This is a genomic window from Pseudomonadota bacterium, from assembly GCA_039815145.1.
In the GTDB taxonomy this organism is placed as follows: Bacteria; Pseudomonadota; Gammaproteobacteria; order Steroidobacterales; family JBCBZW01; genus JBCBZW01.
On the sequence record JBCBZW010000006.1, the window covers coordinates 1 to 57,671 of the forward strand.

The 57,671-nt window shown below is 66.8% G+C and carries 43 protein-coding genes and 1 tRNA gene (1 of these 44 running past the window's edge); 15 read left to right on the forward strand and 29 right to left on the reverse strand.

The features are described from left to right. The first annotated feature begins 14 nt into the window (after positions 1–14). The 4 genes from AAF184_03080 to AAF184_03095 all read left to right on the forward strand — a co-directional run bounded on the left by AAF184_03080 (position 15) and on the right by AAF184_03095 (position 13,264). Positions 15–7,766 (forward strand): cadherin domain-containing protein, encoded by a 7,752-nt coding sequence (locus tag AAF184_03080; GenBank protein ID MEO0421292.1) that lies wholly within the window; start codon positions 15–17, stop codon positions 7,764–7,766. A 207-nt stretch (positions 7,767–7,973) separates the two neighbouring features. Beyond that, a complete protein-coding gene (locus AAF184_03085) occupies positions 7,974–9,713 on the forward strand; it encodes an ATP-binding cassette domain-containing protein (protein MEO0421293.1) in 1,740 nt (579 codons plus the stop codon). Next, the gene (locus tag AAF184_03090) at positions 9,710–11,893 is read left to right on the forward strand and encodes a peptidase domain-containing ABC transporter (protein ID MEO0421294.1); all 2,184 of its coding nucleotides are present in this window, start codon (positions 9,710–9,712) and stop codon (positions 11,891–11,893) included. Before AAF184_03085 ends, AAF184_03090 begins: the two co-directional genes overlap by 4 nt. Before the next feature lie 3 nt (positions 11,894–11,896). Then, complete coding sequence (locus AAF184_03095; GenBank protein ID MEO0421295.1) at positions 11,897–13,264, forward strand: HlyD family type I secretion periplasmic adaptor subunit; 1,368 nt, start codon at positions 11,897–11,899, stop codon at positions 13,262–13,264. A 7-nt stretch (positions 13,265–13,271) separates the two neighbouring features. Here AAF184_03095 and AAF184_03100 read toward each other — a convergent pair whose 3' ends face one another. Then, a complete protein-coding gene (locus AAF184_03100) occupies positions 13,272–16,610 on the reverse strand; it encodes a hypothetical protein (GenBank protein MEO0421296.1) in 3,339 nt (1,112 codons plus the stop codon). Between the two features lie 198 nt (positions 16,611–16,808). Next, positions 16,809–18,236, reverse strand: coding sequence for a Na+/H+ antiporter NhaC family protein (locus AAF184_03105; protein ID MEO0421297.1), 1,428 nt, complete (start codon positions 18,234–18,236; stop codon positions 16,809–16,811). Between the two features lie 783 nt (positions 18,237–19,019). On the opposite strand from AAF184_03105, the gene AAF184_03110 reads away from it, so the two are divergent. The 4 genes from AAF184_03110 to AAF184_03125 are packed head-to-tail and all read left to right on the forward strand — an operon-like array spanning position 19,020 to position 23,141. Then, complete coding sequence (locus tag AAF184_03110; protein MEO0421298.1) at positions 19,020–20,789, forward strand: fatty acyl-AMP ligase; 1,770 nt, start codon at positions 19,020–19,022, stop codon at positions 20,787–20,789. After that, entirely contained in the window at positions 20,790–21,713 is a 924-nt protein-coding gene (locus AAF184_03115) for an NAD(P)-dependent oxidoreductase (protein MEO0421299.1), read from the forward strand. A 1-nt stretch (position 21,714) separates the two neighbouring features. Then, positions 21,715–21,951 carry an acyl carrier protein gene (locus tag AAF184_03120; GenBank protein ID MEO0421300.1) on the forward strand — a complete coding sequence of 79 codons (237 nt, stop codon included), beginning with the start codon at positions 21,715–21,717 and terminating at the stop codon, positions 21,949–21,951. Further along, positions 21,948–23,141 carry an aminotransferase class I/II-fold pyridoxal phosphate-dependent enzyme gene (locus tag AAF184_03125; protein ID MEO0421301.1) on the forward strand — a complete coding sequence of 398 codons (1,194 nt, stop codon included), beginning with the start codon at positions 21,948–21,950 and terminating at the stop codon, positions 23,139–23,141. The genes AAF184_03120 and AAF184_03125 overlap by 4 nt, the downstream gene beginning before the upstream one ends. Positions 23,142–23,149: 8 nt before the next feature. On the opposite strand, the gene AAF184_03130 is transcribed toward AAF184_03125, so the two are convergent. Genes AAF184_03130 through AAF184_03140 form a run of 3 tightly spaced genes read right to left on the reverse strand, consistent with a single transcriptional unit; the run spans position 23,150 to position 25,327 of the window. Beyond that, positions 23,150–23,356, reverse strand: a complete 207-nt coding sequence (locus AAF184_03130) for a hypothetical protein (GenBank protein MEO0421302.1) — start codon at positions 23,354–23,356, stop codon at positions 23,150–23,152. Further along, positions 23,311–24,126, reverse strand: a complete 816-nt coding sequence (locus AAF184_03135; protein ID MEO0421303.1) for a hypothetical protein — start codon at positions 24,124–24,126, stop codon at positions 23,311–23,313. The genes AAF184_03130 and AAF184_03135 overlap by 46 nt, the downstream gene beginning before the upstream one ends. Next, on the reverse strand, positions 24,098–25,327 hold the full coding sequence (locus AAF184_03140) for a CDP-alcohol phosphatidyltransferase family protein (protein ID MEO0421304.1): 1,230 nt from the start codon (positions 25,325–25,327) through the stop codon (positions 24,098–24,100). The genes AAF184_03135 and AAF184_03140 overlap by 29 nt, the downstream gene beginning before the upstream one ends. A gap of 84 nt (positions 25,328–25,411) precedes the next feature. On the opposite strand from AAF184_03140, the gene AAF184_03145 reads away from it, so the two are divergent. Next, entirely contained in the window at positions 25,412–26,302 is an 891-nt protein-coding gene (locus tag AAF184_03145) for a metallophosphoesterase (GenBank protein ID MEO0421305.1), read from the forward strand. A gap of 12 nt (positions 26,303–26,314) precedes the next feature. Here AAF184_03145 and lptG read toward each other — a convergent pair whose 3' ends face one another. From lptG to AAF184_03180, 7 genes are all read right to left on the reverse strand, one after another. Next, positions 26,315–27,418, reverse strand: coding sequence for an LPS export ABC transporter permease LptG (lptG, locus tag AAF184_03150; protein ID MEO0421306.1), 1,104 nt, complete (start codon positions 27,416–27,418; stop codon positions 26,315–26,317). Beyond that, on the reverse strand, positions 27,418–28,470 hold the full coding sequence (gene lptF, locus AAF184_03155) for an LPS export ABC transporter permease LptF (GenBank protein MEO0421307.1): 1,053 nt from the start codon (positions 28,468–28,470) through the stop codon (positions 27,418–27,420). Before lptF ends, lptG begins: the two co-directional genes overlap by 1 nt. A gap of 16 nt (positions 28,471–28,486) precedes the next feature. Beyond that, complete coding sequence (locus tag AAF184_03160; GenBank protein MEO0421308.1) at positions 28,487–28,912, reverse strand: HIT family protein; 426 nt, start codon at positions 28,910–28,912, stop codon at positions 28,487–28,489. A gap of 34 nt (positions 28,913–28,946) precedes the next feature. Beyond that, positions 28,947–29,678 carry a phosphocholine cytidylyltransferase family protein gene (locus AAF184_03165; protein ID MEO0421309.1) on the reverse strand — a complete coding sequence of 244 codons (732 nt, stop codon included), beginning with the start codon at positions 29,676–29,678 and terminating at the stop codon, positions 28,947–28,949. A gap of 97 nt (positions 29,679–29,775) precedes the next feature. Then, the gene (locus tag AAF184_03170; GenBank protein MEO0421310.1) at positions 29,776–30,765 is read right to left on the reverse strand and encodes a diacylglycerol kinase family protein; all 990 of its coding nucleotides are present in this window, start codon (positions 30,763–30,765) and stop codon (positions 29,776–29,778) included. 2 nt (positions 30,766–30,767) lie between these two features. Then, on the reverse strand, positions 30,768–31,568 hold the full coding sequence (locus AAF184_03175) for an NTP transferase domain-containing protein (GenBank protein ID MEO0421311.1): 801 nt from the start codon (positions 31,566–31,568) through the stop codon (positions 30,768–30,770). After that, positions 31,565–32,713 (reverse strand): N-acetyltransferase, encoded by a 1,149-nt coding sequence (locus AAF184_03180; protein MEO0421312.1) that lies wholly within the window; start codon positions 32,711–32,713, stop codon positions 31,565–31,567. Before AAF184_03180 ends, AAF184_03175 begins: the two co-directional genes overlap by 4 nt. Before the next feature lie 284 nt (positions 32,714–32,997). Between AAF184_03180 and AAF184_03185 the strand changes: the two genes are divergently transcribed. Next, a complete protein-coding gene (locus tag AAF184_03185) occupies positions 32,998–34,053 on the forward strand; it encodes a hypothetical protein (GenBank protein MEO0421313.1) in 1,056 nt (351 codons plus the stop codon). A gap of 39 nt (positions 34,054–34,092) precedes the next feature. On the opposite strand, the gene AAF184_03190 is transcribed toward AAF184_03185, so the two are convergent. The 3 genes from AAF184_03190 to AAF184_03200 form a co-directional block, all read right to left on the reverse strand. Continuing rightward, positions 34,093–35,640: a hypothetical protein gene (locus AAF184_03190; GenBank protein MEO0421314.1), complete on the reverse strand. Its 1,548-nt coding sequence runs from the start codon at positions 35,638–35,640 to the stop codon at positions 34,093–34,095. 123 nt (positions 35,641–35,763) lie between these two features. Further along, positions 35,764–35,840: transfer RNA gene (locus tag AAF184_03195), tRNA-Arg, on the reverse strand. 158 nt (positions 35,841–35,998) lie between these two features. Beyond that, a complete protein-coding gene (locus AAF184_03200) occupies positions 35,999–36,517 on the reverse strand; it encodes a fasciclin domain-containing protein (GenBank protein MEO0421315.1) in 519 nt (172 codons plus the stop codon). A 255-nt stretch (positions 36,518–36,772) separates the two neighbouring features. Between AAF184_03200 and AAF184_03205 the strand changes: the two genes are divergently transcribed. The 3 genes from AAF184_03205 to AAF184_03215 are packed head-to-tail and all read left to right on the forward strand — an operon-like array spanning position 36,773 to position 38,327. Further along, on the forward strand, positions 36,773–37,234 hold the full coding sequence (locus AAF184_03205) for a peroxiredoxin (protein ID MEO0421316.1): 462 nt from the start codon (positions 36,773–36,775) through the stop codon (positions 37,232–37,234). Between the two features lie 8 nt (positions 37,235–37,242). Next, entirely contained in the window at positions 37,243–37,953 is a 711-nt protein-coding gene (trmH, locus tag AAF184_03210) for a tRNA (guanosine(18)-2'-O)-methyltransferase TrmH (protein MEO0421317.1), read from the forward strand. Between the two features lie 2 nt (positions 37,954–37,955). Continuing rightward, positions 37,956–38,327, forward strand: a complete 372-nt coding sequence (locus AAF184_03215; protein ID MEO0421318.1) for a hypothetical protein — start codon at positions 37,956–37,958, stop codon at positions 38,325–38,327. A gap of 5 nt (positions 38,328–38,332) precedes the next feature. On the opposite strand, the gene AAF184_03220 is transcribed toward AAF184_03215, so the two are convergent. The 14 genes from AAF184_03220 to AAF184_03285 all read right to left on the reverse strand — a co-directional run bounded on the left by AAF184_03220 (position 38,333) and on the right by AAF184_03285 (position 56,252). After that, complete coding sequence (locus AAF184_03220; protein ID MEO0421319.1) at positions 38,333–38,755, reverse strand: hypothetical protein; 423 nt, start codon at positions 38,753–38,755, stop codon at positions 38,333–38,335. Positions 38,756–38,773: 18 nt separating this feature from the next. Then, on the reverse strand, positions 38,774–41,209 hold the full coding sequence (locus AAF184_03225) for a tetratricopeptide repeat protein (GenBank protein ID MEO0421320.1): 2,436 nt from the start codon (positions 41,207–41,209) through the stop codon (positions 38,774–38,776). A 94-nt stretch (positions 41,210–41,303) separates the two neighbouring features. Further along, positions 41,304–43,013 (reverse strand): MraY family glycosyltransferase, encoded by a 1,710-nt coding sequence (locus AAF184_03230; protein MEO0421321.1) that lies wholly within the window; start codon positions 43,011–43,013, stop codon positions 41,304–41,306. 28 nt (positions 43,014–43,041) lie between these two features. Beyond that, the gene (gene xrtD / locus AAF184_03235) at positions 43,042–44,664 is read right to left on the reverse strand and encodes a VPLPA-CTERM-specific exosortase XrtD (protein ID MEO0421322.1); all 1,623 of its coding nucleotides are present in this window, start codon (positions 44,662–44,664) and stop codon (positions 43,042–43,044) included. A gap of 101 nt (positions 44,665–44,765) precedes the next feature. After that, positions 44,766–46,016 carry a glycosyltransferase gene (locus AAF184_03240; protein ID MEO0421323.1) on the reverse strand — a complete coding sequence of 417 codons (1,251 nt, stop codon included), beginning with the start codon at positions 46,014–46,016 and terminating at the stop codon, positions 44,766–44,768. A 4-nt stretch (positions 46,017–46,020) separates the two neighbouring features. Continuing rightward, positions 46,021–47,187, reverse strand: coding sequence for a glycosyltransferase family 4 protein (locus AAF184_03245; protein ID MEO0421324.1), 1,167 nt, complete (start codon positions 47,185–47,187; stop codon positions 46,021–46,023). 12 nt (positions 47,188–47,199) lie between these two features. Then, positions 47,200–48,366 carry a glycosyltransferase family 4 protein gene (locus AAF184_03250; GenBank protein ID MEO0421325.1) on the reverse strand — a complete coding sequence of 389 codons (1,167 nt, stop codon included), beginning with the start codon at positions 48,364–48,366 and terminating at the stop codon, positions 47,200–47,202. 3 nt (positions 48,367–48,369) lie between these two features. Next, positions 48,370–49,791 (reverse strand): O-antigen ligase family protein, encoded by a 1,422-nt coding sequence (locus AAF184_03255; GenBank protein ID MEO0421326.1) that lies wholly within the window; start codon positions 49,789–49,791, stop codon positions 48,370–48,372. After that, complete coding sequence (locus tag AAF184_03260) at positions 49,791–50,720, reverse strand: TIGR03790 family protein (protein ID MEO0421327.1); 930 nt, start codon at positions 50,718–50,720, stop codon at positions 49,791–49,793. The genes AAF184_03255 and AAF184_03260 overlap by 1 nt, the downstream gene beginning before the upstream one ends. A 91-nt stretch (positions 50,721–50,811) precedes the next feature. After that, complete coding sequence (locus AAF184_03265; GenBank protein MEO0421328.1) at positions 50,812–51,654, reverse strand: AAA family ATPase; 843 nt, start codon at positions 51,652–51,654, stop codon at positions 50,812–50,814. 45 nt (positions 51,655–51,699) lie between these two features. Continuing rightward, positions 51,700–52,521 carry a P-loop NTPase gene (locus AAF184_03270; GenBank protein ID MEO0421329.1) on the reverse strand — a complete coding sequence of 274 codons (822 nt, stop codon included), beginning with the start codon at positions 52,519–52,521 and terminating at the stop codon, positions 51,700–51,702. A gap of 67 nt (positions 52,522–52,588) precedes the next feature. After that, positions 52,589–54,316 carry a hypothetical protein gene (locus AAF184_03275; protein ID MEO0421330.1) on the reverse strand — a complete coding sequence of 576 codons (1,728 nt, stop codon included), beginning with the start codon at positions 54,314–54,316 and terminating at the stop codon, positions 52,589–52,591. A 69-nt stretch (positions 54,317–54,385) separates the two neighbouring features. Beyond that, complete coding sequence (locus AAF184_03280; protein MEO0421331.1) at positions 54,386–55,714, reverse strand: hypothetical protein; 1,329 nt, start codon at positions 55,712–55,714, stop codon at positions 54,386–54,388. Then, the gene (locus AAF184_03285) at positions 55,695–56,252 is read right to left on the reverse strand and encodes a polysaccharide biosynthesis/export family protein (protein ID MEO0421332.1); all 558 of its coding nucleotides are present in this window, start codon (positions 56,250–56,252) and stop codon (positions 55,695–55,697) included. The genes AAF184_03280 and AAF184_03285 overlap by 20 nt, the downstream gene beginning before the upstream one ends. A gap of 557 nt (positions 56,253–56,809) precedes the next feature. Between AAF184_03285 and AAF184_03290 the strand changes: the two genes are divergently transcribed. Further along, complete coding sequence (locus tag AAF184_03290; protein ID MEO0421333.1) at positions 56,810–57,397, forward strand: biliverdin-producing heme oxygenase; 588 nt, start codon at positions 56,810–56,812, stop codon at positions 57,395–57,397. A gap of 25 nt (positions 57,398–57,422) precedes the next feature. Then, positions 57,423–57,671, forward strand: the 5' end (the start) of a protein-coding gene (locus AAF184_03295; GenBank protein ID MEO0421334.1) for a YbhB/YbcL family Raf kinase inhibitor-like protein. 309 nt of this gene lie beyond the right edge of the window; 249 of the gene's 558 nt are visible here — the first part of the coding sequence; it begins with the start codon at positions 57,423–57,425; its stop codon lies beyond the right edge, outside the window.

Consider the following 57,671-nt stretch of genomic DNA (forward strand, 5'->3'; position numbering starts at 1 on the left):
ACGTCGAGTACTCCTTGAGTGCCAACCCCAACGACGCCTTCGCCATCGATGCCGATAGCGGCGTGGTCACGGTCGCGGACCCGAGTGGCCTCGACTTCGAGTCGGCCCAGACCATGCAGATCGAGGTCACCGCCACCTCCGAGGACGGTTCGACCTCCGCCCAGACCTTCGATATCGCCATCACCGATCACGACGAATTCGACGTCTCGGCGGTCAGCGACACCAACGGCGATGCGAACACGATCAACGAAGGCGCCGCCATCGGCGACACCGTGGGCGTGACCGCCTTCGCCAGCGATGACGACGGTGCCACCAACGGCGTCGAGTACTCCTTGAGCGCCAACCCCAACGACGCATTCACCATCGACGCCGACACCGGCGTGGTCACGGTGGCAGACCCGAGCGGCCTTGACTTCGAGTCCGCCCAGTCGATGCAGATCGAGGTGACAGCATCCTCCGAGGACGGCTCTACCTCCTCCCAGACCTTCGACATCGCCATCACCGACGATGACGAATTCGACGTCTCCGCCGTCAGTGATACCGATGGCAGCGCAAACACCATCGCGGAGAATGCCTCTGCGGGGGACACGGTGGGTGTCACCGCCTTCGCGAGCGATGCCGATGGCACCAACAACGGCGTCGAGTACTCCCTGAGCACCAACCCCAACGCCGCATTCGCCATCGACGCCGATTCGGGCGTGGTGACGGTCGCCGACCCGTCGGGCCTCGACTTCGAGTCAGCCCAATCCATGCAGATCGAAGTGACGGCAACGTCCGATGACGGTTCCACCTCGACCCAGACCTTCGACATCGCGATCACCGATCACGACGAGTTCGACATCTCCGCTGTCAGCGACACGGATGGGGGCGCCAACACAGTCATCGAAACCGCCTCGGCCGGCGACACCGTCGGCGTGACCGCCTTCGCCAGCGATGGCGACGGCACCGACGACGTCCAGTACAGCCTGTCCGCCAACCCAGGCGATGCCTTTGCTATCGATGCTGATAGCGGTGTGGTCACGGTGGCCGACCCGTCCGCGCTCGACTTCGAGACGGCCCAGAGCATGCAGATCGAGGTGACGGCCACCTCCGACGACGGCTCCACGGCCACCCAGACCTTCGACATCGCCATCACCGACGATGACGAGTTCGACGTGAGCGCCGTCAGCGATACGAACGCAACGGCTAACACAGTCTCGGAGAACGCGTCAGTCGGCGACACGGTCGGCGTGACCGCCTTCGCCAGCGACGACGACGGCACCACCAACGGTGTCCAGTACTCCCTCGCCAACAATCCGAACGATGCCTTCGCCATCGACGCGGACTCGGGCGTGGTCACCGTCGCCGACCCATCGGGCCTCGACTTCGAGACCGCCCAGACCATGCAGATCGAGGTGCTCGCCACCTCCGACGACGGCTCCACCTCCTCCCAGACCTTCGACATCGCCATCACCGACCACAACGAGTTCGACATCTCCGCCCTGAGCGATGTGTGGGGCTCCAGCCGTACGGTCAGCGAGGAGGATCCGGACGGCGATAGCGTCTTCCGGGTCACCGCCGAGGATCAGGACGGCACCAACAACGGGGTGACCTACGAGCTGACCGAGAACCCCGGGGGCGCCTTCCGCATCGATAGCAACGGCACCGTGAGAATCGACGACGCCGACGCGATCGACTTCGAGGCCTCGCCCGAGATTCAGATCGAGATCACCGCCACCTCGGAGGATGGCTCCAGCACATCCACGCAGTACACGGTCACCGTCACCGACATCAACGAGTTCGATGTCACGCCCGTGACCGACACGGACGCGACGGCGAACAGCATCAGCGAGAACGTCTCCGCCGGCGATACCGTGGGCGTGACGGCCTTCGCCAGCGACGGTGACGGCAGCAACGACGACGTCACGTACACGCTCACCGACAACCCGAACGACGCCTTCGCCATCGACGCCGACTCTGGCGTGGTCACCGTCGCCGATCCGAGCGCGATCGACTTCGAGGCGGACGAGAGCATGCGCATCGAGGTCACCGCCACCTCCGAGGACGGCTCCACCTCGTCCCAGCGCTTCACCATCGAGATCAACGATTTCGATGAGTTCGACGTGAGCGCGATCAGCGACACGGACGACGCGGCGAACACCGTGAAGGAGAACGCCGTCGACGGTGTCTACGTCGGCCTGACCGCCTCGGCCGCCGATGACGACGCCACCACCAGTGAGGTCACCTTCTCCCTGAGCGACGATGCCAACGGCACCTTCGCCATCGACGCGGAGACGGGTGAGGTGACCGTCGCCGACGCGAGTCAGCTGGATTTCGAGAGCGCCCAGACCCTGCGCATCGAGGTGACGGCGACGTCCGAGGACGGCTCCGTCAGCACCCAGGAGTACGACATCGCCATCGGCGACCACAACGAGTTCCACGTCACCATGCCGAGTGACACGGATGCCACGGCGAACAGCATCGCTGAGAACGCGTCCACCGGTGATCTCGTGGGCGTCACGGTATTCGCGGACGATGCGGATGCCAGCAACGATGATGTGAGCTACGAGCTCATCTCCAACCCGAACAGCGCCTTCGCCATCGACCCGAGCTCGGGCGTGGTCACGGTCGCGGATCCGAACGGCCTCAACTTCGAGTCCTCGCGCTCCATGCGCATCGAAGTGCGCGCGACCTCCGAGGACGGTTCCAGCACCACCGAGAGCTTCGATATCTCCGTGACCGACATCGACGAGTTCGACATCACGGCTGTGAGCGACGCCGACGGCGCCGCCAACACCGTGTCCGAACACGCCATCGAGGGCACCCGCGTGGGCGTGACCGCCTTCGCTGACGATGCGGACGGGTCCAACAGCGACGTCACCTACACGTTGACCTCGAACCCTGGTGACGCCTTCGCCATCGGTGCGTCAAACGGCGTCGTGACCGTCGCCGACTCGAGCGCCCTCGACTTCGAGAGCAGCACCAGCATGCAGATCGAGGTCACGGCGACCTCCGCCGATGGCTCCTCGTCGGTGCAGACCTTCGACATCGCCATCACCGATCACGACGAGTTCCACGTCTCGCGCATCACCGACGATGACGGCGGCGCCAACACGGTCAGCACCACCGCCAGCGCCGGCGACACGATCGCCGTGACGGCCCAGGCCGACGACGCCGACGGCACCAACAGCGACGTCACCTACACGCTGAGCGATGATGCCGGCGGCGCCTTCACCGTCGACGGCACCAGCGGCATCGTCACCGTCGCCGACCCGAGCGCCCTCGCCCACGGCACCGCCCAGATCGAAGTCACGGCGACGTCGCAGGATGGCTCGAGCACGACCCAGCTGTTCGACATCGACGTCGTCGATCCCGCCCACGGCGGCGGGGGTGGTGGTGGTGGCGGCGGGGGTGGCGGCGTGGTGGACGACCACGATGTCTCCGCCATCAGCGACACCGACGGCGACGCCAACATCGTGTCCGAACACGCCGGGGAAGGCGTCACCGTGGGCATCGCTGCCTTCGCCGACGATGCGGATTCGGCGGACAGCGTGAGCTACTCGCTGAGTGGCAACCCGGGCGATGCCTTCGCCATCGATGCCACCACGGGCGTCGTCTCCGTGTCCGACTCGAGTGCTATCGACTACGAGACCGCGTCGACGATTCAGATCGAGGTCACGGCCACCTCGACTGACGGTTCGACGTCCACCCAGACCTTCGACATCACCATCGCGGACCACGACGAGTTCGCCATCAAGCCCGTCAGCGATACGGACACGGACGCCAACACCGTGTCCGAGCAGGCCTCCGTGGGCGACACGGTGGGGATCACGGCCTTCGCCACGGACGATGACGGGTCCAACAACGGCGTGACCTACTCCCTGGCGGACGATGCGGGCGGCGCCTTCGCCATCGACCCGTCCTCGGGCGTGGTCACCGTGGCGGATCCGAGCGCCATCGACTACGAGGCAGACGCCTCCATGCGCATCGAGGTCACGGCCACCTCCGACGATGGCACCAGCACCACCCAGAGTTTCTCCGTGGCGGTGACCGACCACGACGAGTTCGACGTGGGGCCGATCACGGACAGCGACGCCAGCAACCCGACCATCCTCGAGAACGCACCCGACGGCCTGCGCGTGGGCATCACCGCTTCGGCCAGCGATGCGGACGGCTCCAACTCGAGCATCACCTACTCGCTCTCGGAGAACCCCGGCAGCGCCTTCGCCATCGACGCCGACAGCGGCGTGGTGACCGTCGCCGACTCGGACGCCCTCGACTACGAGGCGGGCGAGACGGTGCAGATCGAAGTCACGGCCACCTCCGCCGACGGCTCCTCCAGCACCCAGACCTTCGACATCACCCTCGGTGATCACGACGAGTTCCACGTGAGTGGCCTCAGTGACACCAACGGCGCCGACAACCTCGTGAGCGAGAACGCGGGCGCTGGCGATCAGGTCGGCCTCACGGTGTTCGCCGTCGACGAGGACGGCACCAACAGCGACGTTAGCTACGAGCTGCTGAGCGACGCCGGCGGCGCGTTCGCCATCGACGCGGACTCCGGCGTGGTGACGGTGGCCGATCCCAGCGCGCTCGACTTCGAGAATCGCGACACCATGCGCATCGAGGTGCAAGCCACCTCCGAGGACGGCACCACCAGCAGCCGCACCTTCCGCATCTCCATCGGCGACCACGACGAGTTCGACGTCACCGCGGTCAGCGACATCGACGGCAGCGACAACCTCGTCGGCGAGAACGCGGAGAACGGGGCCTACGTGGGGGTGACCGCCTTCGCCTTCGACGCCGACGGCTCGAACAGCGACGTCACCTACTCGTTGACGCAGAACCCCAGCGATGCCTTCGCCATCGATCCGGTCACCGGTGAGGTCACCCTGGCCGACAGCAGCGCCATCGACCATGAGACCGCGTCGAGCATGCAGATCGAGGTGACCGCCACCTCCACCGACGGCTCCACCTCGGCCCAGACCTTCGACATCGAGATCGGCGACCACGACGAGTTCAACATCGGCAGCATCTCCGACGTCGACGGCGGCTCCAACGAGGTCAGTGAGACCGCCGCCGTCGGCGCCTCGGTGGGTATCCAGGCTTTCGCCAGCGACGGTGACGGCACGGATAACGTGACGTACTCGCTCACCCACAACCAGGACGACGCCTTCGCCATCGATCCGGTGACCGGTGAGGTGACCGTCGCCGACCCCTCCGCTCTGAACTTCGAGGGCGACAACACGATGCGGATCGCGGTGCGCGCGGAGTCCGACGACGGCTCGCGCAGCTCGCGCTGGTACACGGTGAACGTCACCGACGAGAACGAGTTCTCGGTCACCCCGATCAGCGATACCGACGCCGCGGCCAACAGCATCAGCGAGGATGTGAGCGCGGGCGACAGCGTGGGCATCACGGCCTTTGCCAGCGACGACGACGGCAGCAACAGCGACGTCACCTACTCGCTCACGCAAAATCCGAACGATGCCTTCGCCATCGACCCGGAGACGGGCGAGGTCACGGTGGCCGACCCCAACGCGATCGACGCGGAGAACGCCACATCCATGCAGATCGAGGTCACGGCCACCTCCGAGGATGGCTCCACCTCCACTGAGACCTACGACATCGATGTGGTGGACGTGGACGAGTTCGATGCCAGCGCCGTCAGCGACGCTGATGCCGGCGCCAACCAGGTGTTCGACACGGCCAACGCGGGCGACACGGTGGGCGTAACGGCGAGCAGTGTCGATGCAGACGCCGGCGACTCGGTCACCTACGCCCTCAACGACGATCACGGTGGTGCCTTCGTCATCGACGAGAACACGGGTGAGATCACCGTGGGCGATGAGGACGCTTTGGCAGCCCTCGGCGGCGACAGCGTAGACCTCGAGGTGACGGCCACCTCCACGGACGGCAGCAGCTCCGTGCAGACCTTCAGCGTCGACGTGCAGTGGGACAGCACCGCGCCGGTGCTCACGAGCACGCCGGCGGGCGTCTCCGACCACTCCCTGGCGATGTCCTCTACGGTAGTGAACGGCGACGGCGTCGGCTCGCTCGAAGGCGGCCTGGTGACCGTGCGGGCGATCGCCGCCGACGGCAGCGACGGCGTGGTTCACGCCTCGAGCACCGGCGTCGGCGTGGACGGTGGCGCCATCAGCTCTCAGATCGACACCAGCGAGTCGCTCATCCTGGACTTCGAGGGCTATGCCTCGAACATCACCCTCACCACCTCGCGCCAGTACGCCAACGAGGGCGGCGCCGGCCTGCACGAGGAAGGTGAGTGGATCGCCCTCGACAGCGATGGTAACGAAGTCGCCCGAGGTCCCCTGGCCATCGATCAGAACGGCACCAACGTGGGCGCCCACGAGTACGCCTATGAGATCGACGCAGGCGAAGCGATCAGTCAGCTGGTGATCCAGGGCACGCGCTACGCCTTCTCCGACTTCGCCGTGAAGCAGATTGAGTTCCGCCACCACGAGGTGGCGGAGATCGGCGATGACACGAGCTACCAGTTCGATGTGGCGGGCGATGCCGCGGCCGGCAGCATCGTCGGCCAGGTGAGCGCCTTCGACGTGGACGGCGATTCGCTCACCTACGAGATCGTCTCCGGCAACGACGATGGCCACTACCGCATCGATGCCAGCACCGGCGAAGTCTTCCTCAACGATGACGCCGACACGGTCCGCGACGGCGACCCGCGCGAAGCCCAGCAAACCCTGACCGTGCGCGTGAGCGACGGACGCGGCGGCGAGGACACCGCGCAGGTCGAGCTGACCCTCGAAGCAGACATCGCCGATCCTTACACGATCCCCGACGAGAACGCTTTCGGCACCGACGCGGATATCGCCGGCAGCGGTACGGTCACGGGCACGGACGCCGCGGAACACATCGTCACCGGCGGTGGCGGCGACGACGTCAGCGCGGGCGGCGGCAACGATCGGGTGGAAGGCGACATCGGCAACGACACCCTGCGCGGCGAAGGCGGCGACGACTACCTCGCCGGCCAACAGCAGAACGACACGCTCTACGGCGGCGATGGCAACGACACGCTCCTCGGCGGCGATGGCAGCGACGTACTGCACGGCGATGCCGGCGATGACCTGCTGGTGGGCGACGGTGGCAACGATCAGCTCTACGGCGGCACCGGCGACGACATCCTCCACGGCGGCCGCGGCGACGACACCGCCGAAGGTGGCGACGGCTCGGACGTGTTCGTCTTCAGTGCCGATGACGGCACGGACACCTTCAGCGGCGGTGCCGGCGACAACGACATCGTGCACCTGGAGATCGCACCGGACGCGACCGATCAGCCCTTCACGGTCACCGTCGACGGGCAGGAGGTCGCCTACTCCTTGAGCGACGGCGTGATCGAGCTCGACCAGGACACGGCGGGCACGGTCACCTTCGAGAACGGCGCACAGCTGAACTTCGACGGCGTCAACCGCATCCAGTTCGGCAGCGCCGAGACCGACGCCGACCAGACCTTCACCGGCACCGCGGGCGATGACACGGTCAACGGCGGCGACGGCGATGACCTCTACCAGTTCTTCGCCATGGATACGGGCGTGAACAGCTTCGACGGTGGTACCGGCTGGGACTCGGTGGAGCTGGAGGTCCCGGCGGGCGCCGACGACACCCCGTGGACCATCGAAGTGGACGGCGAGACGGTGAGCTACGATCTAGACGCCGGCACCGTCGACCTCGACCCTGACTCGAGCGGCACCATCACCTACGACGACGGCAGCCAGCTGGAGTTCGAACGCCTCGACAACATCTTCTGGTAGCGCAACCTGGCGGGTGCCCCCCAGAGAGGGCACCCTGCGCGACCTGTGACCTGGCGCACACGCCAGGCCTCGCCCCAGCGATTTAACTCAAGTCCTGCTGATTCGCGCCGTCTATTGGCACAAGCCATAAGGTGCGGTCCGAGCCGCATGCCTTGGTGTGGGCAAATCACAGGACGGCGGCGGGAGAAGATGGGGAAGGCAGCGAGTTTGAGCAGTCCGTCGTTGACCGGCTCGGCCACCAAGGCCTGGCGGCGCGCCGACGTGCTCGCCGCGTCCGTCTGCCTCAACCTCCTCGCCCTTGCCATGCCCTTGGTGGTGCTCCAGCTCTACGATCGCATCATCCCCCAGCAGGCGGTGGAGACCCTGGCGCTGCTGACCTCCGCCCTGGTCGTCATCACGGCGGTGGAGACGGGCCTGCGCATCGCCCGCTCGAAGCTACTGAATTTACAAGGTGCGCGCTACGAGCACGCCGCGATGATGCGGGCGATCGATCGCCTCCTCGGCATGGAGCTCGTGGCCTTCGAGGCCCACGCCAAGGGCAGCTACCTCGACCAGTTCGACGCCATCAGCCAGACCCGCGACTTCTACCACGGCAACACGATGCTGACGATGGTGGACATGCCCTTTGGCCTGCTCTTCCTGGGCCTCATCTGGACCTTCGCCGGCTCCCTGGTGTTGATCCCCGTGGCCATCGTCACGATCTTCACCCTCGTGTCCATCATCGCCGGCCGCCGCCTGCAGGCCGCCATCACCGAGCAGGACACCCAGCTCGAGCGACGCCGCAACTTCCTCATCGAAGTGCTGCAGAGCATTCACACGGTGAAGGCGAGCACGATGGAGAAGCAGATCCAACGCCGCTACGAGCGCCTGCAGGGCTCCGCTGCACAAGCCGTGTACACGCTCACCACCACCAACAGCATGGTCACGGGCATCGGCGCCACCTTCTCCCAGGCGGTCATGGTGCTGTTCGTCTCCGTGGGTAGCGTGTCGGCGATCAACGGTGAGATCAGCGTCGGCGCCCTCGCCGCCAGCACGATGCTCGCCGGCCGCGTGCTGCAACCGGCCCTCGGCGCCATGAGCTTCTGGACCCAGCGCCAGAGCATCGAGCTCGCCCGCGAGAAGCTGGAGAAGTTCATGGCCCTGCCCATGGAGGGCTTGAACGGCAAGCAACCGCTGAAGATGCGCGGCGGCGTGAGCCTGCGCGAGGTGAGCTTCAAGCACCCCTGGATGGACGGCAACCTCATCGACGGCGTCAACCTCGAGGTGGCGCCCGGCGAGGCCATCGCCATCTCCGGCGAGAGCGGCACCGGCAAGAGCACCCTCCTCGACCTGATGATGGGCTTCACCCACCGCGACAGCGGCGAGATTCTCTTCGACGGCCAGAACCTCGATTCGCTGGAGAAATCGAACCTGCGCAGTCAGATCGGCCTGGTGCCCCAGAACGGCATCCTGTTCAACGGCACCCTGCTCGAGAACATGACGCTCTTCCGCGAAGGCGAGGCCATCAGCGAAGCCCTCCAGTTGGCCCGCATGATCGGTTTGGACGAGTTCATCACCCGGCTCCCGGACGGCCTGGAAACCCAATACCACAGCGGCGCCCAGGGCACGCTGCCCGATGGCTTGCGCCAACGGCTGGTCATGGTGCGAGCCCTGATCGGCCGACCAAAGCTGATCCTCTTCGATGACGCCGACTCGGGCCTCGACGCAGAGGCACAACTGCAGGCGGTGGAGATGCTGTTCCGCCTGCGCGATGAGGGCGCCACGCTGATCATCGTGTCGAACCGCTCCTATGTGCTGATGCGCTGTGACCGCCAGCTGACCCTGGCCAACGGCAAGCTCTACGAGAGCGACGGCTTCGGCGGCGCCGTGCCGGCAGAGCTGCTGGGGGGCGAACCGGCACCGGCCGGCACGTCACCGGACGAAGCGCTCGGGAGTGAGTCGGCATGAGCGCGGCTGCAGGTAACTTGAACGTGGGGCAGGCCCCGGCTAAGGAGCAGCCCGCAGCGCGCGCGCCCTACAAGCCGCTCAGCGAGAAGATCGCCGACGCCATTCGCGCCGGCGACTACGAGCGGCTCGGCGAAATCTCGCCTTACGCAGGTTGCCTCCTGCCCCTGCTGCACTCCCTGGGCTGGGTGACCTGCGATCGCGACATCCTCGAGGCGCTACCGCACTTCTCCGACACGGTCGACCTGGTCACCCTGCGCAACATGCTGGTGGAGCTCGGCTACCGCAGCGATCCCCTCGATATCGACACGCACAGCGTGCCGCCGGACATGCTGCCCTGCCTCTACTCCACCCAGGGCGGCCATCTCTACGTGCTCAAGGAACGGACCGAACTCGGCGTGCGCGCCTTCTGCTCGCAGACCCGAGGCGAGGTGCTCCTCGACGCGCCGCTGAAAGGCACGGCCTACCTCTTCACGGACACGCACGTGACCCACGCAGTGGTGCCCGAGCGGCCGGACGAGGACTGGTTCGGCATGCTTCTGCGACGCTTCCAGGGCCTGATCAAGCACCTGCTCGGCACCACCTTGCTGCTGAACCTGATCGCCCTGGCCGTGCCCATCTACATCATGCTGGTGTACGACCGCCTCATCGGCACGCGCGATGTGACCGCGGTGCCGGCCTTCGTGCTCGGCATCACCTTCGTGCTCGCCGTGGAGTTCGGCCTGCGCTACCTACGGGCGAAGATGTTGGGGATCACGGGCAGTCGCATCGACTACCTGATCGGCACCGAGACGGTGCGCCAGATCCTGTCTCTGCCGCCGATCATGACGGAGCGCTCGACGATCACCTCGCAGCTTTCGCGCCTGCGCCAGTTCGACTCCGTACGAGAGTTCTTCTCGGGGCCGACGGCCAACCTGGTGCTCGAGTCGCCCTTCGTGCTGATCTTCGTCATCGTGATCGGCATTCTCGGCGGCTGGCTCGCCGCCATTCCCCTGCTCACGGCCCTCGCCTTCGCCCTGGTGACCGGCGCGGCCCTGCCGCGCGTACGCGAACTCACCCGCCACGCGGGGGCGGCGAAGACCAACCGCGAGCAATCGCTCATGGAGACGCTGAACGGCCTGCGCGAGCTGAAGTCCCTCGGCGCCGAGGCGATCTGGCATGAGCGCTTCCGCGAAACGTCCGCCGATACCGCCATGGCCCACCTGCGCACGGCGGACGAGCAAGCCAGCCTGCAGGCGGTCACCACCGCGATGACCAAGCTGGCTGGCACGGTGGTCATCGCCGTCGGCGCCAGCCAGGTGATCGAGGGCACCATCACCGTGGGCGCGTTGATCGCCATCCTCGCCCTGCTGTGGCGAGTGCTCGGTCCGCTCCAAGCCCTGTGCATGACCTACGTGCGCTTCGAGCAGATCCTCATGGGCGTGCAGGGCATCAATCAGCTGATGCGCCTGAAGCCCGAGCGTCACCGCGGCCGCTCGGTGATGATCAAGGAAGACTGTCAGGGCGCGATCCGCTTCGACCGTGTGAGCTTCCGCTACAGCCGTGAGGCCGACCCCGCCCTGATCGGCGTGAGCTTCACGATCGAGCCTGGGGAGTTCGTGATCCTTCGCGGCCAGAACAGCAGCGGCAAGTCGACGATCTTGAAGCTCATCGGTGGCCTCTACGCCGTGCCCAGCGGCACCGTGAGCATCGACGGCGTGGACACGCGCCAGTTCAACACGGACGAGCTTCGCCGCCTGATCGCCTACATGCCCCAGCACCCGCGCCTGTTCCACGGCACCCTCGCGCAGAACCTGCGCCTGAAGAACATCCTCGCCACGGAGGAAGACCTGCGCGCTGCCTGCGAGGCCGCCGGCGTGCTGGAGGACGTGCTGGCGCTGCCCGGCGGATTAGAAGTTCGCATCGGTGACCACACCACCCGCGCCCTGCCCAATGGGCTGATCCGCGGCATGTGCCTCGCGCGCACGCTCCTGCGCCCATCGCCGATCCTCCTGCTCGATGAGCCCACCGCCGGCGTGGACCGCGTGCGCGATCGCCAGTTGACCGAACAATTTCGAAAGCTAAGGGGGAAGATGACCGTGGTGATGGTCTCCAACCGCACCAGTCACGTCGCGTTGGCGGACAAGGTCATCGATCTCGAGAACGGTATGATCAGTTCCATCTCAAGACCGGGTCAGGCGTAAGCGATGGCCACGCCCGTCAACAGCATCGTCACCCGTCAGGGGCGCCAGCACGCCGGCATGCCGCGTGCCCGGGCCCGCTACCTGGTGCAAGCCCTCTCCCTCGAGGAGCGCGACAACACCAGCTTGATCAGCCAGGGCATCCTGCTCACGACGGTGCTGCTGATCGGGTTGATCGTGTGGTCTGCCTTCACCGAGGTGAACGAGATCGCCCGGACCTCCGGCGAAGTCGTGCCGGCGGGTCTGGTGCAATCGATCCAGCACCTCGAGGGCGGCATCGTCGCCGAGCTCCAGGTGAACAACGGCGCCCGCGTGCAGGCCGGTGATGTGCTCCTGCAGATCGCCGATGCGGGAGCGCGCAGCGAACTCGCCCAGCTGGCGACCCGGCGCGCGTCCCTGGACCTGCGCATGCGTCGTCTCGATGCCCTCCTCGCCGGTGAAGAGCCGGACTACGATGGGCTCCAGGCACCCTACACCGCGGAGATGATCGCGCTCCAACGCGAGGTGTTCACCACCCAGCGCAGCAGCGGTCTCGCCCAGCTGCAGCTGATCCGCGCCGAGCGCGGTCGCCTACTCGAGGAGCGCGCGGCGAGGGCCGCCCGCGTCGACGCGCTGATGCGCGAGGTCGCCCTCGTGCGCGGCGAACAGGAGCGCCAAGAGGTCTTATTAGCTCGCCAGTTGGTGGCCGCGGCGGACGTGACCAACGTGCGCTTGACCGCCCTGCGCACCCAGGGCGATCTGCACCAGGCCCAGGGCGAGTGGGGATCGCTGCAGCGCCAGATCGAGGCCAGCGAGCAACGCGAGCAGGAGCTGCGCAGCCGCCGGCGCGAGGGCTGGAACCTCGAACGCGAGGAGGTCAAGGCGAACCTCGATGAGGTGCAGGCGCGCCTCGCGGCCCTGCGCGATCGCACGGAGCGCCTGGACCTGCGCGCGACCGTGGATGGCGTGGTGCAAGCCCTCGCCGTGAGCGGTCCGGGAGCGGTCATTCAGCCTGGTCAGACCGTGCTTCAGATCGTGCCCGGCGAGGGCCGCATGTTGGTCCATGCCCGGGTGTCGCCGGACGACATCGGCCACCTGGTGGTGGGCCAATCCGTGGACGTGAAGGTGAGCAGCTTCGAGCCCCAGCGCTACGGCACCCTGGTCGGCGAGCTGACCCAGGTCTCCCCGTCGACCCAGCTCAACGAGGAACGCCAGCCCTACTACGAAGCTCACATCGAGCTACAGCACCTCTACCTTGGCAACGATCCCGCCAAGCACCAGCTGGTGCCGGGCATGCTGGTGCAGGCCGATATCATCACCGGCCGTAAGAGCATCCTCGACTACCTCCTGAAACCCGTCTACCGCGGTTTCAGCGGAGCCCTGAAGGAACGCTGATAGAGCCCTACGGCCGCGTGCGACCGCGGCCGCGACCCGGCCGCGTGTTGTGCTGGGAGGCGATACGCTCACCGTCCGCCCGGCTCTGGGTCAGGGTCACACGGCCCCTGGACGCCTGCTCCATGGCCCCCGACTCGAGATAGCCCAAGGCCTCGGCCGAATCCAGCAGGTAAGCATCCCAAAAGGCGATGCTCGCGCTCAGGGTGTAGCGCACGATGTCCGCATCGGGATGGGCCCGCGAACCGGACATGGTGCCGCCGGTGGCACCGCCGAAGTCGTGGTAGGCGCCGTCGATGAACAGCAAATGCTTCTGATCGGTGCCCGCGTAGACGAAGGGATCGATCCGCCAGCTCACGCCATCGCCGCCGCGGCCGGGGTCGTTGGACCCCGTCATCACCATCATCGGCACCTGCAAGGTGTCCCAGGCGCGCTCATCCAGGAGCTGCCCCCGACCCTGGGGTGACATCAGCAGGGCCGCGTCCACCCGTTCGTCGCCGAGGTTGACGGGGCGCTGGGTGCGCACATCGAGGATCTTCGTGCCGGCCACCAGCTGCGCCGTGTGCGCGCCGTAGGAGTGCCCGCCGACGCCGATCCGCGACCGATCGATCAGACCCTTCAGAGCCGGCGCTGCGCCCTCGATGGCATCTAGGGAGTCGAGCATGAGGTGCACGTCCTCCGGACGATCACGCCAATCGCGAAACACCGAGGTGTCGCGTTGGGTCGTGCCCAAGGCGGCGGAGTCGCGATGGTTCGCCTGCAGCACCACGTAGCCATGGCTCGCCCAGTGCTCCACCAACGGCTGGTAGTTCTCGTTCGACGCCCAGGCGCCGTGGGCGAATACGATCAGGGGACGCGGCGCCGGTGCGGCGCGCGGGTAGGTCACACGCACCTGCAGCTGCTTGTTGCGAGCACGGTCGTCGAGGTCGACCCGGCGCACCACATCGAAGGCGTAGGGGCCGGGAGCGAGCTTGTAGTAGTCCGAGCCGTTCCAGGGCGCGGCCGTAGGGGCAGGTGCATCGCGTTCCACTGCGGGCAAGGGCGTTGGCGCCTGCGCTGCGGCGACCGCGACCGTAGGCCCGCGCGTGGTCACGTGCTCTTGCCGTACTCCCGCGCTTTCCAGGCGCTCGGCCTGAAGCCAGGCCAGGGCATCCTGGTTGCCGCCGACGTAGGCGTCGAGGAAGGCCATGACCGATTGCTCGATCTGCGCGTGGTGCTGCGGATTGCGCGGGCCGGCTGGGTACCAGGGCGTCGAGTCCGTGAAGGCGTGGTGGCCGCCGCCGGCGAGGTCGACCAGGTATTTCTCGTCCGATACCGCCGTGGTGTAGGCGGTGATCCGGACGTCCGGATTGCGCTTCACACCGTCGTACCAGAGGAAGTCTCGCTCGCTGGCCACCACCAGCAGGGGCAGGTCGATGCCGGACCAGGAGTCGGGCTGCAGCATGTCCGTCCCCTTGCCGTTACCGGCACGCGACGGCTGAGCCAACCCCAAGGGCACCTGGGGCCCCAGCAACATGATCGCGTCCACGCGATCGTCGCGGCTGGAGAAACGCTCGTTGCCCGGCAGCTTGGCCGTCAGTCCGCCCATCGCGGAGGCAATGGAGGAGCCTGCGCACTGGCCAGCGGCGACCAGGCGGTCGGCGTCCATGCGCCCGCGCAGCAGCTCCGACTCGATGGCATCGGCCACCACCTGGTCGATGACGAAGTGGGTGTCGGCCGCCTTCTGCTGCGCATTGTCCACCGTGTTGAGGCCACGGAAGTTGTTCCGCGCAACGGCGGCATCGCTGCCCTCATGGTTCATGAAGATGACCGCGTAGCCGTTCGAGGCCAACGCGTCTCCTAGGTAGCCGTAGGAGTCGCGCGATTCCCCCAGGCCGTGGGAGAACACGACGACGGGCCAGCCGTCCCCGAGGGGGCTGGCGCTCGGCGCGTAGACGGTGACCGGGACGTCCCGACGGCGCTCGCGATCGGTGAGCGTCAAGCGCTCGTGGCGCACGGGCAGGATGCCGCTCGCCGGCACGTAGTCGCCGCCCGCGCCGCCTGCCACTCGAGGTGCATCGCCGACGCGGCTGCCGGGCTGGGTGGAGGCATCGGCAATCCCTGCGCTGTCGCGCTCCACCTGCTCGCTGGCAAGGGCAGTCAGGGCCTCGGCATCGCCACGCAGGTGCGCATCCCAGAACCACAGCTCCGAACGCAGCACGTAGCTCTCGAGCCCCGCATTGACCACGCCCGAGAAGCGACCGTTGCTGCTGCCGCCCTCGTCGAACAGACCACCGAAGCGACCATCCATGCCGTTGACGTACACCAGGTACTTATCCGGTGGCTGCGCAAAGCGGAAGGGCTCCGTGCGCCAGCTTGCCGGGTTGCCCGTGCGCCGCGAGGGCAGTTCCGTGCCGGTGATGACCATCATCGGCCGGTCGATGTCTTGCCAGCTGTTCTCGTCCATGAGGCCGCCGCGCCCCTGCGGCGCCATCAGCAGGGCGGCAGCGACGCGCGGATCTGCGTAACGCTCGCCCGAGGTCGGCACCGCCCCCACCATGAGCGATGCGCCCATGGCGCCGATGAGGTGCCCGCTGACCCCGACGGCCTCGAGGTCGAGCTTGCCGTCCAGGCGGCGCTCACGACGCCCGATGTCCTGCAGGTTGTCGAGGACGTAGGCGAAGTCCTCCGGTCGCTCGCGCCAGTTGCTGAGCGCATCGCGATTGCCGTCGGACAGACGCCCGACGGAGTCCTCATGCTGCAACTCCGCCACCACGTAGCCCTGACCCGCGAGGAAATCGTGGTGGGGTCGATAGGCCTCGTCGCTGCCGGCGAGGTACGGGGAGAAGAGGATGAGCGGGAACGGACCCTCGCCCAGGGGGAAGGTCAGCTTGAGATCCACCGCGTCGCGACCCTTGCCCACCTGAATCGTGCGGCGCGCCGTGCCGTAGCGCTCGCCGGGCAAGGCCACCGGCTTGGCCGTGGTCGGATCGACCGCACTCGCCACCGCAGTTTCCGCCGGCGGCGGCGCCGAGCGTTGGCCGCGCCCTCCGCCGCTGCTGCCTCCGCCGCCGTTGCGCGCGCCGCGGCCGCGACCTGAGATCGCGGACATCTCCTCGTAGCTGATGACGCCATCGCCATCGCCATCCAGGTAATCAAAGGCGGAGAGCAGGCGTTCGCGGCCGGCGAGTTCGCGGCGCGTGAGCTGTCCATCACCATTGCTATCGAGGCGATCGAAGATCATCTGCGGGGACACACGCCCCCCGGCACCGCCCTGTGCGCAAACGCTCGACGTGCCGAGCGCACCCACGAGCAGCGTCACGTACAGGGCGATCGCCGTCAGGAGAGGTTTTCTGAGCGGATTCGCCATTCTCGAAGGACTCCTAGGAAAAGATGTAATGACCTTGGTACGCACAACGTCCGACCGTCCGATCGGTGCACGCTGAGGATCGCGTAGAACGCTGGCCCCACGGGCGGTAGACCGCTGAAAGTGCGAGAGATTCCACGCGCCCGACGAGGCCCTGAAGGGCCTCGCCGATCACGATCGTTCACAGCGCCCGGATCGGTCTCAAACGGCGGGGCGCGCCTTCACGGGCTCGCCGTTGGGACCCACGTAGATGCGACCGAAGCCGGTCATCGCCGCGATCAACATGACGGCGGCGAGGAACCAGCCGTGGAGCACGTAGGCCCACACCTCCGTCGGCGGCACCGCTTGGACGAAGTCGTAGCTCTGCTCGAGATTGCGAATCGTCTGATAGCCGATCAGAATGCCGCCGCCCCACGGAAAGATGTAGCCGATTGCCGAGGTCACCGCGTCCAGCAGATTCGCTCGGCGGTAGGGGTGAAGCTGAAACTTCTCGCCCAGCTCGGAGACGACGGGCGCCGCCGTGATCTCCGCCGCCGTGTTGATCGTGATGAACGAGTTGAGGGAGAACACCAAGCCCCAGATGGCCGTCTCCGCCCGCGCCACCGATTCACCCGCGAAACGCTTGAGGCCATCGACGATCGCGGCCAACGCACCACCGATTTTCATTAGGTGAGCGCCGGCCACGATGAGCAGGATCAAAATCGACAAGCCTACGTAGCCCGTGATGCCGTCCACCAACGCGCCACCGACCAAGTCGCGCTCAGGGTCGATGAAGAGAATCGCCTCCGCCGGCGCCAGACCCAGCCCGAGCTGCAGGGCGATCGCGCTGAGAATCCCCCAGGTGAGCGTGATGATGATGTGCGTCCCACGCAGGGCGAGCCCTATCACCAGCGCAAAGGGGATCAGGAGAATCAGCCCCTTGGGCGAGGCAGACTCGGCAAAGAGGGCGTTTGCCGCCGCGCGATCGACGTTGCCATCGCCCCCCCCGAGCAACACGAAGAGCAACAGCGCGGGCACCGCCGCGATCAGAGAGTACTTGAAGCGATTGCGCACCACGCCGGGGATATCCGTGCCCTGGGTGGTGGCCGAGACCACGGTAGTGTCCGACACCGGCGCCAAATTGTCGCCGAAGGCAGCGCCGGAGAGGATCGCGGCAAACAGCCAGGTGGGATCGGCGCCGAGGATGATGCCCGTGGGAAACATCAACGTGCAGAAGGCGACCACCGTGCCGTAACCCGTGCCCACGGCCGAGGCGAAGACAGCGGCGAGCACGAAGGTGGCGCCAACGAAGGTGCCGCCGGTGGCGTTCGAGACCCCACCCAACCACACCAAGCCATCCACCAGGCCGCCCGCGCGCACGAGCTGGGCGAACATCCCCGCCCAGAACCACGCCATGATCGTCACAGTGGCGATGGGGTTGGCCATGCCCTTGAACAGTTCGTCCGCGTAATCCGACCACGCGCCTCGGCACAGGAACATGCCGATCACCAACCCCACCAACATGCCGAAGATCAGGCCATGCTCGCTCGGCGCACCGGCTACGGAGATGGCGACCGCCCACACGACGAACACGATGATGGGAACGGCCGCCCCCACGGGGCCTCCAAGGAATTGCAGTCGAGCGGACATGTCGTCACTAACCTCCGTGTCGGCGCGGGCAGATAAAGGTGGCTCAGCTTACCGGCTGGCGTGGGCGAGCGCCTCACGGCCGCGGGCACCTTCCCGCGCCGAGCTGGTCTGCATTCGTGGGGGCCGTACCCGCGCCGACGCGGCGTCGAGCGGACACGGCAGAAATGGGCACGATATGTCACATCGGTTCGGCAGCGACGCGATTGCTGCCAGCGTCCGTCGAGATGCGTACAATCCGCGGGACGCTGACTAGACTGGCAGGGCATGCCGGCGGTAACGTCTTGCGCGCTGCGTGCAACCGTTCCCCTGATACGGGGAACACGCTAGGAAAGGCGATTTCGCTGCAGCGCGCCAAGTGCGGCGCGTCAAAATGGCTCTGAGACTGCAGAATTCGGCCCAATCTAGGAATTGAGAGCGGCCGAAAGATGGGGGAAAAGCGGGCTCGGATATGGCTTAATTGAAGCATCATAATTGTTTCATGTTGCTGAAACCGTTATGATCTTCCGATTAGCCGTTCGCTTCCTCACCACGCGAACGGCGCCGGGGATAGGTCGAAGAACGACGTGCCTGGGTGAGGGGGAGACCAACGGAAGCGCTCCACGGGGAGTTTGATGCCACGCCGCGAAAGGCGGTGGGGCGGGATTTCTTGTGATCTGCGCTATTGGGGCTCCAACATAACGGTGCTGCAGCTCAGCTGCCCGCCCACGTTTGATCAACCGCATTCGCCCGGCCGGGGACTGGCCACAGGCAAGCGGTTTGGAAGGACCGAGACTTTAGACACTTATGAACCGTGACGCTGAGCTGACGCCAACGGGATTCAACGACGAACTGCCCCTGCGGAGCGATGGCTTCGCCAACCTCGTGGAAGCACTCGACTACGCCGCTCAGGGTAAGGCCGGGTACAACTTCTACGACGGCAAGGGCGCTTTGGAACATCGCCTCACGCACGCCGACCTGCGCCAGGAAGCGCAGCTGTTGGCGCGTAAGCTGCTGGGCCTCGGCCTGCAGCGGGGTGATCGCGTTGCCATCGTGGCCGAGACCGATCCGCTGTTCATCCGCTTCTTCTTCGCTGCCCAGTACGCTGGGTTGCTGCCGGTGGCATTGCCCGCTGGCCTGCAGCTCGGTGGCGGGGAAGCGTGGGTGAGGCAGATCCGCCAGATGCTGATGTCGTGCGACGCCGCGGTTGCGGTGGCGCCGTCGTCCCATGCCGCCCTCCTCGACTCTGCATGCGAGGGACTCGATCTGGTCCTCGCCGGTGAAGCGGACGCATTCGATGCGCTCCCGGCGGATTACGACCTACCCTTCCAGCCGTTCACGGGCGATGAGCCGGCGTACCTGCAGTACACCTCCGGGAGCACGCAGTTCCCGCGCGGTGTCGAGGTATCGCAATCGGCGGCACTCACCAACCTGCGAGAGATCTGCCGGTACGGCCTGAAGCTCACGAGTAAAGATCGTTTCGTCGGCTGGTTGCCGTTCTATCACGACATGGGCCTGGTCGGTTTCGTCCTCGTGCCCCTCGGCAGCCAACTCTCGGCGGACTACTTGAGCCCGCGCACCTTCGCCATGCGTCCACGCTTGTGGCTGAAGCTGCTGTCGGACAATCGCGGCACCATCTCCTCCAGCCCGCCCTTCGGCTACGCCCTCGTGGCGAAGCGTTTGCGGGTGGCGGATAGCGAGCGCTACGACCTGTCCAACTGGCGGGCCGCCTGCGTGGGCGCCGAGCGCGTGCCCCGCGGCCCCCTCGAGCAGTTCGCCAAGCTGCTCAAGGACGCCAAGTTCGATCCGAAGGCCTTCGTGCCCTGCTACGGCATGGCCGAGTGCGCCCTCGCCGTCAGCTTCGTGCAGATGGACCACGGCGTGAGCATCGACACGGTCGATAAGATCGAGATGACGGACCTCGGCAAGGCTACGCCTGTAGCCGCGGACCATCCGGACGATCAGACCCTCGAGTTCGTTGACTGCGGCAACCTCCTGCCCAGCTACGAGCTGGCGATCCGCGACGATGAGGGCAATGAACTCCCCGAGCGCACCTGTGGGCGGATCTGCCTGCGCGGGCCCTCGGTGATGACCGGCTACTTCCGTGATCCGGAAGCCACCGCAGCCGTGCTCTCCGAAGACGGCTGGCTGGATACGGGCGACATCGGCTACCGCATCGGCGAGCAGCTGGTCATCACGGCCCGTCGCAAGGACGTGATCATCATCAACGGTCGCAACATCTGGCCACAGGATCTCGAGTACATCGCGGAGAGCTCGCCAAAGGTGCGCATGGGCAACGTGTCCGCCTTCTCGGTAAACGAAAGCGACGGCCCCGAGAGCGTGGTGATCGTGGTGGAGTCCCGCCATCAGGATGCGGAGCTCGCCGAGGAGATCGTCGAACGGGTGCAGAAGCAGTTCGGCATTCGCGTCCACGTCGACCTCGTGCCCCCGCGCACCCTACCGCGCACCTCGTCGGGCAAGCTGTCGCGCTCACGCGCCAAGCTCGATCATCTCGAGCGTCAGGCAGCTAAGACTCCTGTTCACCAGGACTTCGCTACCAGCGGCAGCGTTGCCTGATTGCACATCGCACTGACCGGGGCGACCGGCTTCATCGGTCGCCGCCTGCAACGTGCCCTGCTTCCCCTCGACCATCGGCTGACCGCCCTCGTCCGCCCCGACCAACACCAGCGGCGCCCTGAACTGCAGGCGGGCGTCGAGCAAGCGCCTTTCGATCAACTCGACGTAGACGCCTGGCGTAGCCTCCTCGACCGCGAGGACGCCCCGGAGGTGCTGCTGCTGCTCGCCGGCGCCGTTCGAGGGCGCACCTTCGAACAGTTCGCCGAGGTCAACGAGCGCCCCTTCAGGGCCCTCGCCAGCGCCTTGGCCGGCCGCGCTGACCCGCCCCGCGTCCTGCTAATGTCATCCCTCGCCGCCAGCCAACCCAGCTTGTCGCCCTACGCGGCGAGCAAGCGGGCCGGCGAAGACGCCTTGCGCGACCGTGCGGTCACCGTACTGCGCCCACCCGCCGTCTACGGCCCTGGCGATCGCGAGCTGGCTGCCCTGTTCGAGACCATCCACAGCGGCTGGGTGCCGCGCCCGGGGCCGGCCGATCAGCGCATCTGCTTCCTCCACGCGGACGACCTCGCCAGCGCCGTGATCGCCTGGCTGCAGCGGACCCCAGGGCCCGACCTGCAGGAGATCTTCGCCCTCCACGACGGCGCCCCCGATGGCTACTCCTGGCCGCAGATCGCCGCCGCGATCGCCCCGCACAAGCGAGCGCACATCCTGCCCGTACCGAGCGCCGTGCTGCGCGCGGTGGCGACGGCCAACCTGCTGGCGGCCACCGCCCTGCGATACTCCCCGATGCTCACTCCCGGCAAGGTGAGAGAGCTGGGACACCCTCGCTGGCTCTGCGATAATCGCGCCTTCACGGAAGCGACTGGCTGGACGCCGGCGGTGGATCTGGCCACCGGCACGGCGCGCCTGAGGAGCGACACCTGAGATGACTGAGATCGAACAAACCTTGAGCGAACTGCTCAGCGGCTTCCTCACCGAGGGGCAGAACATGATCGACGCCGCCACGCCCATCAACACGCTGGGGCTCGAGTCGGTGGTGATCATGCAGTTCGTCGCCGAGGTGGAAGACCACTTCGATATCAACATCGATCTCGACAGCCTGGCGCAGATTCACACGCTGAACGACCTGGCCAAGGTCGTCGTCACGCAGGGGGGCGCATGAGCCTGCTGGAGAAGTTCGCGCAGACGCGCGCCAAGCGCGACGCGCTCGCGCAGATGCCGATCAACCCCGTGGCGGTGCCGATCGAGCGAGCGATCGATGCCACCACTGCGCAGATCGACGGGCGCGAAGTCATCATGGCAGGCACCAACAACTACCTGGGCCTGACCTTCGAGCAGGAGTGTATCGAGGCTGGGCAACGCGCCCTCGCCGAGTTTGGCACCGGCACTACCGGCTCGCGCGTGGCCAACGGTAACTACACGGACCACGAGGCCCTCGAGCAAGACCTAGCGGATTTCTTCGGTTACCCCTACTCCATGCTTTTCTCCACGGGCTACGGGGCGAACCTCGGTACCATCGCCGCCCTCGTCGGGCCGGGCGATTGTGTGATGCTCGACGCCGACGCCCACGCGAGCCTCTACGACGCCTGCCGCCTCTCCGGTGCCGACGTTTTCCGCTTCCGCCACAACGATCACGCGGATCTCGACAAGCGCTTACGGCGCTTGGGCGAGCGCGCGAAGCGCACCCTCGTCGCCATCGAGGGGCTCTACTCCATCCTCGGGGACTACCCCTCTCTCGAACCCTTCTGTGAGGTGTGCGAGCGCTACGGCGCGCTGCTGCTGGTGGATGAAGCCCACTCCCTCGGCACCATGGGCGAGCATGGCCGGGGCTTGGCGGAAGCCGACGGTGTCCTCGACCGGGTGGACTTCCTGGTGGGCACGTTCTCCAAGAGTCTCGGCGCCACCGGCGGCTTTTGCGTGAGCCGCCACGAGGAGCTCTCCCTCTTCCGCTACACCTCGCGCCCGTTTATCTTCACCGCCTCACCCTGCCCCTCCGTGGTCGCCAGCACACGTGCAGCCCTGCGCCTGCTGCGCACGCAGCCGGAGCGCCGCGAACGCCTGTGGCAGCACGCGCGCGGCCTGTACGAGAGCTTCACAGCCCTCGGCCTGACCCTGGGTCCGCAGCCCTCGCCCGTGGTGGCGGTGCGCTGCCCCAGCGCGGAGGCAGCCCTAGGCGTGTGGCAGCGGCTACTCGAGCACGGCGTCTACACAAACCTCATCGTGCCGCCCGCCTCGCCCGACGGCTCGAGCCTGATTCGCTGCAGCCTGAGTGCGGCGCATCGGCCCGAACAGGTGGAGACCATCAAGCACGCGATGGCGGCCGCCACCGCGGATCTGATCGCGGCGGCCTGAGCGCCGACTTAGCGGAAGGCGCCCTTGCGATAGAGGCGCCAGAACAGTGGCCAGGCGAACAGCAGGGGCCAGCGACGCTGTAGGGGCGTCGGCTCCTCGTAGATGCCGGAGTGACGCTCGATCTTCCACAGCAGGTAATCGAAGCCGTCGTTGAAGGTGAACGCGGCCTTTAGCAGGCGCGCGACGCTAAGGCCCTTACCCCAAGCCTCGCGCAACGGCCAGCGCCAGCCACCGGCCAGGGGCGCGACCGGCCACCGGGGAGCCTCCTCCTGCTCCGCTCGGGGCGCCTCCCGCCACATGCCTCGGCGAGCGCCATCAGGTACTCCCGGTTGCGCTCCACCAGTTGCGCGGCGCGTTGGCCACTTTCAGCTCGCAGCTCACAGCGATAGGTGCTGGATAGAGCGTGCTCCCACAGCGCTTGCGGCGAGGACGCGGCATCGGGCAAACCTCGCCGGCCTTCCGTGAGCATCCGACGCACCGCGCCAGCGAGAGCCTCCTCGAGGCGCGCGGCGATGCCCGCATCCTCCACGTAGAGCACGCGGCAAGGTTGGGCGAAGCGCGCCCAGAAATAGGGGTGGAAATCGCGGCGTAGGTGGCGCTCGAAGGCTGTCAGCGGCAGCAGGGCGTACTTGCAACGCGCGCCCGTCGACACGCTGAGCTGGTACACGTTCGGCGCCAGCACGCGGTTAGCCACGCGCTGCCAGTGCGGTAGTGCCGCCGAGGGGATATCGCCTTCGGTCAGCACGTAGAGGTCGATCAGCGTGTCGCGCTCCCCCCGCGTGTAGGACCCGTACAACAGCACAGCCCGCAGTGCGTTGCCGTAGCGCGCGCGCAGGGCGGCGAACAGCGCGACCAAATCGGCATCGTCATGCTGCAACTCGGGGGAGCCGCGCGTGGCTTGCGCCAGGCCGATCTTCTCGCCGATGAGCGTTGGTAGCTCAGCTGAGGCAGAAGACTCAGGGCGCAGGGGCGGCGCTATCGGCATCGTGCTGCGCATCGCCGTAGGCGGAGCGCGTCCCGGAGAAACGTCGGAAAGCCTGCGGGTGGGTCGCTGCTGCCCGGGTCGGATCAGCGAGCCAGGAGCGCAGGGGTCCGTGGCGCGAACGCGACCACACCGCTTGGCCCAGGCGCGCGAACAACAAGGCGGTGCTGGCGAGGGTCCAGAGGACCACCGCGTAGAAGCCCCAGTCCGGTCGCTGCACGAGCACCGCCGCGCTGAGGAGGATCAGGCTGGGGTTGCGGCGCGCAGTGATGAGCCGGTTGTAGGCGTCGAAGGGACGCCACGCGAAGAGCGAACACTCGCCGATGAGATCGAACAGGCCTTCGGCGATGCGCCCACCGACGTAGCCCAACACCACCCATAGGTTCCAGGTGGCGAGCGACACGCCCCACAGGGGCTCCGCCACCACGCCCGCGAGGGACATGCCCCAGAAGACGTACCAGAACGGCGGGTGGATGATGTCCATCCCGTGGTCGAGCGCGTGCCCGAACTTGGAAGACTGGATCGTCACCCGGGCAAGCTTGCCGTCCACCGTGTCCAGGAAGGTCATGATCCAACCGCTGATGAGGCCGAGGGCGTACTGGCCCTGGTAGAACCACCAACAGCTCGCCAGCATGAGGGCGAAGCCTGTGAGCGTGACCATGTTCGGCGTGATCCCCGCACGCGCGCACCAGCCGACCACCACGCGGGCGGGTCGCGGCCACCACCACTTGGTGACGAGATCCGTGATGCCCTTGTAGGCGTTGCCGTAGAGCACGCTCTCCAAGCGATCCCGAGAGGTGGCATCCACCTTGGCCAACAGCGGCGGCTCGGCCTTGCGGAGCATGCCGTCGAAGGCATTCAGGTCGCTCGTCTCGAGGACACTTAAGCCCTCCACCTGCTGCTCGACGATCGCGGCGTGGCCGCGAGCAGCGTCATCGCCGGCGACCAAGGCCGCGGCGAGACCGCCGTCCTCACTCGCCCGCAGCGCATGACCGACACCGGCATCGTGCAGCCCCCGGAGGGTGCGCGGTTCGAAGAGATAGCTCGCGTGCACCACAAGTAGGGGATGCTCGAGGGCGGATGACGGCAGCTCGTCGAGGCGTTCGAAGGCGGTGAACTGACGGAGCTGGCGGGCGACCCGGGTGGTCGCGTCGAGGCCCCACAGGGGCATCGCCGCTTCGCCGACTATGTGCACGTAGATCACGGTGTTATCGTTCGCCTCAACAAGCTTCGCTGGCGTTGATACCTAGCGCGAAGCAAACGCCCGAGTATAACGCCTCCCATCCCAATGCCGTTCACGCTCGCCCATCTCAGCGACACGCACACCACCGATCTCAGCGGCGTGCGTCCCGCCCAACTGCTCGGCAAGCGCCTGCTCGGCTACCTGTCCTGGCGCCGCCGACGCCGCCACGAGCACAGCATGCGCATGCTCCAGGCCAGCGCCGACGCGGCCCTGGCGCAAGCGCCAGACGTCATGGTGATCAGCGGCGACCTGCTGCACATCGGCCTGGCCGAAGAGATGCGCCAGATTCGCGGCTGGCTCGAAGCCTTGAGCAGCGAGGTGCCGGTGTTCCTGGTGCCAGGCAACCACGACTTCTATCGCGCCGATTCCATCCCCGCGTGGCAGCGCGAACTCGGCGATCTGAACGTCTTCGGCACACCGGTCGGTGACGCGCCCTGGCCATCAGTACTCGAGCTGCCAGGCGTCCGGCTGATCGGCCTCAATAGCGCCTACGCCGCACCGCTGACCCAGGCGGATGGTTGCCTCGGCGCCGCCCAGTTGGACGCCTTGCGCGCGCTCTTGGACGCCCCGTGCGAGGCCCCCACGGTGCTGGTCGTGCATCACCCGGCCGACTCCTCGCTCTGTGCCGCACGAAAGGCCCTGCGCGATGCTCCAGCGCTCGCGGAGCTGTTGGCCGAGTACTCCCCCACCCTGCTGTTGCACGGCCATCTGCACAAGCCGCTGGCCTATCGCGTCGGCCCCGTGCCCTGCTACTGCGCGCCCTCCGCCTCCAGCGAGCACGAGCGGCATCGCGCCGGCTTTCACGTCTTCCGCCTGATGGCGGACCGCACCGACGCCGTAGACGCCACGCTCTACCTGGCAGAAGCCGCGCAAGCGCCCTGCCGCTTCACGGCGCACGCCCGTCCGATCGACACCGCGACCGCTACGCCACGCTGATCAGCGAATCCCTTAGCCTTCGCTCATGCGCCAAAGCCAGACGCCCAGCAAACTCAGGATGATGAGCTCCGGCGCCAGGGACAGCACCATAGGATGCAGGCGGTAGATCACCGCGAGGTGCACGCTCACCTGCTCGACCAGGTAGAACGCGACCCCCGCGATCACCCCGAAGGTCACGCGCTCACCGATCGGCAAGACACGCGTGTTACCGAAGACGAAGGGCAAGGCCAGCAGCATCATCGCGAGGGACGCCAGGGGTAAGCTCAGGCGCTGCCACAGCAGCACCCGAAGCCCGTGTACATCGAGGGCGTTAGCGCGGGCGTGGCCGATGCGGGCGCTGAGGTCGAACAGGCTCAAGGAAGCTGCCGGCGCCACCAGCGTGTCGAGCCCACCGACGGGGAGATCCACCTCGCGGGCTTCGCCGGCGAGGCTGCGATCGGCCACCGGCGCATCCTGAGCCACCGATAGCACGCGAACGTTCTGCAGCTCCCACTGCGCGCGATCGATCACGCGCGCCGATACAGCCTGACGCACGCTCACGAGCGAGTCGTCCTCGAAGGCGTAGATCTCCACGTCCTGTAGTAGCGCGCCGTCCGGTTCGCCGTCCACGCGGATGATCTGCTGACGGCTTCGCGTCCAGAAGTCCGCTTCGCCTGGCACTGGATCAGCCGCACCATCCGCCTCGCTCGCCACCACCTCCTGCTCCGTCTCCGCCTTGTCGCGCAATCGCTGCGCCTCGCGCTCGGCCAAGGGCACGACGAACTGCGCGGCCAACAGGAGCGCCACGCCCACTGCCAGCGCCGTGAGAATGGGGCCGCGCATGAGCTGCAGGGGCGATCGCCCGATCGCTCGCGCGGCCGTCAGCTCACTATGGCCCGCCAAGCCGCCGATGCCGATGAGGGCCCCGAGCAGGAGCATCACCGGCAACAGATCCAGCAAACGATTCGGCAAGGTGAGCCCGACGACGGCGAGCGCATCGGTGGCGCTGTACAGGCCCTTGCCGACATCTTCCAGTTCCTCGGCCAGGGCCAGGAAGCTGAACAGGGCGAGGAGCATCAAGGTCACCGGCAACAGGGCCTTGATCATGCTGGTGATGAGGTAGAGGTGCAGGCGCACTAGAGCTTGCCGCCTCGCCAGGGTTTGTAGGCCACCACCACGGCCACGGTAAGCAAGGCGGGCACCCAGAAAATGGTCGGCAGGCGCTCCTGCTCCACCCAGGTGCGGGCCATGCCGATGAGGATGTAGTACACCGCGTACAGCCCAACGGCGATCATCACCTTCGAGTAGCGCCCCTGGCGCGGCAGGCTGTGACTCAAGGGGATGGCCAGCAGCGCCAGGAGCATCACCGAAATGCCCGTGGAGAGGCGCCACTGGTACTCGGCCTGATCGTCACCCACCGTGGACCGGGACAGATCGGCGGAAGTGGCGGACTTCGCCTTGTAGGGAGGTGTCTCCGGCACCGCCGCCGCCAGGGTCAAGCGCAGCGCTGAAAACTCTCCGACCACGTCGAACTCGCCATCTTCGATGCGAAACACGCGGGCGTTTTCCAGCTGCAGTTCGTGATCGGTGGGCGTGACGAACTCTTCCACATGGCCCCTGGCCGACGCGATCACCTCCACCCGATCGGCCACCCGCGTGCGCACGAAGATGCCGCGCAGATCGCCCGGTTGGCGGCCCCGGGCGCGCACGTACACGGTGCGGTCCTGATCGTCGTAGTGATAGAACTGGCCCGGCTTGATGCGCTCGAGCTCATCGCTCGCCTCCGCCTCGGCCTTCAGCTGGTAGATGCTCGCGTAGGCCCAGGGGCGCACCAAGAGGGAGCCGACGGCGGTAACTAGCGCCACCACTAGCGCGAGGACGACGATCGGCCGCATCAGGCGCAGCCGGGACATGCCGGCACTGCGCAAGGCGTCCATCTCGCTGTCGCTGTACAGCTGCCCGAGGCCGACCACGATGGCCACGTAGAGGCTGATCGGAATCAACACCTCCAGGGCGATGATGCCGCGCAGGGCGGTGATCTGAAGCACCTCGGACATGCTGAGCAAACCCGTGGCCGCGTCGGTGAGAAAACGGGTCAGGCTGTAGGTGACGAACAGGGACACGAACAGCCCGATGATCAGGAGCATCGGGCTGGCGATGTGCCGGGTGATATAGCGGTCGACGATCACGCGGCGGCCGATCGATTCACCAGCGCGCGCGCAGGTCCGTGATCAGCGCATCGTTCTGCGCGGACGTGGTGGCGGTGGGCTCACCCAACGCTGGCAGGGCCGGCCACCCTGCATCGGCAAATTCGATGCCGGCGAAGCTGCGCGGCGTCGCGTACCGTGGCAACACGTGGTAGTGCACGTGCGGGTCCACCATCATCAGCATGAGGTAGTTGATCTTCTCGTACTGCACGAACTCGCCCAGCACCCGTTCGATGTCACTCACCACACGGTGTCGTTCGGCGATCGCGGCTGGCGAGAGATCGGAGAAACGCATCGCTGCGCTGCGGGCGGCGAGCACCAGGGAGCCGAGGGTCACCTGCTTCGGGCGCAGCAGTACGCACCAGTGCTCGTACTCGTGGACGAGCGTCTGGGGGTAGCCGAACTTGGTCATCGTCTCGTTCATCTAGACCCTTCTCCCTGCACCGACGCTGACAGTACTAGCGTGTCGGCCAGGTGGTGACCACCGTCGCCGCGTGTGCCAGGTCTGCCGCATCGTCGATTTCGCACCAGCTCAAGCCCTCGATGGAACATACCCCGACGTGCCCCGTGGGCGCCAAGGCATCGATGGCGGACAGGTACCAGCGCTTTAGACCACTTTCATCGCGCATCATTCGATCGAGTTGGGCACTGAAGATGGCCGGGCCCTCACCGCGGAAGGTCATCAGCCCGATCGACTCGGCGTTGACCGGCGCATCACCGAGCTGCTTGCCGACGCGCTCCAGGCGCCCGCCCTGCTCCACCACCTTCATATCATCATCGTCGTACTCCGCCTTGCGATCGATGCAGAGCGTCACCGCATGGTCCGCCGGGGAGTCCAGGAGCCGTTGTAGCACCGCCGCCTCGAACAGGGTGTCGCCGTTCATGATCACGAAATCCCCAGTCATCTCCGGGCGCGCCAACCAGCAGGTGCCGAGGTTGTCGCAGGCCGCGTAGAAGGGATTGTGGGTGGTGCGCACGGGCACGCCGGTGAAGGCGTCGGTGATGGCCTGAACCACGGGCGCGCGGAACCCGGTCATCACCACCACCTCGTCGATGGCGGTCTGGGCGATCTGGCTGAGCTGCCACTCGAGGGCGGTGCGGCCGGCGACATCCAAGGCGCACTTCGGCGTGTTTTCGGTCAGGGGCAGTAGGCGTCGACCCTGGCCGGCGCTGAGTATGATGGCTTTCAACGCGTCTCCTGAGATTTCCCTAGACGAAAGCCGGCCATGATAACAAGTCGGACGCCTCTCTTTCACCGTGAAGGGCCGTCGACCGCCGGACCGCGCGCTACAGAATAAGGAACTCCGGCGCCCAGTCCGCGTCCACCTTCAGCGGGCTGTCCGGCGCGGTGAACACTTCGCCATCGATCGCGTAGCTAGCAGGTCGCGGCGCCTGCCCAGCGCTCGCGAAGCGCAACGCCAAGCGATGGCAGTTGTGGCTGTGGTAGCCGGCGTCAGCGCTCGGACGCGCCACGCCGGGCAGCCCCAACAGGCCCCCTAGATGGCGCACCAACCGGGCCGATCGCTCGACCAGGGTGAAGCGCACGGCGCCCTCCTCTCGGCCCCAGTGGGGGCGTGCGCCCACGAGCAGCCGATCCAGGGTGGACACAGCGAGCACCGTGGCACCTGCGCTAGGCGCCAAGCGGATCGCTTGGGCCCCGTCACCGAAGGCCTCCAGGGTAAGCGGCAAGGGCGAGTCGAAGGGGGCTTCCGCCCGCAGCACCCCTAGCACGGTACGGGCCATGGCCAGGCCGGCGGTGAGTTCACGCCGGGCTGCACCCTCCGCCCACAGGCGACGGTTACAGTAGTCGATCCCTTCGACCACCGCCCCTGCACCCAGAAAAAAACCCGCTTGCACACCGCCAGGCGGGTACGCCCTCAGGACGGGGCGACGAGCGAACTCCTTAAGCGCCGCCCCCTCCCTGGCCACCTCAGCCAGCACGGCAGCCGCCGCCGACCAGCGATGATGGCGATTGATGTCGCGCGCCGACATGTTAGTCGAGCCACCTGGGAGGACGGCGAGACGCGGGCACGCCAGCCCATGAGCATCGCGCTCAGCAAGCAAAGCCAATAGGGCCTGGAGACTGCCGTCACCCCCGCTGATCGCGATCAGATCTTCGCCGGCGCCATCGAACGCCCGCACCGAGCTCGCCATGTGCTCGGCGCTCTCGGTGAGCACCAGACGCACGTGAGGTGCCTGCGGCAACAGCGCCTGCAGGGCCTGCGCGCGTTCCGCCTTGCCACCGGCGCCCGCGTTGCAGAGGCAGAGGACGCGCATGCTCACGCGTCCCTCGTGGCCGCCCGTTCGCGCAACACGTGTTCGGCCAAGGTGAAGTCAGCGGGCGAATCCACGTCGACGGCAAGCTCTGCGCTGTCGAGTAACACGGAGCGAATCGTGGCATCGCACTGCTTGCCCACGTGCGACAGGGCATCGTCGCGCTTGAGGCGGCCCGCGAGGTAACGCACCAGCACGGTGGGTCCGAGCTGGCGAGCCATGCGCAGGGGGTGCTTGCGCATGGTCTCCAGCGACTGCCAGAAACGCAGCACGCGCAGGGCCCTCGGCGTACGCAGAAAAAACAGGTTGCTGCCGCAGCATTCACCGTCGTGAAAGCGCAGCCACGTGCGCTGACTGTGGGGAAACCGCTCGCGTACGCGATCGGCGAGCACCATGCCGACGACCACGTCCGCGCCCGTCATGGCTTGCGCCTTGGTGCAGAAATCGCGAACCGACGATGACTGCAGCAACGCGTGATCGGCGCTTGTGAGCAACAGGGGCCAGGTGCCCGCGTGTTCCGCGGCGGCGATGGCACTCGCCGCCGGCCCTCGCGCGGGTGCCACCCAATCCACATCCTCGCGCTCGCGCCAACGGCGCACGGCCGGGCTCTCCGAGAGGCCGGCGCCCGGGCCCACCAGCAGGGTCCGTTCGATACCGCTCTGCGTGATGGCGCCCATGGCCCAGTCGATCAGGACGCGGCCTTCGAGTTCCATCAGCAGCGCGCTGCGCACGCCGTGAGCGCGCGCCAGGGTATTGCCGCCGGGCCGCTCCCCCGCCAACACGACGGCCACCGGCGGCAGGCTCACAGGTCGCACGAATACATGCGATAGCGCTTGGACACCTTGCCGCCGATCGACTCGATGATGCTGCGCATGCCGTCGTTGGACTCGAGGATCCAGGACAACTCCGTGCGCGTGATGCCGCGGGCGATCGCCGGCTCCTTCAATGCGTGAATGAGGGCGAAGGAGAGGCCGGGCCCGAGGCGGGTGAAGTGGAACTCGCGGCGCACGCCCATGAGGGGCACGCGGCCGCTGCGCAGGGGCCCCCGCTTCAGGCGCCACAGGAGCTTCGCCCAGCCGAAGGGCAACAGGGCGCCATCGAGATCGGCGATGTGCGCGTTAACGTTCGGCAGCAGCACGATGAAGGCCACGCCACGCCCGTCGATCTCCGCGATGCGCAGAAACTCCGGCGGCGTGATCATCAACATCTCCTTGCCGATCGTGCGGAACTCCTCCTCGGTGAAGGGCACGAAGCTCCAGTTGTCGCTCCAGGCGTCGTTGAAGATGTCGCGCATGAGCTCGAGTTCCTCATCGAGCTTGCGCTTGTCGATACCCCGCAGCGTAAGCCCCTTCAGGTAGCGCTTACGCAGGCGCTCGTGCACCGGCGGTACGACGTAGGTGTCCGTGTCGATCTCGTAGGCCAGCATGTCCTGGGCGCCGGCGAACCCGGCTGCCTCGATACGCCCGGCGTAGTAGAGGCGGTGATGGCCCATCATGAAGTAGGGCGGGCTGTCGAAGCCGTCCACGAGCACACCCACCTCCTGGTTCACGTTGAGGTTGAAGGGGCCGAGGGCGCGCGTGCGCTGGCGCTCGCGCAACCAGTGCTTGGCCACCTCGAAGAGACCGTCGAAGTAGTCCTGGTCGTCCGGCGCCTCGAGCATGCCGAAGAAGCCCACCGGCTCCCCGTAGCGCGCCTCGTAGAGCTCGTCGATCTGCGCCGTGATCCTGCCGACCGGCGTGCCCCCATCGTCGTAGGCCACCCAGCCCTGCCACTGCAGGTGATCGAACACCGGCGCCTTCGGCGACAGGGCATCCTTGCGCTCGAAGCGCAGGGGCGGGATCCAGTGGGGGTCGTCTTGGTACAGGGCCCAGGGCACGCGCACAAAGTCGTCAAGGGTGGCGTGCTCGGCGCCACCGCTCGCCCCTTTGGGGCTTAAGGGTTTGATCTGCATGCGCGAATTGTAGCGGAAAGGGGGTGCCTCCGGGAGCGGAGCGCCCCCTGACGACGCCCGCCCCAAGGCGCCGAATACCCGCCCGCGAGACCGCCGCGGAGCGGCATGCGAGCGAGCTTGCTAGGTCTTTCGCCACGCGCCGAGCGCGAGGACTGCCGCGCCGGCTCCCGCCCGCCGCGGAACCCGCATCCTGCCCTGGGATCGAACCGATGCAAGCGCTACGATCGGCCCCTTACCATCGACAGGGCGCTGGATCGCCATCCACCGCTCGCCGGAGATCTCCTATGCGTCTCTTGCATACCCCCCTCCTCCCGCTGCTGATCACCGCGACGCTCGCGCTCAGCGCGCCCGCCGCCCACAGCACCGATGCGTGCGCCGATCGCGCCATCGTGGCGGCGGCGGAGGTGGACGTGTCCGACGGCACCTCCTTCCGAGTGGAGAGCTTCTACCACACGATGGACAACATGGCCGTTCGCCACGCGTACCCGGAAGCGGAGGTACGTACGCGAGCGATCGAGGGGCCGCTCGCCTGGGAATCGGTGGATGACCGTGTACGCCAGGGCGACGACGACACCAAGGTGTTTGCCCTCGGCCATCAGTTCCACGCCCTGCTCCTCGAGTTCACCAGCCTCGTGCCCGATGCGGTGGGCACCGTCGTGGCCTTCGGCGAGGATGCCCAGCCGGCCCTGCGCGGCCGCCTACCCTACGGCGGCAGCGTCTCCCTGGTGGGCGCCAACGAGCGGCCCCTCGGCATGGTGCTGCGCACGCCCGACGACACGACCGTTCGCGCCACCTTCTCCGATTGGCGTCAGCTGGACGACCTCGCCCTGCCTTACGACATGGTGCTCGATGACGGTGAGCGCACCTTCTCCTACCGCTTCTCCTTCATCGACCCCCGCGCCCGCACCCCCACGTGGTACGTCGATGAGATCGAGGCGCCCGCCCTGGATGCCGTGCGCTTGTATCGTCTACACCGTCGTCTGCTCGCCGCCCACTGCGAAGGCGACGCAGCCATGCTCGGCGCCCTCAGCGCCCCCATCATGATGGTGATCAGCGATGGCCAACTCACCGACGCCACCTCCCTCGACGTGCAGCGCGGCTTCGAGCAACTCTTCACCCGCCTGGACTACCAACGCTACGAGGATCTGCGCCCCCCGGTCATCGAGGTGGCCGACTCGGGAGATCTCGCTTGGGTCGCGGTGGAGGTGCGCGCACGCGGCACGGTGCGCAGTGCGCCGGACGACACCTTCGACGATCGCTGGGCGTGGGTCATGCTCGCCCGCAAGGAGAAGGGCGATTGGGTGCACGCCGGCAATGCGGCGACGCGCCGTCAGCCCTGACCCGTCAGCGGCGACGGACTAGCACTTACGCTAGCTTCCCTACCACGTAAACAGGCGCGTGTCGGAGATGTCGTTACCATCGACATCTCGCGCCGGCGACGGCGGAGAAGACCTGCGCGTGAGCAACGACACCACGACGATGGCGACGACACTGAGCACGAACGCCGGCACGGCCCCGATGTAGATCGCATCCCAGATCTCGCCCCCCGTGTGCGGGAACAGCACCCAGATGAACACCAACCAACTCACCGCACCGGTCGCAATCGAGGCCATCGCGCCCGGCACGTTGGCCCCCTTCCAGAGCACCCCACACACGAAGGTGGCGGCGATGGTCGGGAACGCGACGGCGCCGCCGAACACCAGCAGGTTGTACAGATCCCCCATCGCCAGGCCGAACAACAGGCCGAGGGCGGTGAACGAGATCATCGCGATCCGCGTCACGCCGAGACTCAGGCGATCACTCGCGTCGGGTTTCACCGTGCGCAGCAAGGTGTAGCCGAGCAACGCGCCCGAGGTGAGCACCGTGTCCCCCGCCGTACTGATGATCGCCGACGCCGCCGCCACGAAAAACAGCACGGTGACCCATCCCGGCAGGTACTCCTGCACGAAGTTGGGGAACACGTTATCCAGCTGTGCCTCGGGCACATTGGCGTTCAGGATGAAGGCGCACATGCCGACGATCACCGGGATCATGCCGAGAGCTAAGTAGCACACCCCGCCGAACACGAAGCCGCGGGTAGCGGCGCGCTCGTCCTTGGCCGCGAGCGCGCGGGCGATGAGTACCGAGCCCCCCAGATCACCGAAGGCGATGGAGAACCACGCCGCGCACATGTAGAGCATGCCGAGCACACCGAGGTATCCCGCGAAGCCCGAAGGCTCACCCGCCGCGTTGGGCGCGCTGGTGTAGAACAAGCTAAAGGGAGGCGTGCCGTCGGCAGTGGCCGCCTGTTCGATAAAGCCCGAGATCCCGCCCACGGCCGATAGAGCGTAGGGCAGCACGATCAACAGCACGGCGGTCAGGATGACGAAGGCCACCATATCCGATCGGGAAAGGGCCCAAAGGCCGCCGGTTAAACAGATGCTTAGGATTACCACCGCGCCGAGCAAGGTGGCGGGCACGGTGGACAGCCCCGTCACCAACGCGATGATCACCCCGAGCGACAGCAGCTGCGCCGAGATCCAGGCCAGGTAGGAGAGCACGTGGACGAACAGACCGCACATGCCGATACGCTTGTCGAAGCGCGCGTTGTAGAAATCGATGGCCGTGGTGAAGCGCGAGCGCCGGAAGACGGCCACCATGAAGAACCCACAGAACAGCAGCGTCAGCATGGGCGACCAGGGGTCCCAGACGATGGCCTGAAAGCCGCCTACGTACGCTTCCCTGGCGCTGCCGATCACCACCGCCCCACCGAGCCACGTCGCCACCACCGAGCCACAGACGAAGGGTGCCGACAAGCTGTGGCCGGCGAGGATGAAGTCCTCGGTGGAGCCGGCCCGACGCGCGTAGTAGAGCCCCAGGCCGACGACCGTGGCGACGTACAGCCCGAGGGCGATCAGCACCAGGCTCGCGTGATCTGCGATGTCCAACTCGGCGGCTCCAGCGGTGATTGAAGCGGGCGACCTTGGCACAGACAACCGAATGACTCCAGCACTTGCAGGAGCTTCGCGGCAGTTAGACGGGATGACGCCGGACGACGGCGCGGGAGACGCTGGCGCCCCGACCACGATTCGAACGTGGGACCTTCCGCTTAGGAGGCGGATGCTCTATCCAGCTGAGCTACCGGGGCGTACCGCTACGCAGTCTACGCCCTGTCACGGCTCGGTTCCAAACCGCCGACGGGAGTTTGTCGGGGGCGGAAGCGGTAGCGGAAAGGGCCGGCGGGATCGGCCCCGCCGGCCCTCAGCTCACTGCAGTTAGGGCACGAGTGATACGCGCCCTGCAGGCTTAGCGAGCGTTCGGCAGCACCACGGTGTCGATCACGTGGATCACGCCGTTGGAGGCTTCGACGTCGGCAGCCACCACGGTGGCGTTGTCGACGTGCAGCTTCTCGCCCATCACCTTCAGGGTGAGGGAGTTGCCGTTCACGGTCTCAGCGGAGTCCAGCTTGACGGCCTGCTTGGCCATCACCTTGCCCGGCACCACGTGGTAGGTGAGCACGGCGATCAGCTTTTTCTTGTTCTCGGGCTTGAGCAGCTCAGCCACGGTGCCTTCGGGCAGCTTGGCAAAGGCAGCGTCGGTGGGTGCGAACACGGTGAAGGGGCCTTCGCCACGCAGCGTGTCGACCAGACCGGCAGCCTTCAGCGCAGCGGCCAGCGTCTTGAAGTTACCGTTGGCGACCGCCGTTGCAACGATGTCCTTCTCGGCAGCCATCTCACCCTTCTCGTGGTGGCCAGCGAGAGCGGAACCGGAGATAGCAGCAAAGGCAATGAAGCCAGCGAGGAACTTGGTCAGTGCGTTTCGCATCAATATTACCCTTAGGTTGGAGTTACGATGACGCCGCCGCCACCTGACGTGGCGCGCATAGCAGCGTCGCTCGGGGGCATTGTTCGCGACCCACGGTACCGCTGGTTTCATGTCGTGCGCGCAATAGGTCGAACGGTCGAACGGCGCACGGCCAGGCGCGCGGTGCATAGCGCGAATCCCGAGCACGGGTCAGTTGCGGTAAACTGAAGAACTTCAGGTATTTCAATGCGCATTCGCGCGTTCGGAGGATCAAGGATGCTTTCGCCCGGTACCCAGGCCCCGGATTTCACCCTGCCAGATCACGAAGGCAAGGACGTGACCTTGTCGACGCTGCTCAGCGATGGACCGCTGATCCTCTACTTCTACCCGGCGGATTTCACGCCGGGGTGCACCCGCGAGGCGTGCAGCTTGCGCGATCTGAACGACGATCTGGTGGCCGCCAACCTACGTGTGGTCGGCGTCAGCCCCCAGGACAGCGACTCCCACGCGCGCTTTCGCGAGCAGCACCAACTGCCCTTCACCCTCCTCGCGGATACGCGCAAGCAGGTGGCAGGGCTGTATGACGTGAAGGGACCGCTCGGACTGATCGTGCGCCGGGCCACGTTCCTCATTCGCGCCGACGGCACGATCGAGGATGCGGTGCTGGCCGACCTCAGCGTCGACCGTCACGAGGCCTTCGTGAAGCGCGCGATCGAGGCCGGTGCCACCGGCACCTGAGAACTCCCTTGACCCCGGAGCGACTCGCGCGCCTGCGCCATGCCCTGAATCGGCGCCAACCCGACCTCACGGTGGTGATGGACCGCACCCAGAAGAGTCACAACATCGCGGCGGTGATGCGCACGGCGGATGCGGTCGGGTTGCATCGGATCCACGCCGTCTCCGTGGACGGGATTCGCTCCCACCACATGATCTCCGCGGGCGTGCGCAAATGGGTGCGCGTACAGCGTCACCAGACACTCACCCAGTGCTTCGATACGCTGCGCGCGGATGGCTTCACCCTGCTCACGGCCCATCGCAGCGAGCAGTCGATCGACTACCGCGACGTGGACTACACCCAGCCCATCGCCGTGGTCCTCGGCAGCGAACTCTACGGCGTGGCCCCGCAGACCCTGGCCGAGGCCACCCAGTGCGTCGCGGTGCCGATGGAGGGACTCACGGAGTCCTTGAATGTGTCCGTCGCGGCCGCATTACTGTTGTTCGAGGCCCGCCGCCAACGCGAGGCCGCCGGCCTGTACGACGGCCCCAGTCGCTTGCCTGCAGAGCAGTACATCAAAACCCTGTTCGAGTGGGCCTATCCGCATATCGCGAGGCGCTGCAACGAGCGCGCCCTGCCCTACCCGCCGCTGCGTGAGGACGGTCAGATGGCCCACAACCCCCTGGATCCGCCCGCGAGCGCCGGCCGAGAGGCACCGCCGCCCCCCTCCCCCGAGGAGTGACCATGAACGATTTTCAACGATTTATAGAGAGTCAGCGCCAAGCCCAAGGTGGCGCGCCGGCAGGAGGACCAGGGGCCTTCCTGGCGCGAGCCGTGGGCATGGTGGCAGCGGTCGGTGTGCTGGCCATCAGCCTCATCTTCGGGGCCTTCGTGATCACCGCTGTACTCGCCATCGCCCTGGTGGCTGCCGTCGCCTTTCGCGTGTGGTTTTGGTGGCACCAACGGAAGCTCCGCGCCAGCGGTAGCCCCCATGGCCCCAGCCCGAGCCGCAGGCCTCGCCCGCCGCCTCGTGCGGGCGGCGGAGACGTGGTGGAGGGGGAATTCGAGGTGGTGGAGGAGCACGGGGACGACGACCCGCACCGCCCCCGAAGCTAAGCGCCCTATTCGGCCGGCGTAAGGCTGGCGCAACCGCCGTAGTTGCGCAGACGCTCGGGCCACCCGTAGACGATGCCCGCCTGGCGCCAACGCTTGTTCTTGCGCACGAGCAGGCACGGTCCCGCTTCGCTCTCCAAGATGAACATCTGGCCGTCCTCGACCTCCGGCCCTTCGGGTGCCTGTGCGGCGCCGTTCCAAAGGAAGGCCTTGTTCTGATCGGCCCAGCGATACCAGAAGACGTCCGGCTCCAGCCAGATGCGCAGAGGTTCGAAGTACACCCGGAAGCCCGCACGCGTGTCCGCATCGTCGCGCGCCTCCCCGTTGGCGGGGGAGGTGGAAGCTTGGCCCAGGCTCAGCCCGGGTAGGCCAAGCGTCAGGGCCGTGAGCATGATCGGCAGACCGGCGCGAATGCACCTAAGTGTGTTCATCGTTCAGCAACTCCTCTCTTACAGTCGCGACAGGGTGGCCCGGGCTTCCTGCACGCCGACGAAGTTCACGCCATCCTCAGCGATCGAGGCCTCCAGCTCTGTGCGCGCCAGCGACGACTCACCGATCGCCACGTAGATCATCCCAAGGTGGTAGCGAAGCTGGGGCAGCGCCTGCGCATAGCGCGGCTCTGCGCGCGCCGTACGCACCGCTTGCTCGAGGAATGACCGAGCCTCGGTGTAGTTCTCCAAGCGGTAGGCGAGCCAGCCGACAGTGTCGAGAAAGACGGCGTTGGACTGCGTGCGCAGGGGGCGGGCCAGCTGTGACGCGTAGTCCAGACGCTCCGCCGTGCGCTGGTGATCAGCGACCAGGGAGGCCAGGTTGTTGATCGCGACCAGGGAGGACGGATCCGTCTCGAGGATCAACTCGTACTCGGCGATCGCCGCCAGGTAAGCCGTCTCGCGCTCCAACAGTTGAGCCTTGATCAAGCGCAACTGAGCGTTGTCCGGCGCCACCACCAAACCGCGGTCAGCCACGTCGATGGCCGCGGGTACGTCGTCCAGCGCCACGTTTACGGAGATGAGATCGCGGTAGGTCGGCCACACGTCGTTGCGCACGGTGAGCGACTGCTCCAGCACTTCGCGGGCCTCCTCCATGCGCTGGCTCCGGCTCAGCACCTGGCCCTTGAGCGTGAGCCCTGCGAAGTCCTGGGGGTGGTCCTCGAGATACGCGTCGAGCTCGGTGAGCGCCTCGTCCGGTCGCTCGAGCTCCACCAGGGCGGTCACCACGCCAGAGAGCACATCGGCGGTCATCTCGCCGAGCGCCGCGGCTTCGCGGTAGGAGACGAGCGCCGACTCGTAGTCGCGCGCGGCGAGATGGGCGCGACCGGCCAGGTAATGGCCGAGGCGCGCCTGGTCGACGTTGCTGGCGCCGGCCGCCGCGACGATCTCATTCGCCACGCTCAACGCTTCCGCTGGGCGGCCATCGCGCATCAGCGCCTCCGCCAGCAGACGCACGCTCGTCTCACTGGGCGGCGCACCGGCCTCGTCGGCCCTGCGGATCAGCGTGTGGACATCACGAAACTGCTCGCGTCCGTACAGGACGCCGGCCAGGCGGTCGCGGGCGAAGGCGTCGCCAGGGTGAGCCGCCAGCAGATCCCGCAGACGCTCCTCGGCCAGAACGCTGTCGCCCGCCTGCGCGTGCGCCTGGGCCAGCAACGTGAGCGCGCGGCGTGAGTCGGGGTCGTTGCGGCGGGCAGCGCGCAGATCGGTGATGGCATCCTCCACCTGACCGTCCTGTAAGGCGAGACCTGCGCGCAGGATCAACGCCTCCGGATCCCCCGGCGAATCCTCGAGGACGGCCTCGATCAACGGGCGGGCCTCGTCCATTCGCCCTTCGCGCATGTAGAGCTTGGACAGTTCGTTGCGGGCGGTCGCGCGATCCTCCGCGTCGTCGGCACTGCTGACGACGCTCTCGAAGACCTCGATTGCCTCGGGGTTTCGCCCCTGCGCCTGGTACAGGGTCGCCAGGGCGAAGCGAAACGCCTGAACGTCGGGTTCCGCCGCGACGTAGGACTTCAGGGCGGCCTCGGCCTTTGCCGGGTCACGTCGGTTGGCAAGGAATTCGGCGTACTCGAGCTTGGCCGTGCTGTCTTCCGGGTCATCGCTGACCAGGGCTTCCAGCACCGCTTCGGCCTCGTCCTCGCGGCCTCGCTGGACGTAGAAGTTGGCCAGCTGATAGCGCACCGCGTTGCGCTCGGGGAACTGCTCGATGAGCGAATTCAGCCCCGACTCCACATCCTCCCAACGCTCCAGGTTCTGCAGCGCCTGCAGGCGAAACAGGTGCAGCGCCGCCGCCGACGGATTCAGGCCGATCCCCTCATCGAGCGCAGCCAAGGCCTCGTCCACCTGTCCCTGCTGGTAGAGCAGCGAAAACAACAGCGAGTGGGCCGGGACGTTGTCCGGATGATCGGCCAGCACCTGGGTGATCTGCTCAGTCGCCCCGGCGAGATCGCCGTCGAAACGCGTCAGGGAGGCCTGCAGCACCTGCACGTCGGGATTGTCCGGCGCCAACGCCACGGCCTCGGCGACGTTCTCCCGTGCCTGCTCGATCGCCTCGGGTGTCTGGCTGGCGGCACCGAGCTGCAAAATGCCGAGCTTCACCCGGGCATCGATGTTGCCCTCATCGATGGCAAGCACCCGCTGCAGATGGTTGTACATCGCCCGGTAGTTGCGATTCTGCTCTGAGATTCGCGCAAGCAACATGCGCGCCTCGATGTTGTCGCGATCGATCTTGACCGCCGTGCGCAAGTCCAGCCGGGCTTTGACGAGGTCGCCCTCGTCGAAGAACTCCTGCGCGCGATCGATGTACTTCGCGGCACGATCCTCGGCACTACCGCAGGCAGTTAGCAGCATGGCCGCGAGCAAGGCCGTCAGCACGGGCAGCAGGGTTCTCATGGTTTTCCTCGAAGTTTAGTTGTCGGGATGCGCCCCACGTTGGCGCGAGAGTCTACCGCAGGCGCACCGTGTGCGCGTCATCGCGCTCCGTCGGTCAGCCCAGCAGGAGTGCGCGCAATCCAATCAGCAGCAGGCAACTGCCGGCCGCTCCGCTCAGGAGGTTCAGGTAGCGATTGCCTTTGCTGCTCAACAACTCTGTGGCGTAGAAGAGCACGGCGAGGCGAGCGACCGCCTGGTCCTGATCGAGCACGGCGCCCACCGGGGCCAGCGGGGTCGCACCGTCCGCGCCCAGCAGTAGCACCACGACCACGAAGAGCAGGATGAGGATATCCAGGGGAGACGTGCTGAAGCGGCTACGCCGAGTCACGCGAATCGCCACCACCAGCGCCCCCACCAGGGCCAGGGTGAGGATGTTCACCGAGAGCTTCGGCACGATGCCTACGCCGCCCGCATCCGCCGTCTCGAGCACGAACACGGCCAGCACGGCAGCGCCGTAGAGCGTGATTCGCCGCAACAGCCGACGACGACGCCCACTCAAGCGCAGCGTGAGCAGCAAGCCCACCCCCGCCACGATGCTCGCAAGGCCCACGCCCGGCGCAAAACCCAGGGGCGAGAACGCCGCTAAGGCCACCAGGGCCGCGAAACCTGCCTCCACCATCGAGACGCTCACCGGATGCAGCCAGGGCATGCCGCGCAGCCAGAGGTTGCGCCGCTCAACGAACTCCCCAGGCTTGGGCGCTTCGCGCAGGCGCCAATCGGTCACCCTCGCCACGCGAAAGCCGACCACGATCACGGCGCAGGCGAGCACGTAGATGCTCACCACAACGATATCCGCACTGAAGCGCACGGCCAGGGCGCACAGCACGAGCGCGGCCTGCACCACGTAGATGGTCGAGACCGCCTCGTAGTGCTTGAAGCCCATATCGAGCAGGCGGTGGTGGAAGTGCTTGCGGTCGGGGCGGAACGGCGACTGGCCGGTGCGTATACGCCAGATCATCACCGAGAAGGTATCGAGAATCGGCAGACCGAAGAGCAGCACCACGATGGCGGGATTGAGCGCCGTGTCGAAGTGCTGGGTCAGGGCGATGGCGAGGCCCGCCGTCATGAAACCGAGGAACTGGCTACCCGTGTCGCCCATGAAGATCTGCGCAGGGTAGTTGTTGTAGCGCAGGAAGCCGCACAAGCCGCCGATGATGGCGATGGCGTAGAGGGCGATGTGCCGGCCCTGCTCCGCATCGCCCACCATGAGTTCCAAGGCGGTCTGGGTGACGTTCTGCCCCGCCGGCGTGCCCGCGATGAACGCGATCGCGCCCAAGGTGACCAGGGAGATACCGCCCGCCAACCCGTCGAGGCCGTCCGAGAAGTTGATCGCGTTAGTCACGCCGATCAGGAAGAGGAACGTGGTGGGATAGGACAGGAACGCCGGCACCGGATCGATGCCCACAAAGGGCCAGACCTCGATCAGCAGCCCCCCGCGCATCGCGATGAGGGCGGCCAGCGCCTGGCCCGCAAACTTCAAGCGGTAGTCGAGTTCCTGACGATCGTCGAACAAGCCGAACAGGACGATCACCATCGCCCCGAGCATCAGGTGGGCGAGCAGGGAGTCCGCCGGTGCCCACAGGACGATGGGCAGGAGCGCGCCGGCGACGATGGCCACTCCGCCGCTGCGCGGCACCAGACGCTCGTGGACCTTACGCGCGTCCGGGGTGTCGATGAGTCCCAGCCTTCCCGCATAGCGTTGGAGGACGGGCACCAGGAGCATGCTCGTCATCAGGGCAAACAGGAAGGAGGTAAAGAGGCTCATCTCGACTCGTCTTCGCTCGGGCCCGTGCTCAGTCCGGCAGGTACTGATCGAAGCGCAAGCTCACCTCACGCAGGAGCCCCTGCAAGCGAGCCTCCGCCTGCTCCGGCGTCTCGCTCTCGAGGATCGGCGTGGTCAGGCGCAGCAGGGCACCATCGGTGCGGTTCAGGCGCAGGGCGTCCCACAGCAGGTACCACTTCACCGCGTACTCATTGGTCAGCGAACGGCCGCGTTGATCGAACCAGTAGTAGACGAGCTGGCGGGAGCGCTCCTTCTGGATCAGCACGCGGTTGACCCGCACGGGCGCCTCGCCGGGGATGCGCAGGTCGACCTCCTCCACCCGCGAGTCGTTGATGATCCAATCGTTACCTGGCAGGCAGGAGCGCGGCGAGTGGATCGATGCGCCCTTACGCTGAGACGCGTAGTACGCCGAGTAGAGATTCACCGGCGCCCGCTCGCTGGTGCTGGTGTAGTTGATAAGCGCGTAGTCCGTGAGCTTCAGCACCTTGAGGATGTTGGGGCGCAGGCGCTCGCTGCGCCCGACCCAGCCATCGCCCAAGCGCAGGGGGAAGCTCGTAAACTCCGCCCGCGGCGGTACCACCTCCTCGCGGGCGGTCAGCGACAGGGTGAAGACGGCCATCACCACCACCGCCACGGTCGCTACGGTGGCCGAACGCGCCAGGCGCTGGTGGTCGAGGCCTCGCTCGGCAGGCTCCCCGAGATCCACCACGAACACGTCGTTGAAGGAACGACCGCCGCCGGTGAAGCGCGCCAGCAACCACATGCCCGCGAAGAGCATGCCGACGCAGGCCATGAAGATGACCCAGCCCTCGAAGTAGTGCAGGAAGCCCTCCGCCTGCTCGATGCCGAAGTACTCCACCAGCACACCGATGATGCCCACGCGAATGCTGTTCATGAGCACCGTGAGTGGAATCGAGGACAGGAACACCAGCACCCGCTGCCACGCGGGCGCCTTGAACAGGTAGGCGCAGAGAAACCCGAAGCTCATGAGTGGGAACAAGTAGCGAAGGCCGCTGCAGGCCTCCACCACTTGCAGCTGATAGACGCCCAGATCGATCACGTTACCCTCGAGGAACACGCTGATATCGAACAGGCGAATCACCGCCACCCCGAGCGCCGAGGAGATCAGCTGCAGCTGCTGGCTCAAGTTGGCGTAGAGGAAATTCGGCAGGGGGATCATGAAGAACAGGTAGACGAGCGGCACCCACAGGTAGCGCATCGCGCGCACGCCGAAGATCGCCAGGCACACGCCGGTGAGGGTGAGCAGGAAGGCGTACTGGATGAGTACGTAGAGTGTGCTGAGCTCGCCCAGCAGGAACAGGCCGAGCCCGGCGAAGGTCACCAAAAGCCCTAGGTAGCTACCTGACCAGGCGAGGCTGCTGAGGGCGCGCCGCTCGCGCCACACCATGGCGGCAGCGATGATCGGGATGAGGTAACCGTGGCTGTACTCCTCGCGTGACCACTCGTCGACCATGAACGCGAGGCCGTCGAAGAAGATCAGCCCCAGGGCGGCCAGCAGCACACCCAGGGTCACCCACGCCAGGGTGGACATCAGGGGCAGGCCGTCGCCCGATGAGGCGGGTGGCACCGGAGGGCCGGAAGCGAGCGTTGCATCGTTGGAGATGGAAACCATGTCGTCCTTGCCGTTGCACGTGTCAGGGCGCCGCGTTGGCGCACCGTCGTAGTTGGCGAACCCTGTCCTTGAGCTCGTCGATTCTACCAGTTGCCCCCGCCTCAGGCGCTCTGGCGGAGCTCGCGATAGTTGTCATAAAGGGGGCCGAGCACACGCTCAGGGGCGTAGGGCGTCACGGCTTCGACACACGCCTGATCCAAGCGTTCGCGGGGCATTGAGGCGGACAGGGTCATCACCCGGGCCACGGCCGCAGCGAAGTGCTCCGCGCTGCGTTCGTGGGTCGGGATCACCCACCCGTTTACCCCATCGCGTAACACGCGTCGCACTTCCCCGACGTCGCTGGCGACGGCGGGCAGGCCGGTGGCCATCGCCTCCAGCAGGGCGATCGGCATCCCCTCGTAGCGTGAGGGAAGCAGGAACACATCAGCGCCGTGCAGGTAGGCGCCGATCGCCTCCGGCGGCAGCAGGCCAGTGATGTGCACGCGCTCGGCCACGCCGAGAGATCGGGCAGTCGTCTCCAGTTGCTGGCGCAGGCTGCCGTCCCCCACGTAGACCAGACCCCACTCTCGACCGTCGTCGTTCTGCGCCAGGCGCGCCAGTGTACGCAGCGCGAGGGCGGGCTCCTTCTGCGACTCCAGCCGCCCTACCTGCACCATCAGCGCGGCGTTCTCACCTAATCCCAAGCGCTGGCACAGCGCCTGTCGAGCCTCGCCTCGGACGGCGAGCTGCGGCACGGCGAAGCGATCGCTATCGAACCAGGTGGGCGTGAATCGCACGCGACTGGCAAGGGTCGGATAGCGTTGCTTGAACCCGTCCACAGCGCTCTGAAACACGCTGAAGACGCTGGCGGTCCGAGCGATCAGGCGCGACTCCAGGGCGAAGTACAGCCCGGGCAGATGGCGCCAGCGGATGTCGCTCCCGCGGTCGTAGAGCACCGCGCTGTCCTGGTGCAGGATCGCGCTGATCTGCGTTCCCCGCGGCAGCAGGGCGACGGGCTCGAGGCGATGCACTTCGGCCACGTCGTAAGCGCTGCGATCCACCAGGCCCCGACGCGGCGCGAGCGCGGCGAGGTAGCGGACCGTCGCAGGCACGCGCGGCTGACGCGAGGGGTCGTCCACGGCGTAGGTGGCGAAGTGGCGATAGGTGTTGCCCCGCAGCTGGCAACTGAGCCAGCGCCCGACGGGCCGGGTTTGGGCATCCGTGGTCAGCCCTACGACGCTGAACTCGATGTCCTCCGGCGCCCACCCGATCAATCCGCGGATAAAGGTTTCGATACCCCCCGGCACCGTGCCTAAGGGATCGGATGGGTAGAAGATGCGCACGCGTGTGGTGGGCGGGGTCGGTGCGTTCATGCGATCACCTGGCGGGCGCGGTGGTCGGCGCCACCTGTTCGATGAGGGCGGCCGTGTCGCGAATCATCGCCTGTACGGTGAACGACTCGCACACCCGATCGCGCCCGGTCGCACCCAGGCGAGCCGCCTTGGGTCGGTCCGCCGCTAGGGCCCCCAGTGCTTCGCTCAACGCGGGCACATCGCCCGGCGGCACCAGCCAGCCGGTCCGGTCTGCCTCGATCGCCTCGCCCATTCCACCCATCCGCGTGGCGATCATCGGCGTGCCCATGGCCAGGGATTCCAACATCGCCATGGAGAAGGTCTCGACGCTGGTCGAGGCCAGCACGCTGGCATCGGCCAGGGCGTAGAGCGGCCGCGTGTCCTGCACGTCGCCGAGCAGATGCACCCACCGGCTGAGCGCGAGGCTGCGCCGCTGCGCCTCGATCTGTTCGCGCATCTCCCCATCGCCTGCCAGCACCAGGTGTAGCCCGCGATGAGGTTGCTCGGCGAGGGCTCGCAGCAGCAGCAGATGCCCCTTTTCTCGCCGCAAGCGCGCGACGCAGATCAGCACCGGCGCGTCCTCCTCGATGCCTAGGGTGGCGCGCAGGGCACGCGCCGCCGCTTCGTGCGCCGGTGCCGGTGCAAAGCGCTCGGCATCCACGCCGTTGTAGACCACTGCCGCGCGAGGTGCGAGCTCCGGGAAGCGCTCGATCCAATGGGTCGCCTGCGCGCGGCAGACGAACACCACGCGGGCGCAGCGGGCGATCAGAGGCCGGTAGAGCCAGCGATCGAAACGTTCCTCGCGGGCGGATAGGTTCTGGGTCGTGTGCAGCGCCACCACCAACTCGGGCCTGCCCCGCAACGGACTCAACCACCGCGCGAGGGACGCGTAGAACAGGGAGATCTGCAAGGTGCAGTGGATCACCGCGAAGCGATGCGTGCGCATGAGGCGCACGAGTTCCCAGACGAGGGACCACCCGAAGCGCCCGCGACGTTGCAGTCGGTGGAACACCACCTGAGTGCGGTCGATCTCCTCGAGCTGATCCAGGTTCTCGCCGAAGGTGGCCAGATGCACGGCGAAGCCCTGGCGAGCGAGTCCGTTGGCCAAGCTGATGGCCTGGGTCTCCGCCCCGGCACGCACGAGGGAGGGCAGCAGCAGGAGAATCGGTGACGGTCCGTTGGACGGGCTCATGGGCGCGAGCGGTCAGGAGGTGGGCAGCGACAGCGACGAGCGCGCGTGAGTCGCATCAGCCCCCCGGTCGCCTGGCGTTGCCCCGGTACTCAGGTGTCGCTCCACCACCGCCGCAGGCGCGTAATGGGCCAGCGCGAAGTTCCGACATCGCTCCGCCATGGCCCGCAGGGTTGGAGGATCAGCCAGCAGCGCATCGAGTTCCCGCGCCATGGTGTGCACGTCGCCACTTACGGCTAGCCCCAAGCCGTGGCGGGCGATCAGTCCATCGGGATCGAAGAAGCTCACCACCGGCACGCCGCGAATCCACGCCTGCAGGAAGGAGTTTGGAAAGCCCTCGCTATCGGAGGTGTTGACGAACACCCGCGCACGGGCGAACTGGCTGTTGACCTCGTGGTACGGCACGGCGCCGAGCATCGCCAGGTTGGGGATCTGCTCGGCCTGTGCTCGTACCTCATCGTAGAGGGGCGCGAAGCCGGGCACGGCACCGCCGATCATCGCCAGTTGCCAGCGCCCCAAGGCTCTGGCCAGCTCGGGCACGAGCTCCGGTCGCTTGAAGTCGCGCAGGTTGTTCACCCAGAGGACGTCCACGTCGCGCTCGCCATCGAGGGCCTCGCCTGGCAACTCGACAGCCATCGGAATCGGCGTGCTCTCGAGGCCATAGTGTTCGCGCAAGAGCTCGCGTTGATGCTCGCCCTGGGCGGAGATGAAGTCGGCGCGCTTGAGTCCGTACTCGTAGAGCTTGCGGTCACGCCAGAAGCGAATCAGCTGTTGGCCGGGAATGCAGTCTGTGTCGTGGGCCACCCGAAACACGAAGCGTCGTCCGTGGCGCGCGGCGTGCCAGGCCGTCAGTCCGGTGATCATCCCCGCACACGACTGGTAGTACACATCGGCGTCCGCGGCCACGAGGGCGCGCAGGATGCCGCTCGCCCGTGGATGGAGAAAGCGCAGCACGGGAAAGCCCGCGCGCTCGTCGTAGGCGGTGTGCACGCGAATGTCGTCGATCACCTCATCCGCGGCCTGCCCGTGATCCTTGACGAGCATGTGCACGTCCCATCCCGCGGCAACGTAGGCGCGCGCCAGCAAGGTCTGCTGAACGGACTCCCCGCCGAAGTAATCCCCTCCCGCGCGAGGGTTGAGGACGGGGTAGTTGTCCAACCCCACGAAGCAGATGCGGGGCATGGCTCAGCCCGCCGTGGGCGTGCGGCCGAGGGCGCCCGCCGGCGAAAGCGCACCCGCGCCACCGGCCACTGCGGGTCGCGCCGCCAGTCGCGTGGTCACCGGCTGGCGATAGCGCTGCAGGGAGTGGACGCTGAAGGCGGAGAAGATGGCCAGCAAGGTGAAGACGTAGTGCTGGTAGTCCACCACCTGGAAGCGCAGAAACTCGATCTTCATCGAGTCGAACAGGAAGGTGAGCAACACCACCACCCCCAGGCGCGGAAACTCGGACGCCATGTCCTGGGCACGCTCCCACCGCGAAGCGCGCAACCAATGCAGGCCCGCGGTCGCGAACCAGGCCATCCAAGCGATGAACCCTACCAGCCCCAAGGAGTAGAGCAGGAACAGGTAGAGGTTGTGGGGATAGCCGATGTACACCTCGCGCAGAAACCTTGGCGTCATGTACTCGAGCACGATGCGCGGTCCGTGGCCGAAGGTGAGCGCATCGGGGATACGCTCGATCACCTCGAACCACCCGCTGCGGCTATCCGGCACCAGCCCCTGGAACTCCGTACCCGCGAGGCGGGTGAACAGCGTGTCGAAGGGCGTGTAGGTGACGATGATCAAGCCGGCGATCACCACCGAGACCGCCCCCGCCGCGAACGCGGTGATGACCCTGGCGGCGCCGAGGGTGCGGCGGAAGACGATGAGGAACATCGCAGCCCCGAAGATCAGCGCCAGGAAGCCGCCCCGCGAGCCCGTCGCGATCAGCATCGCCACGTTGGCGAACAGCAACGCCACGAGCAGCGCGCGCGTGGTGAGGCCCGGCAAACGCATCAAGGCGTAGCCCAGGATCAGACACTGCAGGACCAGAAAACCCGCGTTCGGTCCCGCCGGGCCGAAGGGCCCCAGCAAGCGTCCCTTGTCCTCGAGGTTGCGCCCGACGGACCACTCGGAGACGCCGAACACGTTCACCGCATCGAACCCGAGGGTGATCTGAACGGCGAAGAACAGCAATACGGCCACGTCCAGTCCGATCAGGAGCTTGAGCACGAACTGCGGATCCGGGAAGCGCCGAAAGTGATTGAACAGCAGATAGAAGAAGGCGAACCCGGAGAAGACGTTGAACAGGTAAATCACCTGCTGCCCGTAGGTGGAGGGGATGCTGGTGGCCACTGACAGCAGGTAGGCCAGCACCACCAAGCTGGTGGGCAACAGATAGGGCACCTCGCGCAGGCGCCCCTGGAACAAGAACGCGGCAAATGTGAGGTACACCATCCCCACGTTGAGGGTGCCGTAGCGCGAGGCAATGAGCTGGAACGGCAGCATCAGGACCAGCAACGCGATCGGGTAACGTTCGGGCAGCGCGTAGCTCGCCACGAACACCGACAGCGCGCCGAGCAGGCCGAAGGCGAGCTGGATGCCGTGTTCGTTGATGAGGTCCATCATCAGGATTGATCGCCCATGCTCGTGAACGGCCGCGCGAGCGGCTCGCCGATGAAGATGCCCTGCCCCGGCATCGCCACGCTCTTCCAGTACGCCTCGATCAGGCTCTCACCGCCATGGTAACGGCGCAGGAGCACGGCGGGGTCGGGGAACTTCTCTCGATAGGCGCAGGGCTCTGCCACCGTGCCGTAGCTCGCCGTCGCCCCGGCTTCGAGCCAGCGCAGGGCGCTCATCTGAGGGCTGTCGTCCAAGCGGCCTCCGCTCGAGGTGAGGTGATCGGCGACGGCGCCGGGGAGGAAACGATTGCTCTTCAGCCCCGCCACCTCCTTGGCGCCCGTGAAGTAGAAGAGCACGTCGTCGCGTCCACGCAGGGCATCCGTTCGCTCGTGGCGAAGGCGTAGGGTGCCAGTCCACTCGGTCACCAGGTCATCAAAGGCGACCGCCCTCACACTGCGCCGGCGATCGCTGGTCTGCACCAGGTAGCCCGTGCCCGTGGGCTGGGTGCCGTCCGCGGCGCGCCCACGCTCGACCAGGGCCCGCCCCTCTTTCTCATTCCGCGCCGCCAACAGCATGGCGGGACGGATACCGTGGTCCTGCCAGGGCATCGCGCTGTCGCTGTCGAAGTACGCCGAGCGTCGCGTCTGCCCGCAGGGCTTGGCACACCACTGCTCGTCGAAACCGGCCGCAAAGGCCGTCGTCATGGACATGCACTTCACCCGATAGGGTCGCATCCACGCCAGCACGTAGGCCTGCACGTGGGCCGGCGTCTGCGCCAGCACCTGCCTGCGAATACGCGTCAGGCGATCGGCATTCACCCGGGGCTGATCCGGCGGTAGCGCCACCTCGATCAACTGGTCGGGCGGAATGCCCCGTTCCTCCACGTAGTGCTGAGCGAGGCGCAGGCTAAGGGGATCGTTCGCATTGGCGATCACGGCGACCTCGTGCGGACTGAAGGCCGCCCACGAAGTCGCGGCCCCGACCAGCCAGGCCAGAACGCCGGCCAGCGCCAAGCGGGGCGCGGCCCTAGCCGACTGCTTCTTGCTCGTCGCCACCGGTGAAGATGCCCCCTTGCTTGCGGTCCCGAACCACCTCCTTCACCAGACCCTCATCGATCTGCGAGAGGTTCGCGGCATAGCCGTAGACGAGGGTTACATCGCACAGGGAGTTGATCACCCGCGGCACGCCCTGGCTGTGGTACCAGAGCAGCTTGCGCGCCTTCTCGTCGAACAGCTCCGGATCTCCCCCCACCACCTGCAGGCGATGGCGAATGTACGCGTGCGCCTCATCGACGCTGAGCGTATCCAGGTGGTGAGCGATGAGGATGCGCTGGGCGAACTGGGTGAGCTCGGGTTTGCGAAGCTTGTCGCGCAGCTGCGGCTGCCCTACCAGGATGAGCTGCAGCACCTGATTCTTGTCGGCGTTGACGTTGGAGAGCATGCGCAGCTCCTCGAGCGTCTCCACGCTGAGGTTCTGCGCTTCATCGATAATCAACACGGTGCGCCGCGACTGGGCGTACTCCTCGATCACGAAGTTGATGAACAGCTCGTACATCTCGACCTTGTCGAGGTTCTTGTACTCCAGGTTGAAGGCCATCAGCACCCACTGCAGGAGCTCACCGAAGGACTCGTGCGTGTTGGTGATCAGACCCACCGTCATGTCCGACTCGATCTCGTTCAGCACCTGGCGGATGAGCGTGGTCTTGCCCGAGCCGATCTCACCGGTCACCACGGTGAAGCCGGCGTTGCTCATCAGGCCGTACTGAAGCATCGTGAGCGCCGCGCGATGCTTGGCGCCGAGGTAGAGGAAGTCGGGGTCCGGCAGCAGGGAGAACGGCTTCTCGGAGAAGCCGTAGTAGGCCTCATACATCGGGCGTTACCCCCGACCCGTGGCGCCACGAGAGGCCCGGGGTGCTCACAAGGGGTAGCCCGCCACGCCGTCGGTCATGGTGAGCACGGTGCCGGCCAGGTTGACGTCCTTCAGCAGCTCAGCCGCCTGGCGCAACTCCTGCTGGCGGGTACCCGCATCGCGCACCACCAGGAGGAAGGCGTCGGCGAGGGGCGAGAAGGCGAGCACGTCGTCCGTGGTGCATACGGGCGGAAGATCGAAGATCACCAGACGCTCGGGATAGCGATGGGTGATGTCATCGATGAGTTGATGCATCTTCGGTGCGGAGAGCATCTCCGAGGCGTCTTCCTGCCCTTCGCGACCCGGCAGGATCACGAGCCGATCCATGCCCGGATTGACCAACACCTGCGATAGGGGCAGCTCGGAGAACATGTAGTCGGCGATGCCCACCTCGATCTCGTTCTCGAAGCCGAGCAGGCGATGCACGCTCGGGCGTCGCAGATCCAGGTCCACCAGCAGCACCGTGTGGTTGACCTCGCGGGAGAGGCTGATCGCCAGGTTCAAAGCGGTGACGGACTTGCCCTCCCCCGGTCCCGGGCTGGTCACCGCCAGGGAGTTCCAGCGATGCGAGCGCATCGACTGCAGCACCCGCGTGCGCAGCATGCGGAAGGCATCGGCGCCAGGATCGCGGTCGCGATGGGCGACGATGCGGTTGCGTTCCAACACCTGGGCATCGGTGCCGATGACGCGGGTCTGCGTGTAGCGCACCGCGGCGGCCGGCTGCCCGCCGGAGGTCGGCTCCGTGCGCTCGACCCGACGCGGGGCTACCGTTTGGTTGGCGTTACGCTCGCGACGTGCGCGGTCGAGCGCTTCTTTGATCTTTTCCATCAGCTCACTTCCGATTCACGAAGCCGCGCCCAGCGCGGTGAAAGCACGTTGTGTGGATCATGCAGGCTCACAGGCCGATGCTCCGGGTCAGTACCCCCCACAGGGTGGGCAGCTCCACGATCAGCACGTGCACGAGGGCGAGCCCGATGAGGAGCGCCGCGAACACACCCGCCGCGGTCAACAAGGCCACCTGCGAACGCGCGCCGGCGGTCATGGCGGGCGTTGCCCCGATCACGGGAATACTGGCAAGGGGCGCGTCACCGAACACGTCGATCACCCCGTTGCGACCGCGCACGGTGCTGTCCAACGCCTCCAGCGTCGCGGCGAGGAAAATCGCCAGGAAGAGGCTCATCACCAGGCCGAGGAACAGGATCGCCCCTCGATTAGGCGAGTAGGGCTCGAAGGGCAGCGACGGATCCTCGATGGTCACGAAACGCTGTCCGCGTCGCTGTTCCTCCACCTGCTGGGCCACGCGAGCGTCGAGTTCCTGGGCCTTCACCGACTGGTACTGGCTCTGCAGGTTGCTCAGATCCCGGCTGATAGTGCTGTAGTTCAGCTCCACCTGGGGCAGGCGCGAGATGGCCGCCTCCAGTTCGGCGATCTGCCGAGTCTGCTCCTGCCTCGAGGTCTGCAGGGTGTTGACGTCCGCGATCGCGGTGGCAAGGTCCGCCCGCAGGCGAATCTCCGTGTCCGTGAGCAGCTCATCGGCGCCGCCGGCCTGCGCAGCCTGCGACTCCAGCTCCGCCACCTGCTGCTGCAGGCGAACCACCTCGGGGTGGTTGTCCGTGTAGCGCTCGCGAGCCGCTGCCAGCTCCGCCCGGGCAGAGGCCAACTCCGGGCCCTCGTCAGCGAGGCGACCGCTTTCGATAGCCCGCTGCAGGGCTTCCACCTGCCGGCGCATGGCCACGACGTCCGGGTGACTCTCGCCGTAGCGTGAACTCAGCAAGCGTAGCTGGGACTCTGCCTCGACCAGCTGCTCGCGGGGTAACAACCCTCGCTGGCTACCGCTGCCGGCGAGTTGATCCGCCACGGTGGCCAACTCCGCCCTTAGGTAGATAATGCGTTGCTCTTGCGCGGCCAGGCGACGATCGGTCTCCAGGCGCGCAGCCTCCACCCGAGCCAGCAATTGACTGTTGCTCTCGTACGAGCCCGGGAGCGAGCCCTCGTTGACCGCGCGGAACTGGGCGAGCTGCTGCTCTAGGGCCTGGATCTGCTCTTCGATGCGACCCGCCTCACTACCGAGGAACCGCGCACGTTCGCTGAAGCGAGACTCGCGGATAAGTATGTTCTCCCGCTCGTACAGGCTGACCAGGCGCCCAACGACCCGCTGCGCCGTGGTCGGCACGGGATCGTCGAAGGCGAGGGAGAAGGTCACGACCGACTCGGTAGGGCGACCGCGCGAGTCGACGCTCTCGGCGGTGAACTGCTCGAGGGTGAAGTTCTGCTGAAGTTTGTCCACCCGCTCGCTCAGCGAGAGGTCCTCGCTGTCGTACAGGCGCACCTCACGCAGCAAGGGCGCCAGCTTCTCCGTGGTCAGGACCCGCTGGGTGACCCGGGCGATCTGCCGGGCGGGCAGCTCCTCGGCGGCGTCGGTCTGCGCGGTCATGTCCGAGGGCTCTACGTAGATCGTGGCCATCGAGCGATAGGTGGCCGGCCACACCAGCGCGACGAACAGCGTTAGCAGCACGCCGCACACCAAGGCGGCCAGGAAGGGCCAGCGGCGGCGGCGCAGAGCGGCCATGAGCTGGGCGATCTGGTTCTCGAGCGGCGGCGGCGCGGATGACTCCTGCTGCACGGTTGTGCATCTCCTACTGAATGGAAGCTGGGGTGGCGTCCGCGCTGTCGCGCTAACGCCCTGATATCGTTATCGGAAAATCGGCGATCTGCTGAAGTCGTAGATCAGATTCACGAACAGGCGCACACCGTCTCGCTCATCGCCGTTGGCATCACGCACGCTGGCGTAGCGGGCGCCGGCAGCCACCGCCCAGTGCTCGCGAAAGCGCCAGCGCAAGGTGGGGTCCACGCGCACCACCTCGCGGTCGAAGGGCACTCCGCCCGCCACGCGGCTGCGCTCGATGTAGCCGGCGCGCAGGCGCGCCGTGAGGCCTGGGCGCAGTTCGCGCACGATCAGCAGCGAGACCCGATCCTGCTCGAGGAGCTGGCCGATGCCCGAGGGCGCGATCGTACGCGAGGCGAGCAGGCTGACCTGCATGCGTTCGGGCGTCCAGTTGAGTTCGGCATCGAAGACACCGCCGCTGGAGTCGTCCTCGAGGGTCTGCGTCGGCGTCTCGAAGAGCAGATCGGTGATGTCGGTCTCGCTGTCCACGATCCGGCCACCGGCGCGGAAGGTGCCGCTCACGGTCGGGCTGAACGCGTGGGTCACACCCAACTGCAGCTGGCGGCTGAAGTTAGAGGTTTCCTCCTCGGTGATGGACAAGCCCGTGAGCAGCACGCGCTCGTCCGCCCGGAAGCGAGAGACGGCGGCCGTAGCGAACACGTTCGTTCGCTGGGACAGGGCACGCTGGAACGTGATGTCCGCGCCGTCGAAGCGATAGTCGGACAGCTGCCCCGCTGCGTCGACATCGAAGATGCGGCCATCGCCCACATCGACTGGGAAGGTGCGGTCCTCGAAATCGACGATGGAGGCCGAGCCGCCGATGATCACCTGGTTGCGCTCGGTGAGCTGATGCGCCCATTGCGGCCGCACGATCGCGCTGTTGCGACGGGTAGCGATGAGCTCGTTGTTGTCGTTGATGATGCCATCGAGCTCGTCGACCAAGCCGTTGGTCAGGGTGGAGCCGCGCTCGAGGGTCCCGGTGATGGAGAAGTCACCTCGCGGCAGCGCTCGCGTGGCCGTGAGGTCGTAGCGCTGCTCCGTCAGATTGAAGTCATCGTTATCGTAGAACGGGAACGTCAGGCGCAGGCCGTTGGAGACATCCCAACGCTCGCCCACGAAGTCGAGATTGGCCCGCGGCTCGAGGATGTACCCGCTGACGGAATCCGTATCCGTGGATGCCAAGCGCGGGCTTGAGTCATAAATCCCGCGCTGGGTGAGACTGCCCGTGAGCGTCGAGTCCGCACTGACCGGCGCCGCCGTGGCGCAAAGGAGGCCGACGGTAAGGAGTCGAACGAGGCGCTCGTTCAGCTTCACCGCGCTCAGGTCGTCCCAGTCTTTAGGGGACGACGATGACATCACCGCTAAGCAGCTCAATGTTGCTCTCCAGTCGATCGCCCGACTCGACGTCGGAATACTTGAACGCGATTGCGCGCTGACGGCCGCCGTCTTCGCGGCGCAGGATTTGGATGCGATTGCCGTTGGCGAACTGGGCCAGACCGCCGGCCAGGGCGAGCGCCTGAATTACCGTCATGGGCCTGTCCATGGCGTACTCGCCGGGCCGCGGCACCTTGCCGATCACGTAGAACTTGTTGCCCTGAGCGGACAGCACACTCACGGTCACCACCGGATCCGGGATGAAGTCGACCAGTCGGCCGACTATCGCCGTGCGCACATCTTCGGCGGAGCGCTTGGCGGCCTCGACCTCACCGATCAGGGGGAAGGTGATGCGACCATCAGGTCGCACGATCACCTCGCGCGACAGCTCCTCTTCCCGCCACACGGAGATCCGCAGCACGTCGCCGGGATTGAGCGCGTAGGCGCCGGCTTCCTGCGCCTGCGCCGATCCCAGCGCGGACAGGGAGGCGAGCAGTACCGCAGCAAACGTCGCTGCCATCGAGCGAACGCCGGACAGACCAAACCTCATCATCGAAAACCCCGTGTGGTCTCTAGTTATCTCGGTCGGCGTCTGAGAGCGCCGTCGGGCCGCACTTTAGCGCAGGCGCCGAGGTGAGCCTAGTTAAAGGCTGGTTAAAGAGCGTGCCTGGGCAGGCTGAGCATCGACCGCTTCCTCGTGATCGCCCCGGGACCCAAGGGCAATTGCCCGCGGCGGCGGCCGCCAAGCGTGCTCTGTGCGCCGTTCGTCCGCCGTAACGGATACGTCAACAATTGTGCACCGAGCCCCGACTGCGCGGAACGATGCGAGCGGATAACCGGCAGGGTAAAATCGGGTTCGCGCACGACGTGGCGGCGACCCCGGTTCACGCCGACACGTGCCTCGCGATTACCATGTCTCGACCGGTGGTGTCCCCACCATCGAACCCTCGGCCTCCGGCCACCACAAGAAGGACGACCGCCGCCCGGTGCTTGCTCGCTCAGTCCAGGATGCCGATCCCCACCGCGTAGCGCTGCGCGGGGTCGCCAGCGCCCGGCGCGAGTCGGAGTGCGAATCGCGTGCTCACTAACGACCGTCCCGGCCATGTCCGTGTCCGCCTCGCGGCCGCGACCGATGAGGTGCACAACGCCCTGCATCATCACCCGGTGCTCGGCGCGCTGCTGAGCGCCGATCTCGAGCGTGCCACCTACCTGGCGATTCTCGTCGCCTACCAGCGTTTCTTCTCGGCCGTGGAGACTCGTCGAGCCGAGTTGAGGGCCTACCCTGAGCTCAACCTGGGCGCGCCGATCGCCGCCCTCGACGACGACTTGCGAGAATCGGGATGGCGGCCGTGTCGCGATCCGCTCCACGCCTCCTGGCTGGAGGACGATGCCGCGGTGCTCGGTGCCCTCTACGTGCTGCACGGCGCTGGCTTCGGCGGCCGGGTGCTGGCAGGACACGTGGCGCGTTCCCAACCCGGCCTGCCACGCCGCTTTCTGCAGACGGGACCGTCGCGCGCCACCTGGCGAACGCTCACGGACGCGCTGGACACGGTGGACGGCGGCCGCTACCCATCACTCGAAACGGGCGCTCAGCGCACCTTTGCTCACCTCGCCGAAGAGGTCAGCCACCAGGCCACCGCGATCGCCCCACCCCGTTCCCTATGACCTCTCTACCCGCTTGAGGATGCCCATGCGCTCATTGCTTGCCTCGATCGCCCTCGCGATCACCATGCCCTTGTGCCTGCAGGCACATGCCGATTCGTTCAGCTTGTCCAGCACCGACATCACCGAAGGACAGCCCATGGGCAAGGCCCAGGAGTTCACCGGGTTCGGGTGCGACGGTGGCAATCGCTCACCCCAACTGTCCTGGGCCAACGCACCCGCCGGCACCGAGGCCTTCGCCATCATGGCCTACGATCCGGACGCACCGACCGGCAGT

Bases quoted from the DNA above. Each gene is read 5' to 3' on its own strand.
- AAF184_03100 (MEO0421296.1), bottom strand. From the start codon at position 16,610: ATGGCGAATCCGCTCAGAAAACCTCTCCTGACGGCGATCGCCCTGTAC.
- AAF184_03205 (MEO0421316.1), top strand. From the start codon at position 36,773: ATGCTTTCGCCCGGTACCCAGGCCCCGGATTTCACCCTGCCAGATCAC.
- AAF184_03120 (MEO0421300.1), top strand. From the start codon at position 21,715: ATGACTGAGATCGAACAAACCTTGAGCGAACTGCTCAGCGGCTTCCTC.
- AAF184_03095 (MEO0421295.1), top strand. From the start codon at position 11,897: ATGGCCACGCCCGTCAACAGCATCGTCACCCGTCAGGGGCGCCAGCAC.
- AAF184_03090 (MEO0421294.1), top strand. From the start codon at position 9,710: ATGAGCGCGGCTGCAGGTAACTTGAACGTGGGGCAGGCCCCGGCTAAG.
- AAF184_03215 (MEO0421318.1), top strand. From the start codon at position 37,956: ATGAACGATTTTCAACGATTTATAGAGAGTCAGCGCCAAGCCCAAGGT.
- AAF184_03170 (MEO0421310.1), bottom strand. From the start codon at position 30,765: ATGCGCGTCCTCTGCCTCTGCAACGCGGGCGCCGGTGGCAAGGCGGAA.
- AAF184_03255 (MEO0421326.1), bottom strand. From the start codon at position 49,791: ATGATGGACCTCATCAACGAACACGGCATCCAGCTCGCCTTCGGCCTG.
- AAF184_03145 (MEO0421305.1), top strand. From the start codon at position 25,412: ATGCCGTTCACGCTCGCCCATCTCAGCGACACGCACACCACCGATCTC.
- AAF184_03280 (MEO0421331.1), bottom strand. From the start codon at position 55,714: ATGTCATCGTCGTCCCCTAAAGACTGGGACGACCTGAGCGCGGTGAAG.
- AAF184_03230 (MEO0421321.1), bottom strand. From the start codon at position 43,013: ATGAGCCTCTTTACCTCCTTCCTGTTTGCCCTGATGACGAGCATGCTC.
- AAF184_03185 (MEO0421313.1), top strand. From the start codon at position 32,998: ATGCGTCTCTTGCATACCCCCCTCCTCCCGCTGCTGATCACCGCGACG.
- AAF184_03220 (MEO0421319.1), bottom strand. From the start codon at position 38,755: ATGAACACACTTAGGTGCATTCGCGCCGGTCTGCCGATCATGCTCACG.
- AAF184_03270 (MEO0421329.1), bottom strand. From the start codon at position 52,521: ATGGAAAAGATCAAAGAAGCGCTCGACCGCGCACGTCGCGAGCGTAAC.
- AAF184_03245 (MEO0421324.1), bottom strand. From the start codon at position 47,187: ATGAGCCCGTCCAACGGACCGTCACCGATTCTCCTGCTGCTGCCCTCC.
- AAF184_03285 (MEO0421332.1), bottom strand. From the start codon at position 56,252: ATGGCAGCGACGTTTGCTGCGGTACTGCTCGCCTCCCTGTCCGCGCTG.
- AAF184_03160 (MEO0421308.1), bottom strand. From the start codon at position 28,912: ATGAACGAGACGATGACCAAGTTCGGCTACCCCCAGACGCTCGTCCAC.
- AAF184_03265 (MEO0421328.1), bottom strand. From the start codon at position 51,654: ATGTATGAGGCCTACTACGGCTTCTCCGAGAAGCCGTTCTCCCTGCTG.
- AAF184_03135 (MEO0421303.1), bottom strand. From the start codon at position 24,126: ATGCCGATAGCGCCGCCCCTGCGCCCTGAGTCTTCTGCCTCAGCTGAG.
- AAF184_03225 (MEO0421320.1), bottom strand. From the start codon at position 41,209: ATGAGAACCCTGCTGCCCGTGCTGACGGCCTTGCTCGCGGCCATGCTG.
- xrtD (MEO0421322.1), bottom strand. From the start codon at position 44,664: ATGGTTTCCATCTCCAACGATGCAACGCTCGCTTCCGGCCCTCCGGTG.
- AAF184_03250 (MEO0421325.1), bottom strand. From the start codon at position 48,366: ATGCCCCGCATCTGCTTCGTGGGGTTGGACAACTACCCCGTCCTCAAC.
- AAF184_03200 (MEO0421315.1), bottom strand. From the start codon at position 36,517: ATGCGAAACGCACTGACCAAGTTCCTCGCTGGCTTCATTGCCTTTGCT.
- AAF184_03240 (MEO0421323.1), bottom strand. From the start codon at position 46,016: ATGAACGCACCGACCCCGCCCACCACACGCGTGCGCATCTTCTACCCA.
- AAF184_03180 (MEO0421312.1), bottom strand. From the start codon at position 32,713: ATGCAGATCAAACCCTTAAGCCCCAAAGGGGCGAGCGGTGGCGCCGAG.
- AAF184_03105 (MEO0421297.1), bottom strand. From the start codon at position 18,236: ATGTCCGCTCGACTGCAATTCCTTGGAGGCCCCGTGGGGGCGGCCGTT.
- AAF184_03110 (MEO0421298.1), top strand. From the start codon at position 19,020: ATGAACCGTGACGCTGAGCTGACGCCAACGGGATTCAACGACGAACTG.
- AAF184_03125 (MEO0421301.1), top strand. From the start codon at position 21,948: ATGAGCCTGCTGGAGAAGTTCGCGCAGACGCGCGCCAAGCGCGACGCG.